We start from the raw sequence: 57,671 nt of genomic DNA, 5'->3' as shown, positions 1-57,671 counted from the left end.
AAGCTGGGATCACTTGCTCTTTAATGATTTTTTTCGCTTGTTGTTGCAAAGCAAAAAACTCACTTTCAGCAAGGCCTGCGGTATTATTTAAAAATGGTTTATAAAACTCAGATTTAGTGACGTCATCGACAATATAGGCACTGATCGAATCTTGATAACCAACGAGTACCGCTTGCGGTTGTGTTAACCCCACCTCTAAACCTTTGCGCATCCAGCCAATATTTTGCTGGAAAAATCGTGGAACTTGTTGCAAACGCTCAAGATAAAGCTGGTAATCAGCCTGCTTCTTGTAATCTGAACGTGATACCATAAACGATAAGCTGGAATGAAAACCATACTCTGAAGTCAACGGCATGTAATGACTATTAAATACATACTCATCAACACTATTTTGCACTTGGCCACGAATAATAGTGAGATTAATACGATTTTCTTCACTGAGTTTATCTTTATCAATCGCATCTAACTGTGCTAACAACTCAGTATTATGCTGGTATTTTTTTTCCAGAAATTCTGCTGATAAATTAGTGAGCAAATAACCATCAACACCTTCGGGATTGCTATAAGGGCTAATGCTTTTACGGTAATCAACAATTGATTGCGCAACTTGCGTAAATTGTTGATTATCATCAATTGCAGTCATTTGACAAGCTGTTAATGTGCATGCCAAAGCGATACTTAATAGTGAATGTCGCACAACGAATGATGCTGATTTTTTCATAATTTGAGATCTGCTACATAAAACGTGGCGTTTAACCTAACCTAGGCAACTAAAATAACCAAAAAAATGCGACCAAGGGCGATAAATGCGAGGTTAAATTAACCGCGACTATTGTCTAGTAGTTAATCAGCGCGCCATAGGCTTAAGCAGATTGCTGAGAAAACCAGCGATTGAGCGAGAAAAATAGAATTTTCGCCCCCAAATTACATCTTTTTACTTTTAAATATTCCCGATACAGATTAATGTAAGGTTATGTCAAACGCTAGGATTGCGTAAATATCTCATGGAGAGAGTTCTTTAATTTCACTGTTACGTATATTTAATTGGTGTATACAATGATGTTCCATGATTCCATGGCTATTGCTCAAGAAAAAATGACCAAGGTATGTATCTTTTTAGAACATCACGTATTACCACCGACTCCACTTAATTATCACGTTGTTTATACCTACGTTAGCCAAGCGAATACTCATTTAAACACCACCATTGATCGCGCAATTGCCCAAGGCCAAGCAATTGATTGTGTCTATATCGAGCAATTATATTTCGATTACATGGATCACGCTCACAAAGCTGAAACAAACATGGTTCGTAATGTCGACGGTATTATTAATTCATTATCACGTAGCGCGCATTCAACCGAAAAAGATATTATCCGCTTTGCAAGCCAAGTTAGTGATTGCGTACATTCGCTAGATGAGAACAATGTTTCTCAAAGCCGCCAAGCGCTTGAAACGTTAAACAAACAAACCGCTCATTTACTCACTCAACACAAACAATTTAAGCAAGAGCTGATCAAAGCAAAACGATTACAAGAAAAAACCCAACAGCAACTTGTGCAGTTACGCAAACAACATATTACTGATCAACAAACAGGCCTATTTAAACGTCATTATTTAAATCAACAAACTCAGTTATGGCTAGACCAAAATAAATCGGTGTGCGCCATTGCTATCCAAATCGATAACTTAGATCATTTTATTGATAATTATGGCGATGTAATTGGTGAAGTCATTTTGAGTAAAGTCGCTAAACAAATTCAAAAATATGTATTTGAAAGCGGCCTTCCGGGGCGTACTAGTAAAGATGCCTTTACCATCTTGTTGGCTGATATTGACCCTGAAACAGCCAATGTTATTGCTGAGAAAGTCCGCAATGGTGTCGAAAAACTACGCTTTGTCAGCTCTAAAAATGGTATCAAGCTGCCAGCAATCAACCTGTCATTAGGTATTGCCAAACATCAAGATGAAAAAGATTTTAATAATCTTGCTCGCAAAGCTTCCAATGCTGCACATAAAGCGAGATCACTTGGTCAAAGTAGTTTTATTGCTGGTCAATAGTCTTTAATCAGTTTGATCCACAAGCAATTTAACTAGATTCAAATTGCACCCCACAGGCACAATCAAGTACACTAGTCTTTATTACCACGATAGAGATTAATCATGAACGAGAATCCAGAAAAGACTACGCATTTTGGTTACAAAACCGTTGCCGAAACAGAAAAAGCCTCCATGGTTGCCGATGTGTTTCATTCTGTTGCGACTAAATATGATGTAATGAATGATCTCATGTCGTTTGGTATTCATCGCTTATGGAAACGCCAAACTATCGCCAGCTCAGGTGTTCGTAAAGGTCATCATGTGCTGGATTTAGCCGGTGGCACAGGAGACTTAACCGCTAAGTTTAGCCAGCTAGTGGGTGATACAGGGCAAGTTGTCTTAGGAGATATCAACTCATCAATGCTTAAGGTAGGCCGTGAAAAGCTGCATAACTTAGGTCTTGTTAGCAATATCGACTACGTGCAAATGAATGCCGAAGCACTGCCTTTCCCTGACAATAGCTTTGACTTAATTACTATTGCTTTTGGCTTACGTAATGTTACCGACCAAAACAAAGCGCTGCGCTCAATGTACCGTATTTTGAAGCCTGGTGGCCGTTTACTGGTACTCGAGTTTTCTAAACCAGAGCATGAAGTACTCAGTAAAGCCTATGATTTTTACTCATTCAACCTGCTACCAAAAATGGGTGAACTCGTTGCAAATGATGGTGAATCATACAAATATTTAGCTGAATCGATTCGTATGCATCCTGATCAAGAAACACTAAAAGCAATGATGAACGACGCAGGGTTTGAGCAAACAACATATCAAAACCTAACTGGCGGAATTGTTGCATTGCATCGCGGCTTTAAATATTAACAGTCGCCAAGCTCATCACATTGATTGCTAAGGTATTGGTATGTTAAATAACTTTATAGTCGCTATCGTAGAGCGTATTTTAAATACGGCACTTAAGCTCGACCCAACCCTTAGCAATAGACTTGCCGCCATTGCTCAACAGCGCTTATTAATTGATATACGCGATTGGCAGCAGCAGTTTTTAGTTGTATTTACTGGTCAGCAACTGCATATCTATAACACCACTGAACAGCAATTTGATTGCATGATCAGTGCTGATATACAGACTTTAATGGCCCTTAAAAACCCAGCCATGCTCACTCAATTAATTCGCCAAGACAAGCTTGATTTGCAAGGTGACCTCAATATCGCGCAAGGTTTTAGCAATGCCTTTGCAATGCTTGATATCGACTGGCCTGAGCACTTATCAGGCTATCTGGGTGATGCCGCAGCTCAACAGTTATGGCTGCTGTTGCAACAAGCTCAGCAACACGGAAAAAAAACCAGCATGCAACTGGCAACGACAGTAACAACTTTATGCCAAGACGAACTTAAGGTGACCATTCACCCTTTAGAGCTGGAACAATTTAAGCAACACACACGTCAACTGAAAAGTCATACTGTGCAACTTGAGTTGCGAATTAACCAATTACTTCAAGCTAAATAAATCAGTAAGGATTATTTGTGTCAGCTGCTCGGCTTTATAACATCACTAAAACCCTGCTTAACTATGGTTTAGATGAATTAATACCATCACAAAAAATACCTTGGTACGGCAAAGTAAGTCGCGCTTGTTTGTTTTGGTTGAAAAACAAACACCCCGAAAAACCTGCGGGTTTAAGGCTGCGCTTAGCACTACAGCAATTAGGGCCTGTGTGGATCAAATTTGGCCAAATGCTATCGACTCGACGTGACTTGTTACCTCTGGATATCGCTTTAGAACTGGCTTTATTGCAAGATCAAGTACAGCCATTTGATGGCGTGTTAGCACAAAAGTTAATTGAAACTGCCCTTGAAATAGAGAATATCAGCGAATATTTTAGTGACTTTGATCAAACACCGTTGGCATCCGCATCCATAGCACAAGTACATACTGCAACCTTAATTGATGAACAAAACCAGCCACAAAATGTGGTGATCAAAGTTATTCGCCCAGATATCAAAAATCAAATTGATGCTGATTTAGCGCTCATGGAACAGTTTGCCAAAGTAGTCGCCAAATTAATCAATGAAGCGAAAAGGTTACGCCCTGTAGAAGTTGTTAAAGAGTATAAAAAAACCTTACTTGATGAATTAGACTTACTGCGTGAAGGCGCTAATGCAATTCAATTAAAGCGCAATTTTGAGGGGTCTGAGTCCCTTTATATTCCGTATGTTTATAGTGACTACAGCCGAGTAAATGTATTGGTTATGGAACGTATCTATGGCATTCCGGTGTCTGATACAGATGCACTCATTGCACAAAACACCAATATGAAATTACTCGCTGAGCGAGGCGTGGAGGTGTTTTTTACCCAAGTATTTCGGGATAGCTTTTTTCATGCTGACATGCATCCGGGTAATGTGTTTGTCTCTTACGATACACCTGAAAACCCAAAATTCATTGGTATAGACTGCGGTATCGTTGGCACTTTAAATAAAGAAGATAAACGCTATTTAGCAGAAAATTTTATTGCATTCTTTAACCGTGATTATCGTCAAGTGGCACAATTACACGTTGATTCAGGATGGGTACCAAAAGATACCAGTGTTGAAGAATTTGAGTTTGCCATTCGTACTGTCTGCGAACCAATCTTTAATAAACCGCTTGCCGAGATTTCATTTGGTCACGTACTAGTTAACCTATTTAATACCGCTCGTCGCTTTAATATGCAAGTTCAACCGCAATTGGTTCTACTGCAAAAAACCTTGTTGTATGTTGAAGGTTTAGGTCGACAGCTATATCCACAGCTAGACTTGTGGAAAACAGCCAAACCCTTTTTAGAGGAGTGGGTAAAACAACAAGTAGGTCCTTGGTCGGTGCTTAAGCAAGTCTATGCAAACTTGCCATTTTGGGCTGAAAAAATGCCCGAGCTACCTGATTTAATTTATCAGAATCTAAAACAACAACAGCAACACAATCAACCAGCATTGCCACAATCATCGCATAAGCCATTGTTACTTGGTGTATTTGCAGGCGCAGCAATGATAGTTTCGGGGTTATGTTATTTACAACATGATTTTATCGCTACCGTGGTTGCTGCAAGCTGTTCACTAATTGGCTTTGTTTTAGCGTGGCGAAACGCATAAACTAAGTGCTATTTAAACTCTGCTGAGTATAATCAGCGTAAACATACAATGAAATTTGGAGTAAACCATGGGTTTTGGCGGTATTAGTATTTGGCAATTATTAATTGTACTAGCAATCATTGTGTTACTTTTTGGCACAAAAAAATTACGTGGCATTGGCGGTGACTTAGGTAATGCAGTAAAAGGTTTCAAAAAAGCAGTGTCTGATGACGAGCAAAGCAAGCCTGCAGAACCCATTGAGCAAGCAAATAACCCTATACAAAATAAAGAATCTGCTGATAAAAGCAAAGAAGACCATAAGGTTTAATTAGCATGGGTATGTGGGAACTGGTTGTGGTGTTAATCGTCGGCTTAGTGGTGCTCGGCCCTGAGCGGTTGCCCGTTGCTGTTCGCACGGTAAGCCGCTGGATAAAGACGATAAAATCTTTAGCAAATTCAGTTAAGGCCGAGGTCAACGAAGAGTTAAGAGTGCATGAGTTGCATCAAAATTTAAAAAAAGCTGAACAGCAAGGCATGCAAGATCTCAACCCTGCCATAAAAGACTCGGTTGACGAGTTGCAAAAAGCGGCTGAGTCCGTCACACACAGTTATAAAAAAGCCTCTTCGGATCTAACCAAAAAAGCGAATATTGATGAACAAAAATGAAATTATTTTTGTTAGCTGTGGTCTATATATCGGTAACGAGTTAAATTATGACTGAACAAGTAAAATCCGGCTTTGTAAGTCATTTAATCGAACTGCGAAACAGGCTAATGAAAGCCTTATTAGCTATTTTGCTATTTTTTATAGCATTGGTTTATTTCGCAAACGATATATACAGTTTTGTTGCCGCACCCTTAATTGCGCACTTACCAAGCACCGCAACTATGATAGCCACAGATGTAACGGCACCATTTTTTGCACCATTTAAGTTAACCTTATTTGTCGCTTTGTTTGCAGCGTTTCCGGTGATATTACATCAAATATGGGGCTTTATAGCACCAGGGCTATACCAGCATGAAAAGCGCATGCTAATGCCTATTTTGGCATCAAGCATTGTACTTTTTTATAGCGGGATCGCATTTTGTTACTTTGTAGTGCTACCAATTATTCTTGGGTTTTTTACCAGTGTCGGCCCAGAAATGATGACCCTAGCACCGGATATTAGTAGTTACTTAAGTTTCGCGTTAAAGTTATTTTTTGCCTTTGGTGTGGCCTTTGAAATCCCTGTAGCTATTATGCTGTTGTGCTTCAGCGGTGCGACGACAACACAGAGTTTAAAAGAAAAACGCCCCTATATTGTGGTAGGTGTTTTTGTGGTGGCGATGTTTTTAACACCGCCCGATGTACTTTCACAGTCATTATTAGCATTGCCCATGCTACTGTTATTTGAATTGGGGTTAATTTTAGCGTCTTTTTATAGCGCTAAGCCTCAGCAAAATGAGTCAGAGGAATAAATGAAAAAACAACTACTGCCAATACTTGCTTTGCTAAGTATTCCAACGGTTCATGCCAACGATGTAAACCTTCAAGCTTTACAGGCTTGTACATTTGTAGAAAATGATTTTAACCGCCTACTTTGTTACGACAACACTATGGCAGGTAAATCATTAAGTAAGCCAACCACCTCGAAAACGTTAACACCTGCTACAAATAGCGCTGCGCCTGCGGTTGCCGCAACTACAGGCACTGCTGTCGCGAGTGAGCAGATAGTTAAAACGAAGAACGAAAACTTTGGCCTTGAACATAAAGAAGCAGCTAAAGATAACGACGATGAAATTTCTGCCATCGTAACCAGCGTTGAAGAAGCACCGTATGGCGAGTTAATTATTAACTTAGATAATGGTCAGCAATGGCGCCAAATTGGTTCTGACAGCTTACGCCTTACTGCCAACGACACAATTGTGATCGAGCGAGGTTTGTTCAACTCCTTTTTATTGAAGAAAGAAGGTCTGAATCGTTCGATCCGCGTTAAGCGCACTAATTAATGACCACACTCCTTATTGATGCTGGCGTAAACCTCACCAATCATCAATTTGACGATCAACATTTGGCTATCATTACTCGTGCAAAAGCACACAATGTTAGTCAAATGCTGTTAATTGGCTGCGATATTGATTCTAGCCAACACGCCTTAGAGCTAGCAAAGCAATATCAACTGCTCGCAACTGCTGGCATTCATCCACATGATGCCAAATCAGCAGATGAACAATTAGAAATACAATTACGCGCATTGGCAGCCGCCCCACAAGTAGTCGCTATTGGCGAGTGCGGATTGGATTATAATCGCGATTTTTCTCCTCGCGAGATTCAACGCTCCGTATTACACCGACAATTAGCGTTGGCAGTAGCACTAAACCTTCCGGTATATTTACATGAACGTGATGCCAGCGAAGATATGCTTGCAATCTTGCAACAATACTCTATCCGTGGTGTATTACATTGCTTCACCGGTGACCAACATGCACTTGAGCAATATTTAGCGCTAGGTTTATATATTGGTATTACCGGTTGGGTTTGCGATGAGCGCCGTGGTAAGCAGTTACAACAACTTATACCAAGTATTCCACTTGAACGGTTATTGATAGAAACGGACGCGCCGTTTTTAATTCCACGTTCGATAACACCAAGACCAAAATCTCATCGTAATGAGCCAAGCTATTTGCCACATATCTGCGAAACGATTGCCACCTTAAAAGGGTTAGAATTTACAACCGTTGCAGAGCAAACTACACTTAACTTCCAACAGTTATTCAACCATAAGGGCTGATAATGAAGCGTGTTTGGTTGCTGCTATGTAGCTTGCTATTGATTTCATTTTCATCTCATGCCACGAATATCGTCTTAGATAAAAACTTTAAACGCTTGCAAGATATTCCTTTTGAGTACTCATTGCAGCCCCTAACACTCAACCAAGCTAAGTTAGCACCCAATCCACAATGGCAACAACTCGCAGATCAAGCGCTCAATTTAGGGGTAACAGACCAAGCTGTATGGCTTCGTCTACAAGTTAGTAATACTGAAAACTCACCTCTAGCGCTACTGCTCTCAATCGACAACCCATTATTAGATAAGGTTGCGGTCTATCATTATGACGGGCAAAGTACCTTATTATTTAAAGAGATTGGTGATGCTTTACCACTGAATAATCGGCAAATTAAAACAGAGTCTCTTTTAGTTAAGCTGGTGCTGCCACCAAACAGTGACTCAAAATTATTACTACGTGTTGAAAGTAAAAATGGCGTTAGAGTCCCTTTAAGTCTTTGGCAACACGATGAATATTTAAAGTATAAAAGTAAATTTAATCTAATGTACGGCTTGCTCGTCGGGTTTATTCTCTCGTTAGCAATCACATGTTTGGTGTTGTTTGGTTTTTCACGCAAACACTACTTTGCACTTAGCGGTGGCATTTTAATTACTTTGTGGTTACTGCTCATTTATTTATATGGGTTTGGCTATCGCTACTTTCACCCTTCGGTCCCCGCCTTGCAGCAAGTTGCAATCCCTACAATGTTAATGCTTACAGCATACTTGTTTAAGCCGTTACTTGAGCAACTACGTAAAAATATTAATGTTTATCTACACCCTGTGCATAATTGGTGTAATAGGTTGCTTGGCATCAGCCTGTTATTCATTTGGTTGCTGCCGCCAAATGCTATGATTATTATCAGCTTAGCAGCTCCGACAGTGGTAATGTTTATGCATATCACTGCAATCACCTTAGATATAAGAACCAAACGAACACAACCATTAATAGCTTTGTTAACAGCGGCAATCGTGTATTTCTCCGCTTTACTTTACTTAATCAGCGTGGTTTTTAATGTTTATGATTTTAATACCCGTGGTTTACCATTTGTATTCTTTAGCTTTTTAATCTGTTCGCTTAGTCTAAGTTTTGCCACTATTAAACATTACTTAATCGAGCGTGACGCACAAGTCGCCGCCCAACAAAGTAAAATTGCACAAAGCGAAGCTCATGATGCCTTACTCCAAGAGCGTTTAGCATTACAAGAACAAGCCAGATTAGATCTCGAAGCAAATATTGAAGAGCGTACGTTTGAGCTACAAGTTACGCTGCGCGAATTAGAAGAAAAAAACCGCGCTCTCGAACAAATCAATATGGAAGATCCATTAACCAAAATCAAAAATCGTCGCTACTTTGATAAGAAACTTGTCATGGATTTGCGCCGCTCTCGTCGCGAACAAACTCCATTGAGTGTCATAATGCTCGATATCGATCACTTTAAAAGCATTAATGATACTTATGGCCACCTAATTGGCGACCAAACTATTCGTGCTGTCGCAGACATTATAAAAAACCGCCTAAAACGACCTCTCGACGAAGTGGTCCGTTATGGGGGAGAAGAGTTTGTCGTTTTACTCCCCAACACGGTTCTCAGTGGTGCTATTGAGTTAGCAGAGCAAATACGCCAAGCAATCATGGATACGGCTATTACTGTTGCAAATACTGAAATCAAATTTACTATAAGTGCTGGTGTATATAGCGCCATCGCTGAAGACATTAATAACCCTGGATTATTCACCGGCTGCGCTGATCAAGCACTTTATCATGCCAAACAAAGTGGTCGTAATCGTGTAGTTAGCTTTCCAATTTTAGACTAGGAGCAAATAATGGCCCAATCAGGTCTCGACCTTTTCCCTTACACTCGCATGCGCCGCATGCGCCGCAGTGATTTCTCTCGCCGCTTAATGGCTGAAAACCAACTCACTGTAAATGACTTAATTTATCCAGTATTTGTACTTGAAGGCAACAACCGTCGTGAGGCGATTGAGTCAATGCCGGGTATAGAGCGTTTATCTATCGACCAACTCCTTATTGAAGCAAAAGAGCTAGTCGCATTAGGTGTGCCAGCTATCGCTATATTTCCGGTTACTCCTGCTGACAAAAAATCATTATTAGCCGAAGAAGCCTACAATGATGATGCACTTGCACAACGTACTGTACGCGCTTTAAAAGCAGCATACCCTGAACTTGGTGTGATCACTGACGTCGCACTTGATCCATTTACGGTACATGGTCAGGATGGCATTATTGATGAAGACGGCTATGTGATTAACGATGTCACTACTGAAATTTTAGTAAAACAAGCGCTATCTCATGCTGAGGCTGGTGCAGATGTTGTTGCTCCTTCGGATATGATGGATGGTCGTATTGGCGCTATTCGTGAAGCGTTAGAAGCAAATGGGCATATTCATACACGTATAATGGCTTACTCAGCTAAATACGCTTCAAGTTATTATGGACCATTTCGTGATGCAGTCGGCTCAGCTGGCAACTTAAAAGGCGCTGACAAAAAAACCTACCAAATGGATCCTGCAAATTCTGATGAAGCAATTCGTGAAGTTGCACTCGATTTGCAAGAAGGCGCTGACATGGTAATGGTTAAGCCCGGCATGCCTTATTTAGATGTAGTACGTCGTGTCAAAGATGAGTTTGGCGTACCAACTTTCGCTTATCAGGTTAGCGGTGAATACGCTATGCATAAAGCGGCTATTGATAACGGCTGGTTAGCCGAAGAAGCGACTATAATGGAATCTTTATTGGCATTTAAACGTGCTGGTGCAGATGGCATTTTAACGTATTTTGCCAAGCAAGCTGCGCAATGGCTAAATAAATAACAGCTCATAGCGCTAATTTTAAAAGAGCGTTAATACGCTCTTTTTATTTTCATTTTATTAACAATTATTATTTTATTTGTCATAAATTACCCTTAAACTGTTTGTCCCATTCGGGACATAATACACGGGAAAAATAATAATGTTAAATACAAAAATAACGCCATTGGCGCTTGTTATTGCAAGCCTCAGTGCACCAGCTTCAGCTAACTTAATCATCTCAGAATATGTTGAAGGCGGCGGTTACAATAAAGCAATTGAAATTTATAATACTACATCCACAGCTGTATCTCTTGACGGTTATACCCTCAATTTATATTCAAACGGCAGTGAAGCCCCTTCCACAAGTGAAGAATTATCCGGTTCTATTGCCGCAAATAGTGCTTATGTCATCGTCACGTCAGATGATCGAGCTGTAGAAGAGCTAAAAGCCAAGGCCAATATATTCAGTGGTACTGTTAACTTTAATGGTGATGATGCTTTTACACTTACGCTCGGTGATACCATTGTTGATAGCTTTGGCCAAATAGGCGTGCGCCCTGATAATGGTCAATGGTCAGCGGGTGGTGTTGTCACTAAAGATAGAAGCTTGCGTCGTAAATCAGATATCACGTCTGGACGTACCGATGCCGCCTCGACATTTGATCCAAGTGAGCAATGGCTACAATTTGATAAAGATGACTTTTCGGGCTTAGGTTTCCATGGGGAAAATAATCAACCAGATCCAGAGCCTGAACCTGAGCCAGTTACACCACTTGAATGTGGTGCAGCTAAAACCCTTATCAACGCAATTCAAGGTGAAGGCGGTGATAGCCCTCTATTGAACACAGAAATTGAGCTTGAAGGTATTGTAACTGCTGATTTCCAAGGCGCAGAGCAATTAAATGGTTTCTTCATTACATCACTGGAAGCTGATATTGATACTAATCCTTTAACGTCTGAAGGGGTATTTGTTTACTTTGCTGATAGTGAGGTCAATGTCGGTGATCATGTACGTATCAAAGGAAGTGTTGCTGAGTACTACAACGCCACACAAATTGGTAACGTTAGCCAAATAGAAGTATGTGCTACGGGTCTGACAACCACTGCAACTAAAATATCACTGCCTGTTTCTGAGGTAGCGGATTTAGAAGCCTATGAAGGCATGCTAGTGACCTTAGAACAACCCCTTGTTGTTACCAATAACTATGGCTTAGGGCGTTATGGTGAAGTTGATCTAGCAACAGAGCGTTTATATCAAGGCACACAAATAGCCCTACCTGGGGATGCAGCAAATGCAGTAGAAGTTGAAAATGAGAAAAAACAAATTTTACTTGATGATGGCTCAACAAAGCAAAACCTTGATCCAGTTTCATACCCTGGTACAGGCTTGGACGCATACAACACACTGCGCTTAGGTGATACTGTAAATACCGTTACAGGTGTTCTAGGGTACAGCTTTGATCGCTATCGCATTCACCCAACAATCCAGCCCGCTTTTATTGCAACAAATCCGCGCACAGATGCCCCAGCTCTGCATGCTGATGCCGATCTACGTATTGCAAGCTTTAACGTTCTTAACTACTTTAACGGTGATGGCCAAGGTGCAGGTTTCCCAACCAGTCGTGGCGCAGACAGTGAAGCTGAGTTTATTCGCCAGCAAGCAAAAATTGTTAGTGCTATTGCTGCTTTAGAAGCAGATGTTATCGGTTTAATGGAAATCGAAAATGATGGTTTTGGCGCAAATAGCGCTATTGCGAGCTTAGTGAATGCGTTAAACGATGAAGATAGCACTAATGAATATGCATTCGTTAATTTCAACGTTGATAAAGTAGGTACTGATGAAATAACAACAGCCCTTATTTATCGCGCGAATAAAGTAGCCCAAGTCGGCACTGCTGCAATTACAACGGAATATCCATTTGACTACAGCAATCGCCCACCAATCGCGCAAAGCTTCAAATCACTTGAGTCTGAAGAGGTGTTTACTGTTGCTGTTGCACATTTGAAATCAAAAGGATGCGGTAGTGCAGATGGCAATAACGCCGATTTAGGCGATGGTCAAGCATGCTGGAATGAAATTCGCGTAACTGGTGCCAATGCCTTTGCGGATTGGCTAAACACCGCACCTACAGGTATCGATGATGAAGATATCATTTTAGTCGGCGATATGAATGCATACGCAATGGAAGATCCAATCCGCGCGTTTGCTGATAAAGGGTTTAAGAATGTTGTTGCAGAATTAGACGGCAATACCTTTAGCTATTCATATAGCTTCTCAGGCCGCCTGGGTAGCCTAGATCATGCTGTAGCTAGCCCAAGCTTGCTAACTAAAGTAGTGGCTGCAACAGACTGGCATATCAATGCAGATGAGCCAATCAGCTTAGACTATAATGTTGAGTTTAAATCAGATTCACAACAAGCAAGTTTATATGCTAGTGATGCCTACAGAGCATCGGATCATGATCCTGTGATTGTAGATATTAAATCTGCTATTGCTGAACAGCCAACACCAGAGCCACAAGCGCCGGTATTATCACCAGAGCAAAGCTTCAGCGTGTTAGAAAACAGCGCTATTGGTACAGTTATAGGTCAGCTGGAGTTCACTGACGCCGATGCGCAGTACACACCGGTTGTTGAATTTATAGTTCAGGGTCACAATGGCGTAACGATTAATCAGCAAGGCCAGTTAATCGTTGCTGGCGACTTAGACTTCGAATTTGAAAAGAAAATCACGTTAATGGTACAAGCTAAAGACAGTGCGGGTAACTTATCAGATGCGCAACTTGTCTATATTAATATCAACAATGATGAATCAGATGACGAAGATGATGACTCCGGCTCACTATTTTGGCTAACATTATTAGCACTGCCGCTAACGTTGTTACGCCGTAAAAAAGTGTAATATGAACTAAGCTCTGATTGTAATAGGTTTACTCTTAAGAGTTCAGGTTAATAAAAAGGCCGCTATTTAGCGGCCTCTTTTTATGCATTACAGGGTGTTTGCTGTAGTTTATCGCAACTACTTTTATTTTTCTTATACCAACACTTAATCGACTGCTGAGTTTGCGTATCAAACTGCCAATTATAAAAGCGAACGACCTTGTTATTTTCTAACGTTACGACAAGCACAGTTAATAATTTGAATGAATGAAAATGTATATCAACTATTTCATCTGCGTTGATATATTTCTTACCAAATCCTTGAGAGTAATAAATTCCCGCTTTATAACAGTGCAAAAATCGTAAATTGATTATATTTAGAATTGAAATCATAAATATAATCGGCGTAATTACTAAAGCTAAAACAGTTTGATTTACAGTAAAGATAAGTGTTAATGAAAAAGTGACCAGCGCCACAATTAAAATTATCACTAACTGTAACAACCAATTTGGGCTCAATTTAATTGCGTTCATATAAACGTCCTAAAAAGTACCTGTTTATGTCTCTTTCTTCGAGAGACTTCCATTTCCCTTATATAACCATAAAGATGGCCATAAGTTATTATCTTACCCGCTTTAGTTGATCGTATTCAAGTATTTGCACTACTTTTTCCCTAGGTACAAACGATTAGTTTCAATATTCTGAATAATACTCCATTCAGATAATACTTATTAACTGGTCAGATTATAGAAAGAAGGAATAAATGATTAGTTATATTTGAGTAGCATTTACAGCGCTTAAACGAGAAATTACCTAAGCGATAACAACAGCAAAAAGTCATAACATCAAAAAAGTGTACCCGTTTATTTATGAGTGCTTTGTTTTGATTATAGAAACAAAAAACCCGCAACAAGTGCGGGTTTTTTCAAAGATTTAAAAGGCTAATTACTTAGCAGCTTTCTTCTCTTTTTCTGCAGCGATTACAGTTTCAGCTACGTTTTGTGGACATGGTGCATAGTGTGAGAACTCCATAGAGAACTGACCACGACCTGATGTCATTGTACGTAATGAACCGATGTAACCGAACATTTCTGATAACGGAACGTCAGCTTTAATACGAACGCCTGTTAAACCAGCTTCTTGGTCTTTCATCATACCACGACGACGGTTAAGGTCACCGATTACGTCACCAACGTGATCTTCTGGCGTGAACACGTCAACTTTCATGATTGGCTCAAGAAGTTGTGCGCCCGCTTTAGGGATCGATTGACGGAAAGCGCCTTTAGCAGCGATTTCGAATGCGATTGCTGATGAATCCACGGCGTGGAAGCCACCGTCGAAAAGTTCAACTTCAACGTCAAGCACAGGGAAGCCAGCTAGCACACCTTCGCTCATCATTGACTTGAAGCCTTTCTCAACTGCAGGCCAGAATTCTTTAGGTACGTTACCACCAACAACTGTTGATTTAAACGTGAAGCCTGAAGCAACTTCGCCTGGCTTGATGCGGTAGTCGATTTTACCGAACTGACCAGAACCACCAGATTGTTTCTTATGCGTGTAGCTATCTTCGATTTCACGAGTGATAGTTTCGCGGTAAGCAACCTGTGGTTGACCAACGATAAGGTCTACACCGTAAGTACGCTTAAGGATATCTACTTTGATATCTAAGTGAAGCTCACCCATACCTTTAAGGATAGTTTCGCCTGAATCTTCATCAGTCTCAACTTGGAAAGATGGATCTTCTGCAACCATTTTACCGATAGCAACACCCATTTTCTCATTACCGCCTTTATCTTTAGGCTGTACAGCAATCGAGATTACTGGCGTTGGGAATACCATTGGCTCAAGTGTTACTGGGTGCTTAGGATCACAAAGAGTGTGACCAGTTTGCACGTTTTTCATACCTACGATTGCAATGATGTCACCAGCTTGTGCGCTAGTTAATTCGTTACGGTCGTCTGCTTGCATCTCAACCATACGGCCAACACGCTCAGTTTTACCAGTAAACGCGTTAAGGATAGTGTCACCCTTGTTAAGTTTACCAGAGTAGATACGTACGAAAGTTAATGCACCGAAACGGTCATCCATGATCTTAAACGCTAACGCTTTGAATGGTTCGTCAGCAGATACGATTGCGAATTCACCGTTTTCATTACCTTCTTCGTCCATAAGAGGTTGAGGATCAACTTCTGTAGGCGCTGGTAAGTAATCAACAACAGCATCAAGTACTAACTGCATACCTTTGTTCTTGAACGCAGAACCACAGTATGTAGGGAAGAAAGCAAGGTCACGAGTACCTTTACGGATACAACGCTTGATATCTTCTAAAGAAGGTACTTCACCTTCCATGTACGCTTCCATTAGATCATCGTCTTGCTCTACAGCAGTTTCGATTAGCATTTCATGGTATTCATCAACTTTGTCTACCATGTCTGCAGGAACGTCTTCAACTGTGTAGTTCTCTGGAAGACCAGTTTCGTCCCAGATGTATGCTTTTTTAGTTAAAACGTCAACAACACCACAGAACTCATCTTCGATACCAATTGGTAACGTCATGATTAATGGGTTTGCGCCAAGTACTTTACGTACTTGCTCTGTTACACGGTAAAAATCAGCACCCATACGGTCTAATTTGTTTACGAAAATAACACGTGCAACTTCTGATTCGTTAGCATAACGCCAGTTAGTTTCTGATTGTGGTTCAACACCACCAGAACCACAGAATACACCGATGCCGCCATCAAGTACTTTAAGTGAACGGTATACTTCAACAGTGAAGTCAACGTGTCCAGGAGTATCGATAACGTTAAAACGGTGATCTTTCCAGAAACAGCTTACAGCCGCAGACTGGATAGTAATACCGCGCTCAGCTTCTTGTTCCATGAAGTCAGTTGTTGATTCACCATCATGAACCTCACCTGTTTTATGGATTTGACCAGTAAGCTTTAGGATACGCTCAGTAGTCGTGGTCTTACCCGCATCAACGTGCGCGAAAATACCAATGTTTCTGTACTTCGATAAATCTGCCATTATTTTACTCTTAATAAAGTCGAAAAATTATTCGGCGGGAGTATAGCATTACTTAATGCGAACATCACCATAGAAGTCGCTTAAAATGCAATCAATTCTAGAAAATATTTTTACTGCTGTTCTCTATATCTTAATTTCACATAACTTAGAACAACAAAAAAACCAGGGATCACACTATAAATCAGATAGATAAACTGTTATCCCATTTTATAACAACGCTCAGGTCGACCTATGCTGCCATAGCTTTGGTCGGCACTGACTTGCTCAGCCTCTAGTAAATACTCGAGATAGCGCCGTGCCGTAGAGCGGCTAACGCCAACTAAATCGCCCATTTGTTGTGCTGTAAAAGGTGTTTTTTTATGCTCTTTAAAGGCATCAATGATTTTCCTCAAGGTGAGTTGATCCACCCCTTTAGGCAACCTGACGGGGGCCTTTGTTTGTTCATTTGAGCCGAATAAGGTGTCAACCATTGATTGCGTCACTTCGTTGGCATCCGACAAGCACTGTTGGCGTGATTCAAATCGTGCTAATGCTTGATCAAGACGATTAAGCATTAATGGCTTTACCAAAAAATCACAAGCACCCAACTGCATGGCTTTTTCAAGCGTTTCGACTTCCTTGGCTGCGGTCAATAGCATGACATCGCTTTTAATCGCACGTGCCCTTAATTCACTTAATAAATCGAGCCCATTACCGTCTGGCAAGTGAATATCCAATAAGATTAGATCAGGCTCTATCGCCTGCAATAACCCGTTAGCCGTACTGAGATTAGCGGCAATTCCAACAACCTGATACTGACCTTGACGCAAGCTTTGTCGCGCAGTTTGATTCCCTGCAACCCCATTAGGTAGCAACAAGTATTGCGCAAGCAGCTGTGCAACCTCTAGTTCATCTTCGATGATAACTACTGAATATGTCATTTTTTATTACTCATTTTTAGCATTGCTGCGCTATCGCATTTACTTTTGTTATAATTTGCTTCGTCGCAGCTTATCACCCTAAATAACTTGCTGTTACTTAGGAATATAGACGCTCAGTCGAGCGCCTTTTAAATCTGACTCACCAATTTCTAAACTGCCACCACAGGAGTCCAAATTAGTTTTTACTAAATATAACCCAATACCATGTTCTGCACCGCTTTTAGAACTATATTGCGGGGTAAAAATTACCTCGTGATCACTGCCCAAACCGAAGCCACTGTCTTCTACATCAAACAATAAAGTTTGACTGGTTTCATCCACGGTTACTCGTACATAAGGCGTGCGTTCTTCACTGGCTCTGATCGCTGCATCAATGGCATTATCAATTAAATTCCCTAATATTGACACTACCCGTTCTAACATTTCGGTCCGCTCTATCGCACCGAGTAAGCTATCTGGATTTAGCTCAAGCACTACATTTAACTCACGTGCTTTATGATATTTACCGACTAATAAACCGGCTAGAACAGGATCTTGAATGCGCTCTAGCAAGTGGTGGATCTGCGCTTGTGAACCTTGACTTTCTTGACCAATTAATTCGATTGCTTGCTCATTTTTACCCATCTGAATAAGCGCACCAATTAAGTTTAGCTTGTTCGAATAATCATGTGTTTGCACTCTTAAAAGCTCTGCAAAGGCTTGTACTTTAGTAAGTTGTTGGCTTAAGTATTCAAGCTCATCTGCAGGACGCAGGGTCAGTAAAATACCATCGGCCTGTCCTTGCACTTGCAATGAAAAACGCGAAAGCACTAAGCGCTTATCCGCTGCAAATAGTTCAAAGCCAACCATTTTTCGGCGTTGGTTACGCAGTAAAAATTCAGCATGCTCTGGTAGTAAATCTTTAAGCGTGAGTGATTTATTGCTACAGGCCGCTGGTTTATCTAAAATTTCACAGGCTCGCTGAGTTAGCTTTCGCACGCGACCATCAGGATCAAGCGCTATCACGCCGCTGCGCATAGTATTTAAAATGGCATCTTGCTCTGAAAACAACCGTGCAATTTCATCAGGTTGCAAACCAAAAATGGCATTGCGTACTCGCTGTCCGATAAAAATAGCGGCAATAATACTCAACGCCACTAACAGCAAACCCCAGATCATAATTTCGACAATGCGCGCTCTGATCAACGGCTCAACCGACTGCACTAAAAAGCCAACCGATACTAAACCTATAATGTTTTGCTGTTCATCATAAACTGGCACTTTACCGCGAATAGATTCACCTAAGCTGCCTTGTGCCACTGAGATATAACGCTCACCTCTTAACGCCGCTTGGCTATCGCCGCCAACCATCCGCTTACCCAGTTTATTACTATCAGGGTGGGCAATCCGATGGGCATTTTTATCGCCAATAACAATAAAATCTGCGTCAGTAAGCTGACGCAGATTTTCTATTTCTTGGTTAATTGCCACCAAGTTACTGGGATTTTTTAACGCCTTCACAACCTCATCGCTTGATGCAATACTAGTCGCTACAGCAAGTGCCTTATCACCGATGTGATTATGTAAACTTTGTGCAGTAATTTGATACACCAAGCCGCCAAACAACACCGCTTGCAATACACATAGTCCTGTTACCCAAATTATGAGTCGCGTTTCTAAACGCTTGGGTCTTTTAACCATGCTTTGTAACGGGTTTTGCTTCTTGGTGTTGCTCATGATTACCTCAATTAAGCATGCTCTTGTTTCTCTTTCAGAGCCACTTTATCTGCTCGGCGCTGAGTTATAAAGTCTTTTAATGGAAATAACAACACCACGATTGAGATTACAAAAATACTCAAGGTCAATGGACGTTCCCATAAGAAACTTAATGAACCATCAGAGATCATCATTGAGCGACGGAAGTTACGTTCAATCATATCACCTAAAATAAAGCCTAGTAGCAATGGTGCCATTGGGAAAGCCAGCAAGCGTAATACCAGCGCTACAACAGCAAACCCAACCATCATAAATAAATCAAAAGTATTAAAGGAGACTAAATACACCCCTATTAAGCTGAAGAACAAAATCATAATAGTGAGCACTGATTTTGGCATCGCTAATACTTTTGCAAAATATGGGATCAACGGTAAGTTCAAAATCAGCAATACGATATTACCAAAATACATGCTAACGATAACCGCCCAAAACACACTTGGGTTTTCTTGCATCAACATCGGACCTGGTTGAATACCATAAGCAATTAATGCACCTAACATAATCGCTGTAGTGCCAGAACCGGGAATACCTAACGTTAATAGTGGTACGAACGAACCTGTACAAGCTGCATTATTAGCAGACTCAGGGGCTGCTAAACCACGTAATGACCCTTTACCAAACTTCTCTTTTAAGCCTTTAGGGGCTAAGTTGCGCTCAGTTGCATACGCCATAAAGCTAGCAATGGTTGCACCGGCACCCGGCAACACGCCAATAATAAAGCCAAGGATAGATGAACGACCCACCGTAGGTGCCATCTCTTTCACTTCTGCTTTAGTCAGTTTAGTTGAACCAATTTGTGGGGTATCTGAATCATTAATGCTCTTCACTTCTTTTTTCTCTGGGCGCACAACATTGATTAACGCCTCAGCTAAGGCAAAGGTTGCCATTGCCACGAGTAAAAAGCTAATACCATCAAGTAAATCCGCTTGGCCAAAAGTAAATCGCTCTGTACCAGATGATGGATCAATACCGACGGTTGCAAGCATTAAACCAAACACTGTCATCATCATGGCTTTTAAAAATTGTCCTTTATTCGAAAAAGCAGCAATCGCTGTTAAACCTAAAAACATCAGTACGACATAGTCAGGGGATTGAAAGCTCAGTGATACTTTTGCCAACAAAGGTGCAGCAACCATCAATAAAATAGCGCCCACTGTTCCGCCTATAAAGGAAGCGTACGCAGCAATCGCCAATGCTTTACCAGCATGACCTTGCTTAGCAAGCGGGTAACCGTCAAAGGAGGAGGCAACCGTGCCTGCAACCCCTGGGGCATTGATCAATATAGATGAGGTTGAACCGCCAAAAATTGCACCATAATAAACCCCAGCCATTAAGATCATGCCTGAATCGGCACCGATGCTATAAGTAATTGGGATCATTAATGCGATTGCTGTAATAGGGCCCAAGCCCGGTAGCATGCCAATAAAAGTACCAACAAAACAACCTACTATCACATACAACAGGTTGTTCCAGTCGAGTACGGTCGACAAACCCAACATAATTCCATCAAACATAACTTAACTCCACAGGTTGCCAGGAACCAAATAAATACCGAGCACTTGGGTCATTAAGAACCAAAACACTACCGCAACAGGAATAGAAGCCAGCAATAAAATCTTCTTGCGACGTTCTCCCATAACAAAAAAACCCACTAATAAAAACACACTGGTTGATATTAAAAAGCCAATTGGTTCAAGCATTGCGCTGTACAACACCATTAATATCAGCAAGCCAAATGTTCTTAATACATGTGATTTTTCAAGTACATCATCCGCATTTGTTTTTTCTGTTGGTTTAAGTAAAGTAGCTCCAATTGAAAGTAAGCAAACGATAATACCGAATGCCGCATATACTTTAGGTAAAGTGGCGGAGGTAACGGTTTCATACTCTTCAAATGGGAGTAATGGAATTTGCCATGCAACAATGGCGTATAGTGTAAATAGCGCCAAGAATAAACTTGGCCCTAGTAATTCGCGATTCAACATCAGAGCCTCGATTAACGTAACGTACGAATAAAGCCGAGTTCTTCCATAACAACTTTAAGCTGTGCTTCTTGCTGCTCAAGTGACTTTATAAATTGATCTTTTTCTTGAAATAGGTTTAACCAACCATTACGTGCACGCACAACTTCCCACTCAGGAGTCGTTTGTAACTTACGTAACTTCTCGGTGTATTGTGCAAGTTTGTCAGCAGGTAAGTTAGGTGCGGCAAAAAAGCCACGCCAGTTAATAAACTCCATGTCATAACCTAATGATTTAAGCGTTGGAATTTCTGGGTAATCCGGTAATGCTTCACCCGATGTGACCGCTAGAATACGTGCTTGGCCGCCATTGGCCACTTCTAACGCTTCACTTAAACCCGTTGAAAGTAGGTTAACTTCGCCCGATAACAAGCCGGCTTTTGCTTTACCACCCGCATCATAAGGGATATAGCGAAGGCGACGACCATCAATACCCGCGGCTTTAACTGCTTGTGCTGCAACTAAATGATCCATGCTGCCACGTGCCGAGCCACCCGCCACTTTTACAGAGCTTGGGTCATCCTTCATGGCGGCAACCACATCTTGCCATGTTTTATATGGTGAATCGTTACGTACCACGAATGCACCATAATCGGCGATCATGCTGGCAACGGGTGTTAGATCTCGGTAGCTGTAAGGAATTTTACCGGTTAATGCACGCAACACGATGGGTGTTGAGTTAACCATCAAAATATCGCCTTTTTTAGTACCAGACTCAATCAAGTAGGCGATTGCACGGCCACCGCCGCCGCCAGACATATTTTGGAATGAAGCATTGTCCTCAATACCCGATTTCACTAAACCTTCGCCAACGCCACGCGCTGTTGTATCCCAACCACCACCCGGACCACCTGGTACTAAAAAGTGAATATCAGCCATCGCAAATGGGCTGCTTAATACTAGCGATGCCGCCAGTACTGTGGTTTTAAATGATTTAAATAGTTTCATAAAAACTTACCCCTAAAATAAATACTGAATACGTGCTGCAAGGCCTAACCCATCATCTTCATCGCCAATCAGATCAACAGCACCAGGACCCTCAACTTCGGAGTAGATCACATTGGCCATAAACTTAATTTGTGAAGAGTAGTAATAGTTTGCACCTGCGGTATAGGTTGTTACTTCAGTACCCTGGAAGTCACTGGTGGCATCGGCACCACTTACGCGTGCTACCAATTCCCACGCATTTTTAATACCTTTAGGTTGAGAAAAAACCGCACTACCTTTCGAGTAGCTTTTTTGCGAACCATCAAGAAAGTAGCTTGCCGTGACAGCGTAAGCATCAAAGCGCTCACCATTAAGAACTGAACTTGCTTCTAATGTGTCTAACTCGCGAGTTGCGTATTCGGCTTCAACGCTAAAACCTTTGTTTTGGTAAGCAGCTTCAAGACCCATTTGCTCAAAGCTATTCAAACGAACTAATTCACCACCAGCCGCATAGTTAAGTAAGCGTGTATTGGTACTACGTACTTCGCCACGAGCCAGTGCGCCGGTTAATACACGGCCACCCATGTCACGTTTCGAATACCAGCTACCTAAGTGAAGAACACCATTATCGAGATCTTTTTGCCACGTCAAACGACCAGTAAGTGACAGTGCGAGTGAGCCATCATCATTATTGTTACCATTAGCGCCGAACGCTTCATTTTTATAAACACCTAGTGCATAACGTAAACCGGTACCTTTAAAATACTGGTATACCGATGTACCCCATTGGAAATAAGGCGATACGTTATCTGCCAATGAGCTACGCTCAATCGTGGCAATATGCTTTGAACTGGTTAACGCGTTTAACGAGATATCTTCACGCAATTTACCAACTTGCACTTTTAAGCCATTACCAAAACCACTGTAACGCAAACGTGCCATCACGATTTCACCACTGTTATCTGCAAAATCTAATAGCAATTTGTTATCCCAGTCACCATGCTCACTTTCAACATATAAACGAGCGCGACGTACAAAAAAGTCGCTGGCATCTTCACCAGAGCGGTTAGGGCCGGCGTTGTAAGCACCATCAAAGTGGTTATAATCCACTTGTAAACGGCCACCAAATTCTAGGTTGAAGGCTTTATTGCCTTTCATTGAGTCGACTTCTTTTTGTAGCTCATCCAGTTGCTGTTGTAATTTTTCAGTATCAGTGGCAGCTAATGCTGAGGTACTTGCTAGTGCTGCGGCAATGGCTAAAGCCAATTGTGTGTTACTTGCTTTCATTATTTTCTCCACACCTGTGTATAATTTTGTTGTCGTTTAGATGAGCTACTGCAATCTGCTATCTAACATCGAGCATAGTGTTAACGCTTGATTAACGAAATGTTTAGAAGTTAAGTTTCATTGATGTTCGTTTCGTGCTTTTTGACCATAAAAACCATGACCAATATGAACACAATAAGAGGTTGATATAATTAGTGTTATTCTATTTTCGTGGTGTTTTTTCAGTTTCAGTCAATAAAAACTGATCAAACTGTTGGCGTTGCTCCTGTGTTAAAATTGGCTTTTTACGGCTAAAAATAAAAAAAACGGGGTCACGATGCACTAAATAAGGGTGCATTATAATAGTGGTTAATTGTTGTTCACGAATAAAGTATTGACCAGCTAACTCGTTTTCGATGCTTATATCACCGTAGTTACGGCTCAACATCATCAGTCGCTGCGGCATCGTTGCTACACTTTGAAAGTTATCGCTAAAGGAAGGCTCTAAGCGGAGGTAATCAATTTCAGGACCTGCATATTGACCAGTGTCGAATAAAATTAACGGTTGCAATTGTAGTAACTCAATCAGAGTACGCTTTTTTAAAAACTCAGCTTTATTTATAAACAGCCGTTGTACATTATCTCGGTAACTCAATGAGAAAATAGCCGAGCGATTCAATGCGTCCGTGTATTGAATGCCCATCATCATGTTCACTTTTCCCACCGCTAAATACCGTTTTGCGCGCTCTACATTCGGCATTTTTACAAACTCAAAGCACACTCCCACAGCGTGTAATGCTTTGCGGGCTAGATCAACGTCGACTCCTGCATACTGGCTACCTTGAAGGTAACTATAAGGTGGTGAATTGTTTACAACCGCAATTTTCAGCGTCGCATTACACTGAGCAAATAATGAATAACTAACCAACAAGCAACAACAAACAACGAGCTTTATCATAGGCTACCTATCAATCTATAAATTGAAACGTGCGTTCTTATACTTTGACTACACTTTAAAGTTACTCACCAATTGATCCAATTGCACACACTGCTCTGATAGTGCTTGGCAAGAGCGCTCAGCATGATCAACTCGCTCTAACATTGTTGCGCTTGAGGTTGCAATGCGCTGTACATTCACGTTCACATCTTCACTTACTTGACTTTGCTCAGTAGCCGCTGTGGCAATCTGCATGTTCATGTCATTAATAATAGTAACGGCATCGTTGATCCGTTGCACCGATTGTGCCGCACCATGAGAATGCTCAATGGTTTTCTGGCCGCTGGCAGTGCTCGACATCATAGCGGTAACAGCTTGGTTAGTGCCTAATTGCAGCTTTTCTATCATATCGTTAATTTCGCCCGTACTTTCTTGAGTACGGCTTGCCAACGAACGCACTTCATCGGCTACCACGGCAAAACCACGCCCTTGCTCACCAGCACGAGCCGCTTCAATGGCAGCATTTAATGCTAGTAAATTCGTTTGTTCAGCAATGCCGCGGATCACATCCAGTACGGTTGCTATGTTAGCTACATCTTGCTCTAACGTATTTATTACATTACTTGAGTTGGTGATCTCCGCCACTAGATCATTAATTAAATTAATTGTTTCTTCTATGGTTGCTTTAGCTACATTCGCGTCGTTACTCGCATCACTCGTTGCATCTGCAGCATCATTGGCATTTTGACTGACATTGTCACTGGTGGTACTCATTTCATTTACAGCCGCCGCAACTTGCTCACTCTCAACTTGTTGATTGCTCGCTTCGCTTAGCACGCTGGCTGTAATACTTTGTAAGTTTTGTGTTTCACTACGCACCTGCTCTGAGGATTTCACCACAGCCAATACCGTAGTATGGATTTTACTAATAAAGGTATTAAAAGATTTCGCAAGTGCACCCATTTCATCGTTTGATTCAATTTGCAGTCGCTGCGTTAAATCCCCCTCCCCTGAGGCTATATCTTCGAGTGCGCTTTGCATTTTTATCATCGGTGATAATATGATTTTAGATAGTAGCCAAGTAGCTGCTATCGATAAAACAAAGCTAACGATAATACCAACCTGTAAAACTCGGCTCGCAGTAGCTTCTTGCTGTTCACTAAATACTAGAGAATCAGCTAATTTAGCATCGATCTCATCACGCATTGCTGTCACGTTTTTTCTAATACGTCCCAGCACTACCTCCATCTCTTGTTTATTTGATGCTAAATAGCTCGCAGCAAATGTTTGATCAGCAAATAACTGCTTGTAATGATCTGCCCAGATCACCACATCGGCTTTAATATTGTTAATACGGTCATTATTGATATTGCTGATATAACCCAATTTCACTAAATTAAGTGGGCTAGATAAACGTGCATCAACACGAGCTATATTGTCTTCATATTCTTGTTTCTGCACTTGGTAGTTTTCTAGATCCCCCTGACCCAACACCATACTCAAACCAGCCGTTTTTACCTGAAACAAGTCACGATAACCATCTTCCAAGTTATCTAAAACCGTTCTCACTTCTAAACTAATAAAGTTATTAAGTTTTTGTTGTGAATGAAAAGTATATAAAACATATCCCGACAAAACTGAAAAAATCACCAGCGCAACCACTACTGGGATAGCAAACTTAGCGCGGAAACTTAAATTATTTAATAAGCTATTCATAAATACCACTTAACCAATTAACCAATTAAAGAAAAATTACATGCAGCCCATTACCAGAGATACAACGTGTAGTTAAAAGGTAGACTGGTAACGTTGTTTTTCCAAATAAATAAAATGAACAGAATTACTAAACAAATAACCCGCTTTACTATGCGATTTACTTTCCCGCTTTCTTCTTATATTCCCATTAATGGGAAGCCGCAATAAAAACAAAATGAAAATATACTTTATTTTCAATGCATTAAATGTGGCATGTAACTCGCTTTAGTCTCCATAACTATTTTACAAATCAATAACCACATCATGGATATAGACAGCACGCTAAAACGTAGTAACAAAACAGTCTCAACCAAAAAGCTCATTTTTGGTTTAGTCGTCATTGGCGCTATGCTTATCAGCTTCGCCTTAGTGCAATGGTTCTCACCGCACACAATTCCAGCCAGCCAATTACAGATTGCCAGCGTTAGCCAAGCCGATTTTATTGTAAAAGTGCAAGGATTTGGCCGATTGAAATCCAAATATCAACGTTATTTAACCAATACTGACGTTGCAATGGTCGAGGCCATCCATGTGTATCCAGGTACGCGTGTTAGCAAAGACACGGTTATTATCAGCTTAGTAAACCCACTGCAAGCGCAGCGTTTATCGGTCGCAAGGCTGGAGCTTGCACGCCAACAAGCAAGCTTTAGCGAGCAAAAAATCAATCAACAAAGTCAGCTATTAGAGCGCGAAGCTAACCTCACCCTTTTACAAAGTGAGCTTGAAAGCGCCCAGCTTAGAAGCGAAGCAGAGAGTCAATTAATCGAGCAAGGGATTGTCTCAAGCCTTGATTACAAACGCAGCTTACTCACCGTAAAACAGCTACAACAGCGCGTTGAGATTGAACAAAAACGCCTCGCGCAATTAGCGCAAATGCATTTACAGAGAATTAAGGTCCAACAAGAACTATTACGTCAATTTGAGTTGAATTATAAGGTACAACAGCAAGCTTTTGATGACCTGCAAATCACTGCGGGTATAGATGGCATGCTGCAAGAACTCAACGTTGAACTAGGCCAAAATCTCACTCCAGGGACCCGTTTAGCGGTAGTGGGGTCTGATAGCGCCCTCAAAGCAGAGCTCAGTATTAAACAAAGTGACGCTGAAAAAATTGCACTCAATATGGATGCTCGCGTAAATACCTTTAGCAACTCAAAGCAAGGTGAAGTGGCAGCTAAAGTGACCCGAATTGACCCCATTGTTAGTGATGGTCGGGTGATGATTGAACTCGACCTTATTGGTGAATTACCCGCTAATGCTCGCCCCGACTTAAGCATTGAAGGCCATGTTATAAGCGATGTAATAGCGAATGCACTGACCATCAAATTACCGCAAAAAGCAAAAGCTCATTCAAAAGCGATGCTTTTTAAACTTAACCCCAACACTCATTTAGCCGCCCCGATAAATATTGAATTTGGTACACTCAGTGATAATAAAATTCAACTTTTAAGTGGCGCTACAGTGGGCGAACAGCTGATCATTTCAGACCTTACTAAATGGCAGCATTTGGCAACTATAAAAATCGAACAGGAAAGTTTATGAACAACAATACACTTATCTCATTAAAGAACATCGCCAAGGTTTATCGCAGCCAAAATGTTGAAACCTATGCTTTAAAAAACATCGACCTGACTATTAATGAAGGTGATTATATTTGTATTAGCGGCCCATCGGGTTGTGGTAAATCAACACTGCTGTCTTTACTTGGCTTACTCGACAGCCCTACCGAGGGACAATATTTAATTAAAAACGTCGATACTAAAACCCTTGATATGGACCAACAAGCCGAGCTGCGCAATTTACACATTGGCTTTATTTTTCAGTCATTTAATTTAATAGATGAACTCTCGGTATTTGATAACGTGGCGCTTCCGCTTACTTATCGAGAACCCGCTATGAGCCAAGCCGATATTCAAAGTGCAGTAAAACACGCGCTTGATGAAGTTGAAATGGGGCACCGCGCTCAACATAAACCCAATCAACTCTCTGGTGGTCAACAACAGCGTATTGCCATTGCTCGCGCCCTTGCCGGTAAACCCAGTATTTTATTAGTGGATGAGCCAACCGGTAACCTCGACTCTAAAAACGGCGATGCAGTGATGGACTTACTTGATGCACTGAACCAAAAAGGCACCACCATTTGTATGGTAACCCATGATTTGCGCTACGCAGGGCGGGCAAAAACTCAGCTAAAACTTCTCGATGGCGAAATCATCTCGTATTCGCAAGCACGCCAAGATGCGCATACTGAAAATACAAGCGCCGTACCCGCTGATACTGCAGAGGTAATTTAGCATGAGTCGTTTAACTAAAACACGCAGCCAATTACGCTTAGCATGGGCATCACTGATGAACGCACCGGGGTTTGTTACCGCCGTTGTAGCCACCTTGGCGCTCACGCTCGCGACGTTATTTGTAGTACTAAGCCTAGTAAATAGCTACTTTTTAAAACCCCTTGATGTATTTGATGAAAGTCGCATGGTGGTGGTTGAGCAAAGCCTAACCTATAACGATTACGATGCGGTTGGCTTTCAAAGTTATCAGTCGATGGTGCACTGGCTTAAAAACAATCAAAGCTTTGAGCGCACCTTTATGATAAATGCCGCTGAACATGTTTTTTCAAACTTAGACGGACAACCTAAAGAGGATGTGCTGTATGTAGGCGGTGAATATTTTGAACTCCTTCATACTCCCTTTGTACTCGGACATGGCTTTAAAAAGGGCGGAACCATAGAGGAAGCCAATAATAGCGTAGTCATTTCAGAGAAGTTCTGGAAAGAACACTTTAATAATGACCCTGATATAATTGGTAAATCCTTAAAAACAGCCAGCGAAGATGAAGGTAATGGGCATATAATAATAGGTGTTGTAGCGGCTAATTTCAGCCCCCCCTATATGATTAAAGCAGGCTCTGTTGAAGTTTGGTATCCAACTAGTTCTGACCGTCGGTTTTTCCATAATGATAACTGGCAAAGCCCGTGGACCAACACGTTTAGAAACCTAAAACTAATTGCAGTATTAAAACCTGGCGTCACTAACGAGCAAGTAAAATCCGACTTAAAAGCCCAAATTGATAGCATAAAATCTGAGTGGCTAAATAATGGCGGTATAACTGATGTAAAGCCTGTTGTTACACCGTATCGCGAGGTTGAGCTGGGTAATAATGACCAATTAAGTTTAATGATGCTCGCTGGTGCGTTAGGGCTACTCGTTATTGCCGTACTAAACGTCAGTACCTTGTTCTTCTCCCGGGCTCTAGCGCAACATAAAACATTAGCATTACAAGCTGTACTGGGTGCAAAGCGTAAAACGTTATTTAACAGTATATTGCTGCAATCTCTTATTTTAATGAGCATATCGGTCAGTATTGCACTGTTTTTATCTATCTGGGGAATTAGGCTCTTTAAAGTATTAGCCGATGGACGCTTGCCACTCGTGAACAGCTTGGCTGTTGATACTAATTTGGTGCTGATAGCGGTAGTTATGTGTATTGCTTTAGCGTATATATTCTCAGTGATCACTGCTCGTTTAGTTAACTACAAAACTTTAAACAGCCAAATGCAAAACAGTGGCAAAGGCGGCGTGTCGCAAGTGTCTGGACGTACTGTGCGTATACTAATTGGCACACAAATGTTTGTGGCCGCTTTATTAGTTAGCTTTTCAATTATGATTGTTAGCAAAGCGCTCGACACCATTAATCGCCCACTGGGTAGCGACACTGAAAACCTGTACTTTGCACAGTTATTTCAAACTAATAATGATGCAACAATAGCTGAGCGCTATGAACAAGTTAAGCAGTATCAAAAAGTATTACAAAATAGCGAAGGCATTAAAGATGTTGCACTTGGCCATAGCCCTGTGACACCAAGGCAAAATGCCACTAGCTTGACCGATGTTGAAGGTAAAAGCTCAATCTTCTTCCCAAGCCAATGGGTCGGCTCTGATTATTTTGCTTTAGTCGGTACAAAAATACTCGCTGGGCGCACCTTTAGTGAGCAAGCAATTCGCGGTGAAACTAACGAGCTATTGGTATCTATCAGTGTCGCAAAATGGCTACTACCCGATCAAGACTATACAAATATTATCGGTAAAAGCTACAGAGGGTTAGAAGACAAAATGTTTGAAATTGTCGGCATAACGGAGGATTTTAACCACCCTAAATACTACGACGAATCATTTGGCCGACACATATGGTGGCCTGCACAACCTCGCAGCTATATGTTTGTTATTGAAACAGAGCAAGGTGTTGAGCTTACCAGCAAGCACGTTTTAAGTTTATTAAGAAAAGCCAATAGTCACCTAACCTTATGGCAATTTAGAGACTTACAACAAGAGTACGATGATTTATTGTATATGAGCCACCTAACCGTTGCACTGTGTAGTACCTTGGCATTATTTACTCTATTATTAGCAGCAATAGGTATATTTGGCGTACTTAGCTATAACTTAGGTCTACGTCGGTATGAATTTGGTATTCGTATGGCACTTGGGGCTAAAAAAGCACGCCTATTTAAACTCATGAGTAAAGAAGCTGTTATCCCTGTACTCATTGGTTTTATTCTAGCCCTAGCAACCGTATTAGCGGGTTACTTAGTGTTACAAGAGCAGCTTATTTCGTGGTTAATTTTAGACGTGCGTTTACAACTAATGGCATGGTTTATCACTTTGATTATTGCAATGTTCGCCTGCTTTAGGCCACTCTTGTTGTTAATTAAAGCCAAACCTATGGCCGCACTTCGTAACGATTAAACAATATGATGTGATAACCAAGCAAAAGTAAAGTAATTTGCTTTTGCTTGCAACAAGAAGAACAAAATGGACTCAATTTTAGTTATCGACGATCAAGCAGATGTGCGCATGGCGGCCATCGTCGCTTTAAATCAAGTTGGCTTGCAATGCATTGAAGCACAGGGCCCAGAGCAAGCCTTAGAGATCATCAATAGCACGACTATTAGCCTGATATTACTTGATATGAACTTTAGGCTCGATACCACCTCCGGTGAAGAAGGCCTGCGATTTTTAAAGCAACTACAATCGCTTGGCTCAACCATTCCCGTGGTCGTAATGACCGCGTGGGCAAGTGTTGATGTCGCGGTAAAAGCCATGCAATTAGGCGCTGTTGATTTTGTTGAGAAGCCTTGGAATAACTTGCGTTTAACTAGCGTTGTACAACAGCAACTAGCGCTGAAAAAAAGCAATCATGATAATGCCTGTTTAAAGGCGCTAAACTTGCCAAAAAGTACTGATTACATTGCAAATTCAGCGGTGATGCAACAATTACTAACACGCGCTAAACGCGCCGCAAAAACCGACGCCAGTATTTTAATCACCGGAGAAAATGGCACCGGTAAGAGTCTACTCGCAAACTATATTCACCAACACTCTAATCGCTGTGAGCAACGCTATGTGAGCGTAAATATTGGTGCTATTGCGCCCTCTTTATTTGAAAGCGAATTATTTGGTCACAAAAAAGGCGCCTTTACCGACGCCAAAGAAGACCGCCTTGGCCGTTTTGAAATAGCCAATGGCGGCACCTTGTTTTTAGATGAAATAGCCACGCTACCCCTAGAGCTACAAAGTAAAATGCTGCGCGTGCTAGAAAGCCAAGAGTTTGAAGTATTAGGCTCAAGCCACACCCAAACAGCGGATGTACGCATTATTGCTGCCACTAACGCAGAGCTGGCTAAAGCCATTGAAGCGGGTGAATTTCGCCGCGATTTATTGTTCAGACTCAACACCATTGAACTGCATATTCCGCCACTGCGTGAGCGCCCCGAAGACATTATAGAATTAGCCCATCACTTACTTGCAACGCACAGTAAAAAATACCAGCGTGAAGGCATGTCACTTTCAGCAGCTGCGACCAAAGCACTTACGAACTACACGTGGCCGGGCAATGTCCGAGAACTTAGCCATTGTATTGAACGTGCCGTGATCATGAGCGATAACGACAATATTGACGCCAGTGATTTAATTCTTGAACAACCCAGTAGTGATACAAGTAACAGCGCAACAAGTGAATCATTACCGTTGCTGCCACTGGAAGAACTTGAAAAACAGATGATCCAAAAAGCGCTGGCGCAATTTAATGGGAATGTTGTTGCCGCGGGTGAGTTTTTAGGCTTGAGTAAGTCAGCAATTTACAGAAGAATCGACAAACACCAACTTGATTTAAAAGAAGCAGACTTTTAATGGCCCGCACTCACTCGCTCGAACAGCGCCTAATGCGTTATGCCGCCTTAGTGATGTTTGTTGTATTAATGCTGTGTATTTTGCTTGTAATAACGTGGGAGCTCGATTGGTTTGCAAGCATTAGTATAATGCTCCCCGTCGTCGCAGTAAGCCTGTTTGCAGTAGTCAAAAGCTACAAATTGACCCTTGATGTTATCGAGCGCTTTGGTACACAACTCGATGCCCTCGCTAACAACGAGAGTAATAGCTGGCATTTAGCGCAGTATCAAAGCGGGCGAGTCGCCAACCTTAAAAATGACTTTACCAAGCTCAGTAACAAAATAGCGCAAAGTAAACGCCACTATATGCAAACCGAAGAGTTCGTGTTTGAGTTTGCCAGCATGCTTGATTTGCCTATTGTTATTTTAGACCCTCACGGGCAAATTTACTTTACCAATAAAGCATTTTTAAACACCTTAACAGCCCCCAATGTTGAGGGGTTAAGTAGCGCCGATTTAGGGTTAGTTTATAGCGACGGTAGTTGGCAAATAGAGAAAGAGTCTCGTTTTAAGCGCCGCTTTATCGTATCAGCACAAACATTTTGGCGCTCAGGGCGAAATTACGAACTGCTTACACTATTTTCAATCGAACAACAGCTGCGCGCAAATGAACAAGACATTTGGCAGCGCTTAATTCGTGTGCTTAACCATGAAGTACGTAACTCCTTAACGCCAATTTACTCCATGAGCCAATCATTACAAACCATGAAACAACAAGGGCAAATAACCCCGAGCCCAGACCTTGCTCAAGATATGCTGCAAGTAATTGAAAAGCGAGCGCAACATTTATTAGATTTTGTAAATAGCTACAGCGCGTTTGCAAAGCTCCCCACGCCAAACAAACAGCAAATCAATAGCGAGCAAGTGAACTTACGGCTACAGGCAATATTCCCTGAGCTTGTAATTCACTCATCTCAGCCAGTGAATTTTACCGCCGATTTAGGTCAGCTTGAGCAAGCACTTATCAACCTAATAAAAAATGCCTTTGAAGCGGGCGGTAACACGCCCCCCACACTTAACTGGCAACAGCAAAATGATGACGTTGTGATTGAGCTGACTGACAGCGGCACAGGCATTGCCAACTCCGACAACCTCTTTGTGCCATTTTACTCAACTAAAGCCCAAGGTGCAGGTATAGGTTTAGTGATCAGTCGCGAGCTCATTCGTAATCAAGCTGGCCAGTTACAATTATTAGCCAACCCACACGATCGAGGCACACAAGTCATAATTTGTTTGCCAATATAATCCCCTAGATTTTATTGGCTTATATTCCTTTGCTTGGTAATCTTGTAGCCAAAAGGACACTCAAACTTTACCAATAAGAAGAACAATAATGAAATGGACTCAATTAGCAACGAGCATGTTCTATGCTTTTTTACTCATGATCAGCTTCTTAAGTGCAAGCCAAGAGTACCAAATACAGCCAGCCGAAGACTGGATAGAGCAGCGCACATTGATCACGACTGAGATCCCCACAAACAAAATCGCAGATGGCACTTATTATTTATTACTCGATACGCAAATAAAGGTCACAGAGCAACAACCCTCACAACGTTACACTCGCACCGTTATGCAAGCTGTAAATCAATCAGGTATTGATTACATCAGCCAACTGAATATTGATTTTGATCCAAGTTATCAAACGCTGGAGCTCAACGGCTTAGGCATTATTCGTGACGGACAATACATAGATAAATTAGCCAGTGCGCAGTTTAAGGTATTGCAGCGTGAAACCGATTTAGCTAATCGCATTTACAACGGCAGTTTAACGTTAAATATTATTGTTGATGATATGCGTACGATGGATAAGCTTGACTACAGTTACACTATTACTGGTCGCAACCCCATTTATCAACATTTTGCGGCATCTCGCACCTTAAACTGGTCCGTACCGGTGGCGCAGCAGTTTATGCGCGTGCTATGGCAAAAGGACGCACCTTTATACATCAATACCGTCAATGGCGAAGTTGATATAACCGACACCCCTTTAGAGCTCGGGCATGACTACCAAATTAGTTTGCAAAATCAGCCAACGGTTGCATCTTCAAACCAAGTTCCTCACTGGTATAGTCCTTATAAACAAGTATTTTTCTCAGAGTTAAAATCATGGCAAGACGTAGCAAATTGGGCAGTTCCGTTATATGAATCAGCAATAGAAGTAACCCCCTCTATTACACAGGTTGCCGATGAAATAGCCCTAAACAACCCAGCGATTGCTGACCGTATTGCAGCCGCATTAAAATTTAGCCAAGACGAGGTTAGGTATTTAGGTCTTGAAATGGGCACAAACTCCCATCAACCGACTTCAGCTTCTGAAACTCTGGCACTTCGCTACGGTGACTGTAAAGACAAAACCGTTCTGCTTATTTCATTACTAAAAGCAATGGACATCAAAGCTTACCCTGCCCTAGTAAACACAGATGAGGGAAAACGGCTGATTGAACTGCCCGCCTCTGCTCGTGTGTTTAATCATGTCATCGTTACCCTTGAGTATGCAGAGCAACGCTATTGGCTAGACCCAACAATAAACTATCAAACCGGAACCCTAGCACATTTAGCACAGCCTAATTATGGTTATGCCTTAATAGTTAAACCTTCCGAATCACGTCTCACGGCTATGACTCCACCTGTCGATGCAGTTGCAATTAAAAGCTATGATAATTACACCATCGCCGTTGAACCTGAGCAAGCTGCAACATTTCAAACTCGCTACATTTATAGCCAGTTTGAAGCAATAAATAGACGCAGTTCATTAGCCCGTAATGGGCTCGATCAAATAGCCAAAGATTACCACGAATATTATCAAGGCTATTTTCAAGGTATTACCATCGATAAGCCGATGACAGTGACTGAAAGCACAAATAATGGCGAGTTTCTAAGTGACGAGTTTTACCTTATTAATGACTTTTGGCAACCTGACGACGAAGGGTTAAGAGCTGACTTTTATGCCTCAGATATACAAAATAGCGTTTACGAACCCGATCAAATTAATCGTACAGCGCCGCTGTATTTTAAATACCCCAACAATATTGAAACCGTAATTAAGGTTAAGTTTTTAGAGCCTAATTGGCATTTTGATAATGAGCAAAGCGAAATTGATAATGCTTTTTTTAATTTTAAAAAAACCACCCACTTTGTGGAAGACACCTTAACACTTAACTTTTCATTTAATGCCAAGCAAGATCATATTCCAGCCGCTCAGATTAAACTTTACCTGAGCGAACGAGCAAAACTCATCGACGATACACAGTTTGGCATTGTTAAATATGTAAGTGCGGATACCACTGACGGCTTTGCGCTAGAAGATGATTGGATCATTTTAGTGTTACTTGTTTATCTACTTGCGATGCTCTTTTTTATTGTCGCATGGCGTATTGAATCAGCAAAACGCCCGACATTTAGTGATGCACAGTTTTACCCTGTTACAAATGCTAAGTTTATTCTTTATAGTATCCTCACCTTAGGGCTATTTATAAACTATTGGAGCTACCGAAACTGGCGGGCGATTAAAATACAACAAAATAGTCATATCATGCCAATTGCTCGCGGTATTTTTGCACTGTTCTTTTTCTACTCGTTATTTTTAGAGCTCCTCGCGCACAGTCAGGAGCACCATAAAAAGAATAAAGTCATGCCAAATGCGCTGGCGTTAATTATCTGGTTACTACTTATGGTGCTTACCGCGACAACGCGTTTTAGTGCTTATGCAACGATTGGTTTGTGTATTATTCCATTTATTTGGCTGCCGATGGTTAATTATATTCAACATATAAATCACTCATCTGAAGCACTGACATACAATTCAAAATGGCGCGTAAGAAACATCATTATCAGCATCATATGGGCACCTATTTTATTTTTAGGGTTACTCCAAGAGAGCTATTTAATTCCCAGCACATCAATTGTTAAAGGTGATAAATTATGGCCATATCAAGTGCAATTTATGAAACGTCAGCAACTAATACCTCTGGATGAAGCTATCTTATATTTTTATAGTGATGCATTTATTGATTTTCGCAGTGATGGTAATGGCATTACTGACAACTATATATTTAGTTACTGGCAAAATGAACAAGGGCAAATTGAGTCAAACTTAAAGCACTTCAAAGATATAACTAGCATAGAGGTGACTTATGGTAAAACTCAACTAGATAATACGCTGATCAAAGTTATTGATCAGCAAGGCGAGCATTTCTTACTTATCGTCGGCAGCGAAGGAAAAGCAGATGCAGAGCTAGTTAAGCGAATAAACCGCCGCTTAGATAGCAACAACCAGAGATAGATTCAACAAACCTATCTCTAATGAATATTTACTTGATATGAGAAATTATTTTAACAGCCAAGTCTTTGCTTTGTTTGTATTTATTTAGATACAAACAAATAAATGAGAATTATTTTCAATTGAGTGTTGACAGTTCTTTAGATCTAACTGATAATCAATATCAACAAGGCGGCAAAACATAACGACTTGTACGGAATAAACTGAATTTGTTTCTCGACCCTGAAACACGTGTGGCGCACGTAAACTGCTAAGGTTTCCTGTTTCTAACCGCAACGCCCCTTGATGTTGGTGACAGGTAACCGCCCTACTTTACTTGCTACATTGCTCATATCGGTGACGGTAGATATGAAACTAAAAAGCCCTTACGGGCTTTTTTTATGCCAAAAATTCCTATATAAAAATTTACTTTTTATATAACCGACTAAATTTAATAGAAAAATAAAACAAACAAAACTTAATGAGAATTATTTTCAAATAGGTGTTGACACTTTTTGAAATCTAACTGATAATCAATATCAACAAGACGATAAAGCACTACGGCTTGTACGGAATAAACTGAATTTGTTTCTCGACCCTGAAACACGTGTAGCCCACGTTAAAGCTATGGTTACCTGTTATTAATCGCAACGCCCCTTGATGTTGATAACGGGTGACCGCCCTACTATTTTACTTGCTACATTGCTCATATCGGTGACGGTAGATATGAAACTAAAAAAGCCCTTACGGGCTTTTTTCATGTCTAAATTTTAATAGGCTAACCGGTATAAAACAATTAACGGCGATTTTTACGAGCGCGGGCCCTACGTTGTTTTTTCTCTTCTTCTTTAGCCGCTTTTTTAGCCTCAGCTGCAGCACGAAGCTCAGCAACCATTATTTCTTCCTCTTCACGCATCGCAGGCGTTTCCATGGTGATACGACCTATAATGCCATCGCGTAATTCATTAATGAGAATTTCCGACATTTTATAGGTATCAATTTGATTGCCACCGCGAATACAGCCGCGCTTTTTTCCCGCCATTTCAACAAACTCCCAATCATTTTCTGGTAATTCATCGATTTTATAACGTACCTTTAAAAGCTCAGGGTAAGCACGCAATAAATACTCAGCGGTATAACTTGCCACCTCTTCATATTCAAGCGCAGTATCACGTATCGCACCTGTCGCACCTAAACGGTAGCCTGAGTTTTCGTTTTCAACTTTTGGCCATAACATACCCGGCGTGTCATAAAGCATAATACCGTCTTCAAGCTTAATACGCTGCTGTGCTTTAGTAACTGCGGGTTCGTTACCGGTTTTAGCAACTATGCGACCGGCTAACACATTTATTAGCGTTGATTTACCGACGTTTGGAATACCCATGATCATGGCTTTAATTTGCTTATCGGCACCGACTTTATGCGGCACTAGCTTTTTACACAGCTCATTAATGCGATGAACCTCAGCTGCTTTATCATTACCAAACGCAATCGCCTTTACACCATTTTCTTGCTCAAAGTAATCCTTCCATGCCTGTGTCATTTTAGGATCAGCTAAATCCGCTTTATTCAAAATTTTGATGACCGGCTTACCTTCACGCAAAGTAGCCACCATCGGGTTTTCACTACTGTAAGGAATGCGCGCATCAAGCACTTCAATGATCACATCCATCTGTGGCATGATTTCTTTAATTTCATTACGGGCTTTATTCATATGCCCAGGGAACCACTGTATTCCTGCTCTACTCATTTGATTTATATGACCTTTAATTTCAGGCCGTAGGCCGTGGGTACTAATGTGGGTACTAAAAGTAAAACTATGCTTTTGTACTTTTAAGTGCTGCTATTAGTTTACTATAAAGTAGAAATTAGTTTTCATAAATTTATGATAGTTAAATCATTCACTAAAAAAGCCTGCTAGCAGACTTCATATGAAAGTAAGAGCCAGAAATTAAACTGAGTTTTTAAAGACAGTTTCAAAGTTTGTATTTTCTGCAAAAACTTTAGCTAAGGACTTGGGATCTACATTATCTTCATAGGCTCTTTGAAGTGGACTTTTATCCATATACTCCAAGCAATTAAATTTACCTAACTTATCAAAATGAAGTGCAGCCTCGACTTGAAAAACAGCATACCACTCATCCCATGTTTGATAACTCTCTAAGTTTACTTGTTCACTCACACTCTCTTCGCTGGATAAGTTTTGAGAAAACTCTACATAAATCTTGCTAGCTATTTCTAACAGCTCAACATCCACAGCCTTAATACCGTATTGATTCCTGTTAACATCCACCTCAGTAAACAGTTCTCTTAGTAAGACTAGGAATGCTTTTTGATTTTGCACATCATCTTTTGCTAGGCATTCTAGCCCATTCGATAATGCAGCTATTGAAAAAACAATCCTAGCTGGTCGCTTGTGTATTGACCCATTTAAATAACTAGCACTTTCACCCCATAGGTTTTCCACCAGCTCTACAGAAAGTTTTTTAGGATTAAAAGATAAAAGTCCAAGCGACTCAATCCGTTTAAACTGATCATTTAAAATTTCAATAACTAGGTTTTTTTCATAATTATCTTTAAACTTACTGAAAATTCCCATACCTATGTTGTCCTTCACATTTAAAATTAAAATAAGATTTTATCACTTCTTAATAAAATGAAAAATGCTCTTAATACTTGAATTCAAGCTATGTATGAGGAGCGCTTTCGTTCAACATCGATGATAGGTATAATCTCAGCTAAATCATTAAAGGATTAACATGTTTGGATTGTTTAATAAAAAGCCTAAATACTGGACTCTAAAAGACTCTTATGATGGGGGTAAAGAAGCTAACTTTATAGGTAATACTGAAGGTTGTATAAATACAATAAAGATATCTCGTAATAATATGACAGGTAATGCAAGTGTAATTATTGGCTTTGATATTCCTGAAACCCATCCTGATGAGGCAATAATTTCAATAACATCATCGAGTCGTCAAATTGGCCATGGCACAATATCAGAAAACAGCTCTGGTAGCTTTTTATCGTTCTCTATTGAGTCTAAAGATAGCGCTAAGCTTGCCGATAGTGGAGGCATAACGGTTACTTTCATAAAAGAAGGTGCAATAATTGCTAGTGACTGGGTCCCCACTAAAGGTCATCGAATTGATATATCGAAAGCTGTTACTTATCGCTAGATATCATACTTATCAACTAATAACTTTAACATTCTCATTGACTCACTTTGTGTATTTATTGAGACTTTTGCTCTCGCATATAAAGATATTGTTGAATAAGTTGAGTCAAATCAATACCAGCATCTTTCAAAGTGCGGCTGACAACCAAACGAGAGTCCTCCATAGCTAAATCGCAATCTCTACCGCCAAAAGAACGCTTTTTTAATTCTGTGAGTACTTTTTTTACTTTATCAGTATCCCAATCTTCATTTAATTCCAATATCATACGAGCTTCATAACCAGCATCTCTAAAGCTCGTATCTGCTTTACTACCATGTTTGACATCACACCAAGCCATTATGCCAACACTTAAATGCAGCGCTTTAATTCTAGACATTGAATCTTCAGCGGAACTAAAGTGTGGAAAAAGCAAAAGAATGGCAATTAAAATTTTCATAATTAAACCTTATAGCCATAGAGAAACTGCTTCTGCTAGGCATTATATTTGTCTATAACAATTGAATTTAGCCTGCCGTAAATTTCAAAGAGAAAATTACACAAACTTAAAATTGAAGTATTTCTACAAAGATTCGCAAAGTAACCAGTTCTTCGAAGAATAACCTAAGTAAGTTAATCTGATACTCAAGGCCTAGCCAAAAGCACGGCATAAAAGGGAAGCATCACGCTTCCCTTTAAAATAGTTTTAAGCTGTTTGTGCTTTTAAATTTAGCCAGTCTTCTTGCTTTAACTTGTTCCAAGCAGCAAGGATATGGGCCGGCTTCATTTGCGACTTTCTTGCATTCCAGCTATGTACTGTACTAATAAGTACATCGTCAGTAATGTTATTACCTTCTAATTCATTGGTGGTAACCCAGTGCACAGTTGAAAGTAGCTCCATACCGTTTTGCGACTCAAAGCCTTCTATTAGCCTGGCTACTTTATCAAATCGTTGCTTTGTGTTTGGGCATTCTTGCAAATAGTTAATTGCTTCGATAGCCGCATCATCTTTTAACTCTATAGGCGTATCAGGCTTATTTATACCGTCTGCATAACCAGTAATAAAGTGACCTTCCATTTTATCTAACACATGGCGCAGCACATCAGCATAAGGGCCATAATGATGTTTTTGGAATATCACTTTGTTTAAAGGCTCACCCGCTGCCGTTAAAAAATACACAAGCTTTTGTACTTCTAGTAGCGATAAGCGATAACCAAACCCTGTAGAGGTATAACGTTCTATCAAGCCCAGCACTGCGGCTCTGCCTAGCGTCATTTCAGGCCTTTTAGTTTTATTAGGCATAGCCTGGGCACTTGGTGCATTTTGTGGCGGGTATACACGCCATTCAACATCTGGCAATTCACTTAAAGAGTTGTGTATAAGTGAATCAACAGCATCCCAACCTAAACCTCCTAGACCGCTTCCCAGTGCTGGTAAGGCGACTGACTTAAGCCCTAATCGCTTTACTTCAGCTTTTAGACTATTCAGCCCTTGTTCTATATATTCAAGCTTAGAGCGACCTTTCCAATGTGCTTTAGTAGGAAAGTTAATAATGTAAAATGGTGCATTAATAGATTTAAGCTCAACAGTTAACACTTCACCTGTTACCAGCCTTTTATCATCACAGGCTTTTTTGTATACCTTAAAATTATCAGGAAAGGCCTTTTTAAATTGCAAAGCAAGCCCTTTACCCATTACCCATTACCCCTACAGTATTAACTGTATTGATAATAGCATCAGCTTGATCATGTAATATATTGCCCGTTTGATAAGTAATCATCTTAACCTCAGTAGTACCACTGCGGCCTAACTACGACCTCAGGTTTATGCTGTAAGGTTTGTATATATTTACGCCCCTAAACCTGTCCCCCTACACCTTTAAACTTCTCAACAAAAGCGGCGATTTTCTGAAAAACTGTTTGCTTCTGGGTTCGGTACTGTGGGTTCAATGGGCTAAGTTTGGGCAGTGCCTCATTAAGTGCAGTGCCATTTTCAGAGGCGTACTCACGTTTGAGTGATGAGGCAATATAGCGTTTGGCAGCATCGATATTGAGCTTTTCAGAGGCAATAATGGCATCGGCTTCGCGCTTCTGCTCCGCCTGAGCAAACTTGAAGAAGGCGTCGATAATGCTAGCCTTATCATTGATCTCATCAAGGTTTGTCTGGTTAATAAAATCAACCACCAAGCTTTCTTTCGCTCTATTGCCGAGGCTACCGCGGATCATACGGCGAACTTCTTCTATCAAGCCTTCTTTGCTCTTATTCTTCTTATTGTGGTCAAAAATCAGTTCAAGAATGTAGTCGAGGTTGATTTCTTGAGATTTTAGCAAATCAACTTCAAATACCACATCGTCCCAGTCTACCGTTGACTTATCTTTGTCCTGACCTTCTTTATCACGTCGTAACCAGTCGCGTGTATCGTTGTAAGTAGAACGATAATCTTGAATAGCACGTTCGCTAGGCATATCGATGGTTTGCATTGCCTCGATGTCAGCATCGTCCAGATAGTACTTTGACTTAAACTCTTCAACAGCATGTTCATCACTGGTATCTAAGCTTTGCAGTGCTTTTAATCCAGCAAACTCATCGTAGTTTTGTAAAATATTTTCTGCTTTTAGGTATTCACCAAATAGCTTGGCAAATTCTTTTTTATCTTGTTCTTTTTCAATATTTTCTGGGTTAGGAAAGCGTTCTTGCAGCTCTTTTACGATATCAACAAAACCTCGACGCTCTTGTTTGTTAACAATATCGTAGAAGCCTTCCATGTATTCTTTGTAGCTCTTCTCCAGCACCACGTTTTTGGTGTTTTTGTCACCAAACAAAGTGATGGCATCAATGGTTGCCTGTTCCAAATCACGGAAGGTAACAATATTGCCAAAGGTCTTAGTCGCATCATAAATGCGGTTAGTGCGAGAAAACGCCTGCATCAAACCGTGATAGCGCAAATTTTTATCAACAAACAAGGTGTTGAGCGTAGGCGCATCAAAGCCCGTTAAAAACATACCCACCACGATGAGCAAGTCAATCTCTTGGTTCTTAGCTCGCTGGGCAAGGTCACGGTAGTAGTTCTGAAAGCCATTACTGTCCACGCCATAGTTAGATTTAAACATGGTGTTGTAATCGTTAATCGCGGCGCTCAAAAACTCTTTGGCACTGCTGTTCATGGCATTGACTTCAAAACTCTCATCTAAAATATCACCAATGGCGTCCTGCTCTTCATTGGCCGCAAATGAGAAGATAGTAGCAATACGTAAAGGTTTACTTGTGGGTCCATTCTCAGTCTCAGCCTGCAACCTTTTAAAGGTTTCATAATACGCTTTTGCCGCATCAACACTACTGACCGCAAACATGGCGTTAAACCCTTTTGCACCCGAATAAGCTCGATGAGTTTTTTGGTTAAAATGACTCAGAATATACTGAGAGATTTCACAGATCCGCATCGGATGTAAAAACGCTTGTTTGTTCTCAGCGGCACTGAGTTTTTTATCGTCCTGCTCAGTCTCAATGCTCTTAAATTGCGGGCGAACATCGTTATAGTCCACTTTGAACTTGAGTACTTTTTCATCACGAATAGCATCAGTGATCACATAAGTGTGCAACTGCTGACCAAATACGTCGCCCGTTGTTTCTGCACCCAAGGCGTTTTCTGGGAAAATTGGCGTACCCGTAAAGCCAAACTGGTAGTACTTTTTGAATTTATTCTTCAGGTTTTTCTGCGCCTCACCGAACTGGCTTCGATGACACTCATCAAAAATAAACACCACTTGCTTGTTGTATATCGCTAAATCACTCTCATTCTTTATTAAATTGTTGAGCTTTTGGATTGTGGTAACAACAATTTTGTTATCGTCTTTATCAAGGTTGCTCTTGAGCCCTGCGGTACTGTCTGAACCGTTCACACTATCAGGTGAGAACCGCTGATACTCTTTCATCGTTTGAAAGTCGAGGTCTTTTCTGTCCACCACAAAAAAGACTTTATCAATACAGTCTAAATCGGTAGCCAAACGAGCAGCCTTAAAGCTGGTGAGTGTTTTACCTGATCCGGTGGTGTGCCATATATAACCGCCACTTTCTGGCTTAGCCCAATCTCTGCTGTTAAATGCACTTTTTATTTTCCATAAAATGCGCTCGGTGGCGGCAATCTGGTAGGGGCGCATCACTAGCAAGGTATTGCTGACATCAAATACCGAGTAACGCAAAATCACTTCAAGTAGCGTCTCTTTCTGGAAAAAGGTTGCAGTAAAATCTTTTAAATCCCTAATCAGCGTATTGTCTGACTTCGCCCAGTTCATCGTAAAGTCGAAGCTATTCTTGTCGCGCTTAGTAGTATTGGCAAAATAGCGCGTGTCGGTGCCATTAGAGATCACAAACAGCTGCAAGAACTTGTACAAGGAGTTCTCGGCATTAAAGCTTTCTTTGCTGTACCTATGAATTTGGTTAAATGCCTCTCGAATAGCCACACCACGCTTTTTCAGTTCGATTTGCACCAAAGGCAAACCATTAACCAAAATCGTCACATCATAACGGTTAGCATGGCTTCCCGTTTGTTCAAACTGTTTAATGACCTGTACTTTGTTGCGAGCAATAACTTTCTTGTCGAACAGGTAGATGTTTTCTATATGGCCATCATCAAAAACAAAATCGAAGATATAGTCACTATGCACCTTGCGAGTTTTGTCGAGAATATTGTCGCTGGGTGTATTCAGGTATTGCTCACAAAAGCGAGCCCATTCGGCGTCACGAAACTCGACCTTATTAAGGGCTTGTAGCTGTTTGCGCACATTCGCCAGCATGGCATCTGGCGTGGTTAGCGCGGGTAAATACTCATAGCCCTGGTTGCTTAGGTCCTGAATCAGCTCACGCTCTAAATCACCTTCGCTCTGAAAGTTTTCATTAACTTGCCAGTCTTTAGTGTATTTATCTAAAACAATAAAATTATTGGATTCTGCCACCGTTTTATAAGTCGTCATTCGTTTACATCCTTTTTCTTACTTCCATGCCCAAGTAGCTTTTTAACTTCGCGGTCAAAGTCTGACTCTATTTTTTGTTGTTTGTTAAATTTCTCATAAGCTTCATGGGCTTTTTGCTCAGCCGCTTTGCGGGTTACATTGCCATAGCCTTCTAACACTTGGTACTCATTAAAGGCTAAAAACTTATTCACACTTTCAGCGAAGGCTTCCATGGTAAAAGTATTACGGCGTTCAATAATACCTTCTATGTAATCAAAAAATGCTGACACAGCGCGTTCGAGCTTTTTAATTTCATCTTCTGCCAGATAGTTTTTCGCAACCGTAGTGTCTGATTTGAGTATTCTACCTTCAGGTGCATTTTTATAAGTGCTCATGCCCATTAATGGCTTATTAGCGTCAGCTTTAAGTGCAATAATTTCAGCCGCAGTATGGCCGGTAATCGCAAAGTGAAACTTGTCTTGTACATGAGCATAAAACAGACGCGTAGTTTCTGATTTTGCATCGTAATCAATACTACATTCTGCAAAAATGTCAGTGATTTGCTGATAAATACGTCGCTCACTAGTACGAATAGAGCGAACGCGATCCAGTAACTCTTTAAAATAATCTTTACCAAAGAAACGACCATTTTTAAGTCGCTCATCATCCATGGCAAAGCCTTTGATGATGTAGTCTTTAATCAACTGTGTTGCCCAAATCCTAAACTGGGTGGCTTGCGCTGAATTAACCCGATAACCAACTGAAATCACCGCATCTAGGTTGTAGTATTTCACCGGTTTAGTTTGAGTTTTGTCAGCAATAGCGCCATGTGCAGTGGTATTTTCCAAAATGGAAATAACCAGTTCCTCTTGTAATTCACCACTTTCAAAAATGTTTTTCAAATGCTTAGAAATAGCAGGAACACCCACACCAAATAATTCAGCAATACGCTTTTGGGTCAGCCAAATGGTTTCGCCACTGAGTAATACTTCTACTTTCACATCACCGTTAGGCGCGGTGTAAAGTAAAAATTCAGAGGTTTGATCTTGTATGGTCAAATTCTTATCGGTCATTGTAACTCCTGTTTATTGAAGCCATATGCTCTAAACAAGTGATTTACTAGAGCTTCGAGATTTTCCTTATCTTTTTCTTCGATATCTGTAATTTCTTCCCCTGCATGTGCAGAGTGGCTGGCCAAGTTAAGAATTCTGTTTGAAAATGGATTAGGAGAACCTTCAGCGGTTTTTATCAAAAGGTCTTCCCAGCGCAGATATCCAAGGAAAGTAGCGGTTTTTTCTAAAATATTTCTCATGAATGAAAAGTGATACTTTCTGACTTGTTTATTTTTAATAGCTTCACGAATTTCAGACAATAAGAATAGATGATAAGAAAAGGGGTGATCATTCGAACTGAACAGTTCGAAAGTTTCATCAACATTTTTAACAAGCCGATGCTTTTCTGATTGATCGCGTTTATACAACCACGCAGGAATTTTACCTTCTACTGGGTTTTTAAGGCCGTTATTTAACTCATTGTGTAAAACATTATAAAACAATGGGCTATGTGTCGTGATGACGAATCTGAGACCGCGCCCTTCAAAGTAATAGCTTCTTTTGATTAAATCAGCTAAATCAACGGCCAGTTCAATAAGGTGGGTATCATCCAATGAACTCACTGGATCATCAATAAATACGTATTCTAAAGCATCAAACTTATCAGTAATTCTATTGGTAGCATCTTGTTCATTAAGGGTGGAGATAACTTGTTGTAAGAGGGTGTACATAACACTCCAAACAAAGTTGCTTTCCTCACCTTTTGAAACTTTTATTACTTCGTATTTACCCTGAACTATGTTTTCGACACCATCAGACGCAGCAACAGCAGCCTCGTAGTTAACTGGCTCATTTGCGGCTACTTGAAAAGTGACCTCAGAAAATGAAGGTATCGTTACTTCCTTTTCATCAATTTTAGTTTTGTATTTTTCATTAAATATCGGGGTAGCTTTACTACCCGTATAACGTTGAAAGTTTGTAGCGATGTTACCGTCTTCACCTAAATCTTTTAACAAATCTATCAACCAACCCGTAAAAGTATTTGGTTGTATCTTCAACTTTGGGTTTGAATCTTCTTTTAAATCGTTATCCCAATAAAACAGGTCTTCCGTAAATGCGTTGTAGTACAGGAACTTTTCACGCGATTGTCCAGCGTCTACGACAGTATCATCGTCTTGCTTAGAAGGAGCTATTTCCTCCTTAAAAGCTCGTGACAAACGCGTTTTACCTGTGCCATTAAAGGCATAGATCAACTGTACCTTTTTCTTCTTGCTGATTAAGTCTTTAGCTATGTCCTTTAGTTCCTTAGCCATATTAAGCTGTCACCTCTTCTGATTTAGGGAAGCTCAACAACAGGTCACGATAATACTCGTATTGCTTTTGGCGGAGTTCTATTTCGCGGGGCAGACCTTCTTTAATTGAACAGGTCAAAGTATCAAATTTATCTAAGATAGCCACAATGCATTCCTGTTTTTTAATAGAAGGAACTGGAACCTCTAGCTTAGCCAAATCAGATTTATTCACTGCTGGAACACCACCTTCTTTTTTTAATCCTAATAACAGCTGATTTTTCGACTGAAGAATGTAAAAAAGGTACTTATTGATTAGCGCTTTGTTATCTATAGACCGTATTTTGTAACAAAGAGGACCTAACCAAAATGGCTTATTTTGGTAACCAACAAAGCCAATGCCACCTTGCCCTCTTGATGGGGTCGTTACAGTATCGCCCTCACAATTACTCAGAGCACAATATCCAGACCTAGTTGTACCAGCATTGATGTAATCAAACTCCACCTCTGTATCCAAGATTTCAGATGGCTTCTGACCAGTATTTATCTCTGCGATTTTTCCTAAAGCCTTCCACTCAACTTCACCATCTTCAAAACTCAACAACTGGTCGCGGTAGTAGTTGTATTGTTTTTTCCGCATGTTAAGCTCGGCGGTCAGCTCGGCGGTCAGCTCGGCGGTCATGGCGGTAAATGCGTCCAGAATACGTACAATTTCAGCTTGTATTGCCAGCGATTTTTCTGGGTTATCTGGGCATGGGATTGGAATGAGTATTTTTGCTAGGCTGTCCTTTGACACTCTTCGAACTTTTGCACCAGTTATAAATTTCCGTTTTTGCTCTTGAAAAGAATCGGATGTAAAAAAATGTGCTAAGTATTTAACGTTATTTCTATGCCTGTAAAGCATCATGTCACCTGAAATTGCAAGGTCTTCACCTAACCACGCAAGCGGCTTAACTACATCTTCATCATTCTCGGATGTTGTTGCTAACAAAAGATCATTTTTTTTGGCTTTTTTTAGTTTTTTTGCTAATTCATGATTTACATAAACAAAAGTACTCTTTGCTTCTAGTCCGTACCGTGTATAAATTTGGCCATAATGGATTGCTGGAAAGCCTGTGTCTGTAAAGTCTTTTTTTTGCAATCCATTTCCTCTAATAAACTCACCTATTTCACCCAATGGCTTCCACGCAACCTCATAGCCATCAAGTAACTTATCCATAAAATTCAGTATGCTCATGCTTCAATCTCCGCAACAATGGCATCAATCTCACTGCGAAGCTGGTCGATTTTCGCAACGGTGGTTTTAAGTTCGGCGTTGAGCTGGGTAATATCGATGATTTCGCGTGTGTCTTTGGCTTCTACATAACTGCTTACCGAAAGGTTGTAGCCATTGCCTGCGATAACATCTAAATCTACAGTTTTAGCAAAGTGCTCCACATTCTTTTTGCTGGCAAACACATTCATGATGTCTTCAATGTGCTGATTAGTGATAACGTTGGTATTGGTTTCTTTTTTAAAGTAAGCCTCGCCACTGGCGTCAATGAACTGGGTGGTGGTGTCGGTTTTGTGCTTAGACAGCACCAAAATATTCACGGCAATGGTGGTGCCAAAGAACAGGTTAGGTGCCAGTGAAATCACAGTTTCAACGTAGTTGTTATCAACCAAGTATTGGCGAATTTTTTGCTCAGCACCACCACGGTAAAAAATACCGGGGAAGCAAACAATAGCTGCACGACCTTTGCTTGATAGGTAACTGAGCGCATGCAACACAAAAGCAAAGTCGGCTTTTGATTTAGGCGCTAATACGCCAGCGGGCGCAAAGCGGTCATCGTTAATTAAGGTTGGGTCGTCGCTACCAATCCATTTCACCGAATAAGGCGGGTTAGAGACAATCGCATCAAAGGGCTTGTCATCGAAAAAATGTGGTTCAGTTAAAGTATCACCCAACTGAATATTAAACTTGTCGTAGTTAATGTTGTGCAAAAACATGTTCATACGCGCCAAGTTGTAGGTGGTGTGGTTCAGCTCTTGACCAAAAAAACCATCTTCAATGATATGCGCATCAAAGTGCTTTTTGGCTTGTAAAAGCAACGAGCCCGAACCCGCCGCAGGGTCATAGATTTTATTCACACTGGTTTGGCCGTGCATGGCCAGCTGCGCGATGAGTTTTGAAACATGCTGAGGCGTGAAAAATTCGCCACCGGATTTACCCGCATTGGCAGCATAGTTTGAAATCAGGAACTCGTAAGCATCACCAAACAGGTCGTTTTCGTTGTCTTCAAATTGAGTGATATTTAAGCCAGCCACGCCTTTTAACACAGCTGCTAGGCGTTTGTTTTTTGCTTCTACCGTATTACCTAAGCGATTACTGGTGGTATCAAAATCCGCAAACAAGCCTTTTATGTCTTTTTCTGAATCATAGCCATTGGCTGAGTTTTCGATTGCAGCAAAAATAGCAGCCAAATCCGTATTTAAATTTTCGTTCTTATGCGCATTAGCCGCCACATTGCTAAACAACTGGCTTGGAAGGATAAAATATCCTTTCGTACGGACTGCATCATCTTTTGCAGCTAGAATGTTTTCATCATCATCGTCCATGGCAGCATAATTAACACTTTCATCACCGCCTGTGATGTAACCAACAAAGTTCTCACTGATAAAGCGATAGAACAAAGTACCCAACACGTACTGCTTGAAGTCCCAACCATCTACTGAACCTCGCACATCGTTAGCAATAGCCCATATTTGTCGTTGAAGCTCAGCACGTTGTTGGTTACTTGTCATTTCTTTATTCCCGTAAAGTACGTTATTTAATATTAAGCCGCATATTTTAGTAAGTCAGATAAAGCCAATACGAGCTTTACCTCACTTACTTTTCATCCAAATAATACTACCACAAATTCTATATAATCAATCTGCTGCTTCACTTTATAAATAGTTTTACTGTCTTTACGCTTCCCTTTCACTAATCCTTTCCATTATCCAATCATCTACCTCTGACTCAAGCCAGGCTACAGATTTTGCACCCAACGATACTTGCTTTGGGAATCTGCCATCAGTCATAAGCTCATAAATTGTTGAACGACCAAGTGATGTTTTTTCGATTACTTCTTTTAATTTGATTAAACGCATGGAATTTCTCCGGTTGGTTATTAGTTCATAACCTTTCCGGGGTTAGTATTTTTTTATGCCCTCAAACAAAAAACTTACACATATACATCACTAACTTGCATGAACCACTTAAGAGGAATTTACAATGCAAGGTCAACAGTCGTTATATGAATTTAAACACCCCGTAAATGATGAGCAAATACTTGAAGCTGCTGCATACATAATCGCTAAGAAGCAGTTTAGAGATGGCGTTTTAAATAGCCCTAATGATTGCGAAGAGTACTTAAAACATAAACTCGCAATACATGAACATGAAGTATTTGCCGTCCTGTTTTTAGATAGCCAGAACCGCATACTGGAGTTTAAAGAGCTATTTAGAGGCACTATTAACGCTGCTAGCGTTTATCCTAGAGAAGTTGTTAAAGAGGTGCTGGAGCTTAATGCTGCATCCATTATATTGGCGCATAACCACCCTTCAGGCGTTACTACGCCTTCTCAAGCAGACAAGCTTATTACTACCAAATTACAGCAGGCACTTAACCTAATTGATGTATCAGTGCTTGATCACATCATCATTGGCGAGAACACGTATTCATTCGCTGAGCATGGCTTAATTTAAAAGGAGATAAATATGGCGTTAAAAATAGAACAAATATCAGGCTTTAAAGTGCCTGACTCTTTTATTGGTGTGATTGTAAGTGCTATTGCGAATAGAGGTGATTCTATAGGCGGAGCTAAGGCGGTTACGCTTAACTTTAGAGATCCAGACTACAGTCCTGAAGCTGGAGGCTTTCACCCTGTAGAGGTTAGGTTAGAAAAGCAGGCCACCAGCTGGCAGCTTATTTATATTACTGACTTTTCGTATCAGGGACGTTATACCCCTGAACTGATAAAAGAAATTGATGTGTGCTTTAGCATTAAACAGGTTTATCACTTCTTAGCTGGTTGGTTAAATGCCAGGGAAGGTAAAGAGTTGTTAGCCTTGTTCATTTCAAACTTTGTTGAATACTACAACACTGGTTGTTATCAGGTAACAATTACGACTGAGTAAGGAGTTGGTAATGGCTGAAGTACAAGCGGTTAAAGATCTTGATACAGTAAGACTTGTTAGTTATTTGCTAGAAAAGCGTTGCTCAAGGCAAATGAGCCAAATATGGAACATTGGCTTAAACCTCGCGCTTAGAATATCTGACTTACTTGCGGTGAAGTTCACTGACATAAATAACGATAGGTTAATTATTTATGAGTCAAAGACCTCGAAACTAGCTGAAATAAAGCTAAATGATAAGGCGCTTACCTTAATCAACGAAATTAAGCTTACTCATCCACAGCACATCTACTTATTTCAATCATACCGAAATCAACAAGCGATCAATTCAAAACCTAAACCGCTATCACGTAGAGCGGTTACAAAAGCATTTGCGCTCGTTGGTGAAGAACTAAGTATTCATTTAGGTACTCACTCAATGCGTAAAACACGTGGCTATCACTTGTATCAGAAAACCCACGACATCGCCCGAGTAATGAAAATGCTTCGCCATAGCTCCGAAGCAACAACACTTCGTTACATAGGCATAACACAGGAGGAAATAGACAAAGACTTTGAAGAACTAGAGCTATAACCCTTAACAACGTCATTTTGGCGCTTGTTTTACTTAACTAAAAGGAAGGCATTATGTCTTTAGATAAAGCCGTTTCGTGCGGCTTAGTTGGTAATGAGTTATCCAAACAGATAACTGGCAGTAGTGACTCTAGCGTAAGCAGAACAGCTGTGGCTATAGGTTCCGGTGCAGCTGCTGGAGCCCTTACATCTGGTGCAATAGTAATTGGTGCAGGCGTTACCTCTGCGCCTGTTACAATCCCTTTGGCGGTAGCTGGTGGGATAGTTGCTGGTATTGCTAGTTTATTTGATTAGTTAAATACGAGTGCTCTATATGAGCACTCTCTAAGTTGTTCGATTCTGCTATATAACCTTCTACATTTACTTTACAGAAAGCTTTTTAAGTAAGGTGTCTCGGAGGGCATTCTTGCCTCGTGCAACAAACTCTTGCTGAGACTCTCCATCTTTAGGCACCCCCAATCTATCACTAACTTCATTAATAACTTCTGGACTATTAACCAGTGATACAACTCTTTCAGAAAATTCTTTTGATTCATTACTTTTCGTAAAGTTAGAAACAATAACCTCTTTTTCTATAGCAACAGCAGTATCAGATAATGGCACTAAACTTTTATTTTTTCTTGCCGTAATAAAATGCGTTAAGCTAGTCAATGTTGTTAACTTAGTCATTTCCTTTCCCCCTCGACACTTGCGTCCTCAGCTTGCTCATTTGCTTTCTCTTTTGCCTTTGAGTGCTCATCATAAAAAGCTTTGAAAACTTTACCAGAAGCTTCAACTATTACATCAACAATTTTTCTTTTTGAACTCTCGGGCAAAGCCCCCCAAAATGCAAATAGAGAAGTAAACACATTTCTTAACCAACTTAACATCTTCGATCCTTGGTATAAAGCTAATAACTTATAAGTTGATACTAAAGTCAACTCAGACAATAGGCAACTCTGCCAATTTAAAAACAAGTTCCCATAATGGTATTTTGGGAACTTGCCATCCCATATATACTAAGGGCTTAAGCTTATTTAAGTAGTTCAAGGTCTCAAAAACTCGTTGAGTGGCTTAATGGGAAGTTGATTACCTTCTGCTGCAACCAAAATAATTATCTTTACTACCAAAAGCTTTTGTATCAACTTTTGCAAAATAACTAACTCTAAAGAATAGCTGTTCAAAATCCTCTGCAAAGTTTTCACTGTTCCTATTAAGCCTGTATGTATGATTATCAGGAAATTCTACACACTTACCCGCATCATAGGTTTCAATCCCTATAGACCTGGCCCAAGCTCTTATTATACGAGAAGCCATATTATCACCATTACCTTGATAATTACCTAAACCATAATAAGTGTCTTTATTCAGAAAAATCGCAACATGATAATGAGGCATGCAAGAGCTATCTTGCTCTTTAACCCATATGTATCTCAAACTACTATGGTGAGCATTACCGTTTCTTTTAATTTTATCTTTAATGTCACGCTTTATTTCTAGATCAAGATTCTTAAAAAAGCTCGATATATGCGATGTTTGTAAACTTGCGATTTGATCAATAATCCCAAAGCTAACTGGAAATCTTAAATCGAACCTAATAGCTAAAGTCCTAGGGTGCTCATTCAGACTTTGAGTTAGAACCTGCTCAATAGATATTAAATAATTTTGTATCAAGTCTCCTTTATTCCATACAGGAATATTTTTGTAGAACCCTACTTTGTTTATCACTAAGTTCCTATTAACTGGATGACGTATATTCATTATTTTCCTCTTGATTTTAGTTAGTCACATAAGAGGTGTCTCCTTAGTAATTATTTATCCATTATTGCTTTATAAGTTTGAAAAGGTAGTGCTGTGTATATATTACCTATACAGAAAAACAACCCATCAGGTTTGTGTGGTATGAATCAAAAAACCCTAGGCTGTTGAGTTGAATTTAACAGAAAGAAAAAAGAGAAAAGTAGTACCGATGTGGGATCAATTCATCTGCCTACAAAGCTTAATATTTGCTTTTTCAAAACTAGCATGCGATAGATCATAAAATCAAAACTAAGAAAATAAACACTAAAACATAGGTTAACCCAGTAAAAACGCGCTTATATAAAGTATCTTAGTTACGTTTTTTTTACTATAAATAGTTTTATTTATTATGAATAAATCACTTATAAATTACGCTTTAGTTATGCTATAAATGAACTTCACTTGATAAGGAATTACAAAAATGTCATGGTTAGACACATTCAAAAATGATGAAAGATCACTGTATTGGTTAGTTGAATATATTCATCACACTGAGTTGTTTACGGTAAATCGATTCCCTACAAACATTCAAGAAGCTCGCGAGATTATTCAGTGCTGGGAAAATGAATCCATTAATGGAGTAGGAGTTCGTTTACAGTTTCAATTGAGTCTCTTAATGAAGAGTTACTTTGAAAATATACTCCCTATTGAGAGTTTTGATTGGCTATCGATTAAAAATCCAAAGCAGGTATGCTGGGTGCTTTTTTACATAAACCTTAACCCTATTTCACAGATTCATTTCGCTCCACAAAATAAGTACTATAGAAATTTTGCAAGTAACATTAAGGAGATTTACCCTCTAATCATTAAAATTTTTGATGCCTCACTTTGCAATGAAGGAGTTAAACAAGACTATTTACTGACGATGAAACGAGACTATTCACAGTTTGTAACAGGTAAAAGCCTACTTCCCTGGTTAGATATAAAAGATGAAGAAACATGTAGCTGGATTTGGCGTTATCTAACAGAAAAAATAGATGAGGCGGCAGAGGAAAAAATAGCTTTCCAATTCATTAAACCAATTGATAATGAGACAATTTATTGGTCTGTTATTGCCTTGATAAGTAATTGGAAGCACTTAAAAGGGGGATTTATAGAAGCAATTAAAGTCCCAATATTCGATCATATCATTACAACTAAAAGTTTGGATGTTCAAATCGATTTAAACTATTTTGGTAATGAAACTATAACTAAAAATAGTAATGAAACAGAAAACGCCACCCCCAACACTATGGACCTCTTCAAACCGTCAGACATTGAACTAGTTGAGCTTAATGAATTCAAGTCCATCAATGATGCATATATGCCTTGTATCATTTACACCGATACCTATTACCCATACGAAACTATTGAGCCATCATATATTTTTCGACCCAGACTAAAATATCTCTTTATGGTTAGCCTCAAGCGTAAAGGTGAAGTACATATTCGCAACTGGCCTGAAGTAGACTTTAAATATCAAAAATTTAAAACAACAAGCCCTATAATAGGTTCCAGCAATAAAGTTGGTCGTTTTATTAACAAATATGAGGATAAGCTCCCAACAACAGCTGAACTAAACACATCATTATACAACGCACATAAACAGAAAATGTTTCGTCAAAAAAGTAGTAGCCCGTTAGGCTTAACCAAAGCAAACCAAAAAAAGCTAACCAACTACGCTAAAGATCAAAATACCACTGAAAAAAAAGCCCTCAATGAAATAGTTAAAACAATGCTTGATTAGCTCTTATTACTTTGAATTAGCCTGCTCAATCAGATCACTCCACCAAGCCATTATTGGTCTACGCTGCTCTAGGTAATCAGAGCGGTTATATGCCGCTCGAGTTTCATTTTCATCTGCGTGGGCTAAGCAGGCTTCTACCAAAAGGCTATCGTAACCTTTTTCATGAAGCGCTGTAGAAGCAACAGAGCGCAAGCCATGGGCTACCAACTTATCTTTGTAGCCTAAGCTTCGTTTAATCGCGGCATTGACCGTGTAAGTGCTTGCATGGCCCTTTTCATTACGCTCACTCGGGAATACATATTCATGGTGACCGCTGAGTGGTTTCATTTGTTCAAGTATTGCCAAAGTAGCAGGCGTCAAAGGCACTCTATGGGCTCTTCTTCGCTTCATTTCTTCAGCAGGAATCACCCAAACAGCCTCTTCAATATTAATGTCAGCCCACTTAGTCCCTGCGGCTTCTTTTGAACGGGTCATTGTGTGCAACTGCCACAAAATTAAAAGCTTGGTTTTGTCCTGAATGGTTTGAGAGTTATTCACAGCCGTTAAAAAATCAGGTAACTCTTCAGGCCTTATTGTAGCCATGTGCTCCACTGTATTTTTAGTAAATACTTTTATGATTTTTGCTAGTGGATTGGCATTGATAAAACCATGATTTACCGAGTAATCCATGATTTGATTCAGGCTTTGGCAAATACGCTTGATTGTGGAGTGCTTACCGTCAGTCTCAAGTGGCCTGAGAATTTCAATGGTATCAATCGCTGTAATGCTTTCTAAAGGCGTGTCTTTCAACTTGGGGAAAATATACATCTCAAGTGTTCGCCATTCCCTAGCTGCGTGATGAGCGGTCACAGTAGGCTGTTTTCGTTCAAACCAAAGCTCTGCAGCAGCTAAAAAAGTATTCGCAGCTTTTCGGCTCTCTGTTCGCTTTTTTGCAAGCTCATATGCCTTTGGGTTAATACCTTGCGCTAGTAGTTCTTGATACTCAATAGCTTTAGTACGTGCGTTAGCAAGCGATAGTGCTGGATAAAGCCCAAGGGGTAATTTATTAAATTTATCACTTATTGGATCTTTAAACTTAAATTGCCAAGATTTAGTACCACTAGGTAAAACACGCAGTTGAAGACCGCCACCGTCAGAAAGCGTTTGTTCTTTGCCTGTACTAGTAATTGATTTTATTTTCTTATCCGTTAGACGAACTACAGGCCTAGCCATAATAAGCTCCATAATGATGATTAAGACTAGTATATATAAAACATAATCTCATGGGTACTAACGTGGGTACTAAAAATAGTAGAAGCAACAAGATTAGACTGGACAAATACGGAATAAAAATAGATTAAACACATGTTTTTTATGGAGTTTAAGTAACACTACGGAGCGGCGCGGAAGTTAATACAAGCGCCCAGGGAACCACTGTATTCCTGCTCTACTCATTTGATATGTAAACCTTTTATTTCAACCCATAACACCATGGGGTACTTAATTAAGTGCTATGCGGGGTACTGGGTGAATAACTTCGATTTATCACCTCACTAATGATCCGTAGTTTACTACATAATCCCTTTAAACTTCTCGTTTAAATGAAACCAGTAGTATATCTCAGCTACATAAGTACAATTTATGTTTATGGACAAAAATACACCAATGGTTTATATCTTCTACAAATAAAGAAGTAAAAGCTCCACCTTCTAAAGAAGATGGCTTTGAATTAGCCGCTAAAAGGGGGCATTGTTTACGCCAGTGTTAACTGAGCTTGTTCTTGCCAGACTGAAAGCCTATGAGAAAATAAAGCTATCACCTTGTAAGATGGCTCTAAAGCATTTAAACGCTTTATAGCGCAAGCTCGTCATTATTGAGTTTGTATTGAACACCAAATCTATCGTAAATGTATTTGTGCGTATATCTTCACTTATCAACCTCCCACCTTATTCGCCAGAGTTAAATCCATTCGCCAGAGTTAAATCCAATAGAGCAAGTATGGAGTTGGATACGGCAACACTGTCTGTCTAATCGCGTGTTTAGTGGTTACGAAGAAATAGTCGAACAGGTGTCGCAAGCGTGGAATAAATTCATCTCAGTGCCTGATACGGTTAAAAGCATATGCTCTAGAGACTGGATAAAATTGACTTAATCTTTATGCAGATTGGTATGACAGCTGAAAACTACACTATAGGATGACCTGCTACATTCGAGTTTCGAGTTTCGAGTTTCGAGTTTCGAGTTT

General features: G+C 40.3%; 49 protein-coding genes and 1 pseudogene (1 of these 50 running past the window's edge). 25 read left to right on the top strand and 25 right to left on the bottom strand.

Annotated elements, in window-relative coordinates; translation table 11 throughout:
• A protein-coding gene (locus tag CWB85_RS18835) for a DUF885 domain-containing protein (RefSeq protein WP_016709939.1) crosses the window boundary here: on the bottom strand, positions 1 to 721 show its start. The gene continues 1,049 nt to the left of window position 1, outside the view; only the first 721 of its 1,770 coding nucleotides appear in the window; the start codon lies at positions 719 to 721; the stop codon falls past the left edge of the window.
• 353 nt (positions 722 to 1,074) lie between these two features.
• Here CWB85_RS18835 and CWB85_RS18830 point away from each other — a divergent pair, with 353 nt between their 5' ends.
• The 12 genes from CWB85_RS18830 (at position 1,075) to CWB85_RS18775 (ending at position 13,687) form a co-directional block, all read left to right on the top strand.
• A complete protein-coding gene (locus CWB85_RS18830; protein WP_016709938.1) occupies positions 1,075 to 2,061 on the top strand; it encodes a GGDEF domain-containing protein in 987 nt (328 codons plus the stop codon).
• A gap of 102 nt (positions 2,062 to 2,163) precedes the next feature.
• The gene (gene ubiE, locus CWB85_RS18825; protein ID WP_016709937.1) at positions 2,164 to 2,919 is read left to right on the top strand and encodes a bifunctional demethylmenaquinone methyltransferase/2-methoxy-6-polyprenyl-1,4-benzoquinol methylase UbiE; all 756 of its coding nucleotides are present in this window, start codon (positions 2,164 to 2,166) and stop codon (positions 2,917 to 2,919) included.
• 40 nt (positions 2,920 to 2,959) lie between these two features.
• Positions 2,960 to 3,565 carry a ubiquinone biosynthesis accessory factor UbiJ gene (locus CWB85_RS18820; protein ID WP_138555701.1) on the top strand — a complete coding sequence of 202 codons (606 nt, stop codon included), beginning with the start codon at positions 2,960 to 2,962 and terminating at the stop codon, positions 3,563 to 3,565.
• Positions 3,566 to 3,582: 17 nt separating this feature from the next.
• Positions 3,583 to 5,187, top strand: a complete 1,605-nt coding sequence (gene ubiB / locus CWB85_RS18815) for a ubiquinone biosynthesis regulatory protein kinase UbiB (protein ID WP_138555700.1) — start codon at positions 3,583 to 3,585, stop codon at positions 5,185 to 5,187.
• Positions 5,188 to 5,254: 67 nt separating this feature from the next.
• Complete coding sequence (gene tatA, locus CWB85_RS18810; protein ID WP_016709934.1) at positions 5,255 to 5,494, top strand: Sec-independent protein translocase subunit TatA; 240 nt, start codon at positions 5,255 to 5,257, stop codon at positions 5,492 to 5,494.
• 5 nt (positions 5,495 to 5,499) lie between these two features.
• Entirely contained in the window at positions 5,500 to 5,832 is a 333-nt protein-coding gene (gene tatB, locus CWB85_RS18805) for a Sec-independent protein translocase protein TatB (RefSeq protein WP_016709933.1), read from the top strand.
• Positions 5,833 to 5,879: 47 nt separating this feature from the next.
• Positions 5,880 to 6,623 (top strand): twin-arginine translocase subunit TatC, encoded by a 744-nt coding sequence (gene tatC, locus CWB85_RS18800; protein WP_016709932.1) that lies wholly within the window; start codon positions 5,880 to 5,882, stop codon positions 6,621 to 6,623.
• Positions 6,624 to 7,154 (top strand): hypothetical protein, encoded by a 531-nt coding sequence (locus CWB85_RS18795; protein ID WP_016709931.1) that lies wholly within the window; start codon positions 6,624 to 6,626, stop codon positions 7,152 to 7,154.
• Positions 7,154 to 7,936, top strand: coding sequence for a TatD family hydrolase (locus CWB85_RS18790; protein WP_138555699.1), 783 nt, complete (start codon positions 7,154 to 7,156; stop codon positions 7,934 to 7,936). The genes CWB85_RS18795 and CWB85_RS18790 overlap by 1 nt, the downstream gene beginning before the upstream one ends.
• A 2-nt stretch (positions 7,937 to 7,938) precedes the next feature.
• Positions 7,939 to 9,789: a sensor domain-containing diguanylate cyclase gene (locus CWB85_RS18785; RefSeq protein WP_138555698.1), complete on the top strand. Its 1,851-nt coding sequence runs from the start codon at positions 7,939 to 7,941 to the stop codon at positions 9,787 to 9,789.
• A 9-nt stretch (positions 9,790 to 9,798) separates the two neighbouring features.
• Positions 9,799 to 10,806: a porphobilinogen synthase gene (gene hemB / locus CWB85_RS18780; protein WP_016709928.1), complete on the top strand. Its 1,008-nt coding sequence runs from the start codon at positions 9,799 to 9,801 to the stop codon at positions 10,804 to 10,806.
• A 139-nt stretch (positions 10,807 to 10,945) separates the two neighbouring features.
• A complete protein-coding gene (locus tag CWB85_RS18775; RefSeq protein WP_138555697.1) occupies positions 10,946 to 13,687 on the top strand; it encodes an ExeM/NucH family extracellular endonuclease in 2,742 nt (913 codons plus the stop codon).
• 80 nt (positions 13,688 to 13,767) lie between these two features.
• On the opposite strand, the gene CWB85_RS18770 is transcribed toward CWB85_RS18775, so the two are convergent.
• From CWB85_RS18770 to CWB85_RS18725, 10 genes are all read right to left on the bottom strand, one after another.
• Positions 13,768 to 14,199 (bottom strand): hypothetical protein, encoded by a 432-nt coding sequence (locus CWB85_RS18770; protein ID WP_138555696.1) that lies wholly within the window; start codon positions 14,197 to 14,199, stop codon positions 13,768 to 13,770.
• A gap of 412 nt (positions 14,200 to 14,611) precedes the next feature.
• Positions 14,612 to 16,696, bottom strand: coding sequence for an elongation factor G (gene fusA / locus CWB85_RS18765; protein WP_016709925.1), 2,085 nt, complete (start codon positions 16,694 to 16,696; stop codon positions 14,612 to 14,614).
• 197 nt (positions 16,697 to 16,893) lie between these two features.
• Positions 16,894 to 17,616 carry a response regulator gene (locus tag CWB85_RS18760; protein ID WP_016709924.1) on the bottom strand — a complete coding sequence of 241 codons (723 nt, stop codon included), beginning with the start codon at positions 17,614 to 17,616 and terminating at the stop codon, positions 16,894 to 16,896.
• A 93-nt stretch (positions 17,617 to 17,709) separates the two neighbouring features.
• Positions 17,710 to 19,332 (bottom strand): ATP-binding protein, encoded by a 1,623-nt coding sequence (locus CWB85_RS18755; protein WP_016709923.1) that lies wholly within the window; start codon positions 19,330 to 19,332, stop codon positions 17,710 to 17,712.
• Positions 19,333 to 19,343: 11 nt separating this feature from the next.
• Positions 19,344 to 20,885 carry a tripartite tricarboxylate transporter permease gene (locus tag CWB85_RS18750; RefSeq protein WP_016709922.1) on the bottom strand — a complete coding sequence of 514 codons (1,542 nt, stop codon included), beginning with the start codon at positions 20,883 to 20,885 and terminating at the stop codon, positions 19,344 to 19,346.
• A gap of 3 nt (positions 20,886 to 20,888) precedes the next feature.
• Positions 20,889 to 21,356, bottom strand: a complete 468-nt coding sequence (locus tag CWB85_RS18745) for a tripartite tricarboxylate transporter TctB family protein (protein WP_016709921.1) — start codon at positions 21,354 to 21,356, stop codon at positions 20,889 to 20,891.
• Between the two features lie 11 nt (positions 21,357 to 21,367).
• Positions 21,368 to 22,270 carry a Bug family tripartite tricarboxylate transporter substrate binding protein gene (locus CWB85_RS18740; protein WP_374954839.1) on the bottom strand — a complete coding sequence of 301 codons (903 nt, stop codon included), beginning with the start codon at positions 22,268 to 22,270 and terminating at the stop codon, positions 21,368 to 21,370.
• An 81-nt stretch (positions 22,271 to 22,351) separates the two neighbouring features.
• Positions 22,352 to 23,605: an OprO/OprP family phosphate-selective porin gene (locus tag CWB85_RS18735; RefSeq protein ID WP_138555695.1), complete on the bottom strand. Its 1,254-nt coding sequence runs from the start codon at positions 23,603 to 23,605 to the stop codon at positions 22,352 to 22,354.
• Positions 23,606 to 23,807: 202 nt separating this feature from the next.
• Positions 23,808 to 24,542, bottom strand: coding sequence for a substrate-binding periplasmic protein (locus CWB85_RS18730; protein ID WP_016709918.1), 735 nt, complete (start codon positions 24,540 to 24,542; stop codon positions 23,808 to 23,810).
• A gap of 48 nt (positions 24,543 to 24,590) precedes the next feature.
• Entirely contained in the window at positions 24,591 to 26,237 is a 1,647-nt protein-coding gene (locus CWB85_RS18725; RefSeq protein ID WP_016709917.1) for a methyl-accepting chemotaxis protein, read from the bottom strand.
• A 303-nt stretch (positions 26,238 to 26,540) separates the two neighbouring features.
• Here CWB85_RS18725 and CWB85_RS18720 point away from each other — a divergent pair, with 303 nt between their 5' ends.
• From CWB85_RS18720 to CWB85_RS18695, 6 genes are all read left to right on the top strand, one after another.
• Positions 26,541 to 27,818, top strand: a complete 1,278-nt coding sequence (locus CWB85_RS18720; RefSeq protein WP_138555694.1) for an efflux RND transporter periplasmic adaptor subunit — start codon at positions 26,541 to 26,543, stop codon at positions 27,816 to 27,818.
• Positions 27,815 to 28,570 carry an ABC transporter ATP-binding protein gene (locus CWB85_RS18715; protein WP_016709915.1) on the top strand — a complete coding sequence of 252 codons (756 nt, stop codon included), beginning with the start codon at positions 27,815 to 27,817 and terminating at the stop codon, positions 28,568 to 28,570. Before CWB85_RS18720 ends, CWB85_RS18715 begins: the two co-directional genes overlap by 4 nt.
• A gap of 1 nt (position 28,571) precedes the next feature.
• The gene (locus tag CWB85_RS18710; protein WP_138555693.1) at positions 28,572 to 31,025 is read left to right on the top strand and encodes an ABC transporter permease; all 2,454 of its coding nucleotides are present in this window, start codon (positions 28,572 to 28,574) and stop codon (positions 31,023 to 31,025) included.
• Positions 31,026 to 31,091: 66 nt separating this feature from the next.
• Positions 31,092 to 32,468 carry a sigma-54-dependent transcriptional regulator gene (locus tag CWB85_RS18705; protein WP_138555692.1) on the top strand — a complete coding sequence of 459 codons (1,377 nt, stop codon included), beginning with the start codon at positions 31,092 to 31,094 and terminating at the stop codon, positions 32,466 to 32,468.
• Entirely contained in the window at positions 32,468 to 33,751 is a 1,284-nt protein-coding gene (locus CWB85_RS18700) for a sensor histidine kinase (RefSeq protein WP_138555691.1), read from the top strand. The genes CWB85_RS18705 and CWB85_RS18700 overlap by 1 nt, the downstream gene beginning before the upstream one ends.
• 88 nt (positions 33,752 to 33,839) lie before the next feature.
• Positions 33,840 to 36,788, top strand: coding sequence for a DUF3857 domain-containing transglutaminase family protein (locus CWB85_RS18695; RefSeq protein ID WP_244390021.1), 2,949 nt, complete (start codon positions 33,840 to 33,842; stop codon positions 36,786 to 36,788).
• A gap of 772 nt (positions 36,789 to 37,560) precedes the next feature.
• Here CWB85_RS18695 and ylqF read toward each other — a convergent pair.
• A complete protein-coding gene (ylqF, locus tag CWB85_RS18690) occupies positions 37,561 to 38,514 on the bottom strand; it encodes a ribosome biogenesis GTPase YlqF (RefSeq protein WP_016709910.1) in 954 nt (317 codons plus the stop codon).
• Positions 38,515 to 38,715: 201 nt separating this feature from the next.
• Positions 38,716 to 39,363 carry a hypothetical protein gene (locus CWB85_RS18685; RefSeq protein ID WP_138555690.1) on the bottom strand — a complete coding sequence of 216 codons (648 nt, stop codon included), beginning with the start codon at positions 39,361 to 39,363 and terminating at the stop codon, positions 38,716 to 38,718.
• Positions 39,364 to 39,523: 160 nt separating this feature from the next.
• Between CWB85_RS18685 and CWB85_RS18680 the strand changes: the two genes are divergently transcribed.
• Complete coding sequence (locus CWB85_RS18680) at positions 39,524 to 39,943, top strand: hypothetical protein (RefSeq protein ID WP_138555689.1); 420 nt, start codon at positions 39,524 to 39,526, stop codon at positions 39,941 to 39,943.
• 55 nt (positions 39,944 to 39,998) lie between these two features.
• Here the strand turns inward: CWB85_RS18680 and CWB85_RS18675 are convergent, their stop codons facing one another.
• The 8 genes from CWB85_RS18675 to CWB85_RS18640 all read right to left on the bottom strand — a co-directional run bounded on the left by CWB85_RS18675 (position 39,999) and on the right by CWB85_RS18640 (position 50,342).
• Positions 39,999 to 40,379, bottom strand: a complete 381-nt coding sequence (locus CWB85_RS18675; RefSeq protein WP_138555688.1) for a hypothetical protein — start codon at positions 40,377 to 40,379, stop codon at positions 39,999 to 40,001.
• 246 nt (positions 40,380 to 40,625) lie between these two features.
• Positions 40,626 to 41,615 (bottom strand): type II toxin-antitoxin system antitoxin DNA ADP-ribosyl glycohydrolase DarG, encoded by a 990-nt coding sequence (gene darG, locus CWB85_RS18670; protein ID WP_249314921.1) that lies wholly within the window; start codon positions 41,613 to 41,615, stop codon positions 40,626 to 40,628.
• Positions 41,616 to 41,776: 161 nt separating this feature from the next.
• Positions 41,777 to 44,890 (bottom strand): HsdR family type I site-specific deoxyribonuclease, encoded by a 3,114-nt coding sequence (locus CWB85_RS18665; RefSeq protein WP_138555687.1) that lies wholly within the window; start codon positions 44,888 to 44,890, stop codon positions 41,777 to 41,779.
• Positions 44,887 to 45,942 carry a virulence RhuM family protein gene (locus tag CWB85_RS18660; RefSeq protein ID WP_138555686.1) on the bottom strand — a complete coding sequence of 352 codons (1,056 nt, stop codon included), beginning with the start codon at positions 45,940 to 45,942 and terminating at the stop codon, positions 44,887 to 44,889. The genes CWB85_RS18665 and CWB85_RS18660 overlap by 4 nt, the downstream gene beginning before the upstream one ends.
• Positions 45,939 to 47,234 carry an AAA family ATPase gene (locus CWB85_RS18655; protein ID WP_138555685.1) on the bottom strand — a complete coding sequence of 432 codons (1,296 nt, stop codon included), beginning with the start codon at positions 47,232 to 47,234 and terminating at the stop codon, positions 45,939 to 45,941. The genes CWB85_RS18660 and CWB85_RS18655 overlap by 4 nt, the downstream gene beginning before the upstream one ends.
• A 1-nt stretch (position 47,235) precedes the next feature.
• A complete protein-coding gene (locus CWB85_RS18650; RefSeq protein ID WP_212748242.1) occupies positions 47,236 to 48,429 on the bottom strand; it encodes a restriction endonuclease subunit S in 1,194 nt (397 codons plus the stop codon).
• A gap of 14 nt (positions 48,430 to 48,443) precedes the next feature.
• Entirely contained in the window at positions 48,444 to 49,994 is a 1,551-nt protein-coding gene (locus tag CWB85_RS18645; RefSeq protein ID WP_138555683.1) for a type I restriction-modification system subunit M, read from the bottom strand.
• A gap of 165 nt (positions 49,995 to 50,159) precedes the next feature.
• A complete protein-coding gene (locus tag CWB85_RS18640; protein ID WP_138555682.1) occupies positions 50,160 to 50,342 on the bottom strand; it encodes an AlpA family transcriptional regulator in 183 nt (60 codons plus the stop codon).
• Between the two features lie 124 nt (positions 50,343 to 50,466).
• Between CWB85_RS18640 and radC the strand changes: the two genes are divergently transcribed.
• From radC to CWB85_RS18620, 4 genes are read left to right on the top strand one after another with little or no spacing between them, the layout of a single operon-like run.
• Positions 50,467 to 50,940 carry a RadC family protein gene (radC, locus tag CWB85_RS18635; RefSeq protein ID WP_138555681.1) on the top strand — a complete coding sequence of 158 codons (474 nt, stop codon included), beginning with the start codon at positions 50,467 to 50,469 and terminating at the stop codon, positions 50,938 to 50,940.
• Between the two features lie 12 nt (positions 50,941 to 50,952).
• On the top strand, positions 50,953 to 51,372 hold the full coding sequence (locus tag CWB85_RS18630) for a DUF2787 domain-containing protein (protein WP_138555680.1): 420 nt from the start codon (positions 50,953 to 50,955) through the stop codon (positions 51,370 to 51,372).
• A 10-nt stretch (positions 51,373 to 51,382) separates the two neighbouring features.
• Positions 51,383 to 51,943, top strand: coding sequence for a tyrosine-type recombinase/integrase (locus tag CWB85_RS18625; RefSeq protein WP_138555679.1), 561 nt, complete (start codon positions 51,383 to 51,385; stop codon positions 51,941 to 51,943).
• A 53-nt stretch (positions 51,944 to 51,996) separates the two neighbouring features.
• Positions 51,997 to 52,236: a hypothetical protein gene (locus CWB85_RS18620; RefSeq protein ID WP_138555678.1), complete on the top strand. Its 240-nt coding sequence runs from the start codon at positions 51,997 to 51,999 to the stop codon at positions 52,234 to 52,236.
• Positions 52,237 to 52,302: 66 nt separating this feature from the next.
• Here the strand turns inward: CWB85_RS18620 and CWB85_RS18615 are convergent, their stop codons facing one another.
• From CWB85_RS18615 to CWB85_RS18605, 3 genes are all read right to left on the bottom strand, one after another.
• Complete coding sequence (locus CWB85_RS18615) at positions 52,303 to 52,611, bottom strand: hypothetical protein (RefSeq protein ID WP_138555677.1); 309 nt, start codon at positions 52,609 to 52,611, stop codon at positions 52,303 to 52,305.
• Positions 52,608 to 52,811, bottom strand: coding sequence for a hypothetical protein (locus CWB85_RS18610; RefSeq protein WP_138555676.1), 204 nt, complete (start codon positions 52,809 to 52,811; stop codon positions 52,608 to 52,610). The genes CWB85_RS18615 and CWB85_RS18610 overlap by 4 nt, the downstream gene beginning before the upstream one ends.
• A 199-nt stretch (positions 52,812 to 53,010) precedes the next feature.
• A complete protein-coding gene (locus CWB85_RS18605; protein WP_138555675.1) occupies positions 53,011 to 53,682 on the bottom strand; it encodes an inovirus Gp2 family protein in 672 nt (223 codons plus the stop codon).
• 460 nt (positions 53,683 to 54,142) lie between these two features.
• On the opposite strand from CWB85_RS18605, the gene CWB85_RS18600 reads away from it, so the two are divergent.
• A complete protein-coding gene (locus CWB85_RS18600) occupies positions 54,143 to 55,447 on the top strand; it encodes a hypothetical protein (RefSeq protein WP_138555674.1) in 1,305 nt (434 codons plus the stop codon).
• A 6-nt stretch (positions 55,448 to 55,453) separates the two neighbouring features.
• On the opposite strand, the gene CWB85_RS18595 is transcribed toward CWB85_RS18600, so the two are convergent.
• The gene (locus CWB85_RS18595) at positions 55,454 to 56,659 is read right to left on the bottom strand and encodes a tyrosine-type recombinase/integrase (protein ID WP_138555673.1); all 1,206 of its coding nucleotides are present in this window, start codon (positions 56,657 to 56,659) and stop codon (positions 55,454 to 55,456) included.
• Between the two features lie 733 nt (positions 56,660 to 57,392).
• Here CWB85_RS18595 and CWB85_RS18590 point away from each other — a divergent pair.
• Positions 57,393 to 57,578 (top strand): annotated as a pseudogene (locus tag CWB85_RS18590) (transposase); the annotation flags it as partial.
• Positions 57,579 to 57,671: the final 93 nt, after the last annotated feature.

The sequence above is a fragment of the Pseudoalteromonas sp. S1727 genome (genome assembly GCF_005886375.1).
Lineage (GTDB): Bacteria > Pseudomonadota > Gammaproteobacteria > Enterobacterales > Alteromonadaceae > Pseudoalteromonas > Pseudoalteromonas haloplanktis.
This window is presented reverse-complemented; position numbering and strand designations above follow the sequence as displayed.

What these genes read in the sequence shown, in the direction of transcription:
- CWB85_RS18830 (WP_016709938.1), top strand. Translation starts at nt 1,075, where the DNA reads ATGGCTATTGCTCAAGAAAAAATGACCAAGGTATGTATCTTTTTAGAA.
- ubiE (WP_016709937.1), top strand. Translation starts at nt 2,164, where the DNA reads ATGAACGAGAATCCAGAAAAGACTACGCATTTTGGTTACAAAACCGTT.
- CWB85_RS18820 (WP_138555701.1), top strand. Translation starts at nt 2,960, where the DNA reads ATGTTAAATAACTTTATAGTCGCTATCGTAGAGCGTATTTTAAATACG.
- tatA (WP_016709934.1), top strand. Translation starts at nt 5,255, where the DNA reads ATGGGTTTTGGCGGTATTAGTATTTGGCAATTATTAATTGTACTAGCA.
- tatB (WP_016709933.1), top strand. Translation starts at nt 5,500, where the DNA reads ATGGGTATGTGGGAACTGGTTGTGGTGTTAATCGTCGGCTTAGTGGTG.
- tatC (WP_016709932.1), top strand. Translation starts at nt 5,880, where the DNA reads ATGACTGAACAAGTAAAATCCGGCTTTGTAAGTCATTTAATCGAACTG.
- CWB85_RS18795 (WP_016709931.1), top strand. Translation starts at nt 6,624, where the DNA reads ATGAAAAAACAACTACTGCCAATACTTGCTTTGCTAAGTATTCCAACG.
- CWB85_RS18790 (WP_138555699.1), top strand. Translation starts at nt 7,154, where the DNA reads ATGACCACACTCCTTATTGATGCTGGCGTAAACCTCACCAATCATCAA.
- CWB85_RS18785 (WP_138555698.1), top strand. Translation starts at nt 7,939, where the DNA reads ATGAAGCGTGTTTGGTTGCTGCTATGTAGCTTGCTATTGATTTCATTT.
- hemB (WP_016709928.1), top strand. Translation starts at nt 9,799, where the DNA reads ATGGCCCAATCAGGTCTCGACCTTTTCCCTTACACTCGCATGCGCCGC.
- CWB85_RS18775 (WP_138555697.1), top strand. Translation starts at nt 10,946, where the DNA reads ATGTTAAATACAAAAATAACGCCATTGGCGCTTGTTATTGCAAGCCTC.
- CWB85_RS18770 (WP_138555696.1), bottom strand. Translation starts at nt 14,199, where the DNA reads ATGAACGCAATTAAATTGAGCCCAAATTGGTTGTTACAGTTAGTGATA.
- fusA (WP_016709925.1), bottom strand. Translation starts at nt 16,696, where the DNA reads ATGGCAGATTTATCGAAGTACAGAAACATTGGTATTTTCGCGCACGTT.
- CWB85_RS18760 (WP_016709924.1), bottom strand. Translation starts at nt 17,616, where the DNA reads ATGACATATTCAGTAGTTATCATCGAAGATGAACTAGAGGTTGCACAG.
- CWB85_RS18755 (WP_016709923.1), bottom strand. Translation starts at nt 19,332, where the DNA reads ATGAGCAACACCAAGAAGCAAAACCCGTTACAAAGCATGGTTAAAAGA.
- CWB85_RS18750 (WP_016709922.1), bottom strand. Translation starts at nt 20,885, where the DNA reads ATGTTTGATGGAATTATGTTGGGTTTGTCGACCGTACTCGACTGGAAC.
- CWB85_RS18745 (WP_016709921.1), bottom strand. Translation starts at nt 21,356, where the DNA reads ATGTTGAATCGCGAATTACTAGGGCCAAGTTTATTCTTGGCGCTATTT.
- CWB85_RS18740 (WP_374954839.1), bottom strand. Translation starts at nt 22,270, where the DNA reads ATGGCTGATATTCACTTTTTAGTACCAGGTGGTCCGGGTGGTGGTTGG.
- CWB85_RS18735 (WP_138555695.1), bottom strand. Translation starts at nt 23,605, where the DNA reads ATGAAAGCAAGTAACACACAATTGGCTTTAGCCATTGCCGCAGCACTA.
- CWB85_RS18730 (WP_016709918.1), bottom strand. Translation starts at nt 24,542, where the DNA reads ATGATAAAGCTCGTTGTTTGTTGTTGCTTGTTGGTTAGTTATTCATTA.
- CWB85_RS18725 (WP_016709917.1), bottom strand. Translation starts at nt 26,237, where the DNA reads ATGAATAGCTTATTAAATAATTTAAGTTTCCGCGCTAAGTTTGCTATC.
- CWB85_RS18720 (WP_138555694.1), top strand. Translation starts at nt 26,541, where the DNA reads ATGGATATAGACAGCACGCTAAAACGTAGTAACAAAACAGTCTCAACC.
- CWB85_RS18715 (WP_016709915.1), top strand. Translation starts at nt 27,815, where the DNA reads ATGAACAACAATACACTTATCTCATTAAAGAACATCGCCAAGGTTTAT.
- CWB85_RS18710 (WP_138555693.1), top strand. Translation starts at nt 28,572, where the DNA reads ATGAGTCGTTTAACTAAAACACGCAGCCAATTACGCTTAGCATGGGCA.
- CWB85_RS18705 (WP_138555692.1), top strand. Translation starts at nt 31,092, where the DNA reads ATGGACTCAATTTTAGTTATCGACGATCAAGCAGATGTGCGCATGGCG.
- CWB85_RS18700 (WP_138555691.1), top strand. Translation starts at nt 32,468, where the DNA reads ATGGCCCGCACTCACTCGCTCGAACAGCGCCTAATGCGTTATGCCGCC.
- CWB85_RS18695 (WP_244390021.1), top strand. Translation starts at nt 33,840, where the DNA reads ATGAAATGGACTCAATTAGCAACGAGCATGTTCTATGCTTTTTTACTC.
- ylqF (WP_016709910.1), bottom strand. Translation starts at nt 38,514, where the DNA reads ATGAGTAGAGCAGGAATACAGTGGTTCCCTGGGCATATGAATAAAGCC.
- CWB85_RS18685 (WP_138555690.1), bottom strand. Translation starts at nt 39,363, where the DNA reads ATGGGAATTTTCAGTAAGTTTAAAGATAATTATGAAAAAAACCTAGTT.
- CWB85_RS18680 (WP_138555689.1), top strand. Translation starts at nt 39,524, where the DNA reads ATGTTTGGATTGTTTAATAAAAAGCCTAAATACTGGACTCTAAAAGAC.
- CWB85_RS18675 (WP_138555688.1), bottom strand. Translation starts at nt 40,379, where the DNA reads ATGAAAATTTTAATTGCCATTCTTTTGCTTTTTCCACACTTTAGTTCC.
- darG (WP_249314921.1), bottom strand. Translation starts at nt 41,615, where the DNA reads ATGGGTAAAGGGCTTGCTTTGCAATTTAAAAAGGCCTTTCCTGATAAT.
- CWB85_RS18665 (WP_138555687.1), bottom strand. Translation starts at nt 44,890, where the DNA reads ATGACGACTTATAAAACGGTGGCAGAATCCAATAATTTTATTGTTTTA.
- CWB85_RS18660 (WP_138555686.1), bottom strand. Translation starts at nt 45,942, where the DNA reads ATGACCGATAAGAATTTGACCATACAAGATCAAACCTCTGAATTTTTA.
- CWB85_RS18655 (WP_138555685.1), bottom strand. Translation starts at nt 47,234, where the DNA reads ATGGCTAAGGAACTAAAGGACATAGCTAAAGACTTAATCAGCAAGAAG.
- CWB85_RS18650 (WP_212748242.1), bottom strand. Translation starts at nt 48,429, where the DNA reads ATGGATAAGTTACTTGATGGCTATGAGGTTGCGTGGAAGCCATTGGGT.
- CWB85_RS18645 (WP_138555683.1), bottom strand. Translation starts at nt 49,994, where the DNA reads ATGACAAGTAACCAACAACGTGCTGAGCTTCAACGACAAATATGGGCT.
- CWB85_RS18640 (WP_138555682.1), bottom strand. Translation starts at nt 50,342, where the DNA reads ATGCGTTTAATCAAATTAAAAGAAGTAATCGAAAAAACATCACTTGGT.
- radC (WP_138555681.1), top strand. Translation starts at nt 50,467, where the DNA reads ATGCAAGGTCAACAGTCGTTATATGAATTTAAACACCCCGTAAATGAT.
- CWB85_RS18630 (WP_138555680.1), top strand. Translation starts at nt 50,953, where the DNA reads ATGGCGTTAAAAATAGAACAAATATCAGGCTTTAAAGTGCCTGACTCT.
- CWB85_RS18625 (WP_138555679.1), top strand. Translation starts at nt 51,383, where the DNA reads ATGGCTGAAGTACAAGCGGTTAAAGATCTTGATACAGTAAGACTTGTT.
- CWB85_RS18620 (WP_138555678.1), top strand. Translation starts at nt 51,997, where the DNA reads ATGTCTTTAGATAAAGCCGTTTCGTGCGGCTTAGTTGGTAATGAGTTA.
- CWB85_RS18615 (WP_138555677.1), bottom strand. Translation starts at nt 52,611, where the DNA reads ATGACTAAGTTAACAACATTGACTAGCTTAACGCATTTTATTACGGCA.
- CWB85_RS18610 (WP_138555676.1), bottom strand. Translation starts at nt 52,811, where the DNA reads ATGTTAAGTTGGTTAAGAAATGTGTTTACTTCTCTATTTGCATTTTGG.
- CWB85_RS18605 (WP_138555675.1), bottom strand. Translation starts at nt 53,682, where the DNA reads ATGAATATACGTCATCCAGTTAATAGGAACTTAGTGATAAACAAAGTA.
- CWB85_RS18600 (WP_138555674.1), top strand. Translation starts at nt 54,143, where the DNA reads ATGTCATGGTTAGACACATTCAAAAATGATGAAAGATCACTGTATTGG.
- CWB85_RS18595 (WP_138555673.1), bottom strand. Translation starts at nt 56,659, where the DNA reads ATGGCTAGGCCTGTAGTTCGTCTAACGGATAAGAAAATAAAATCAATT.